This window comes from Streptomyces sp. NPDC031426, from assembly GCF_055581585.1.
Genome location: NZ_JBVIJE010000030.1, coordinates 56,390 through 100,043 on the forward strand (window position 1 = coordinate 56,390; position 43,654 = coordinate 100,043).

Below are 43,654 nucleotides of genomic sequence, written 5' to 3' on the forward strand. Positions count from 1 at the left end.
CTTGGATGTGATCCAGCCGAACCAGCCCGAGGACTCGTGCTTCTTCTTCTCCTTCTCGTCCTGGGCCTTCTTCTGCGCCTGCTCGCGGTTGTCCTGGATCTTCTTGTTGTCGCTGGTCTGCCGGTCCTTGACCTGCTTGTTGCTGTCGTCGCGCTTGGAGAGGATCTTCTGGTTGTTCTCCGTGTGCGACTGATCCGCCTGCTTGTCGGAGTCGGCGACCTTCTGGTCCTGCTCTGACCGCCACTGGTCGCGCGCCTGCTTGGCCTGGACTCCTACCTCACCGCGCTTGTCCGTCTGCTTCCTGGCGTTGTCTGCCGTCTCCTTGTCGATGTCCGACTGGTTCTTCGTACGTGCGTCGGCCTGCTGCTGCTTGTTCTTGGCCTGGGCGCTGCCCACCTGCCCCTGACCCTGGCCGATCGCCTGCTTGATCTGCGGGCCGCGCTGCTGCTGGACGACGGTGGCCTCACCGGGCTTCAGCTGCGTGCCGGCCTTGCCCCCGCCGCCCTGGCCGCCGGCGCCCCCGGGGACGTTGCCCTTCAGGGTCTCCTTCGGCACGTCCGGGTAGATCTGGTCCTCGCCCAGCGGCTTGGCCGCGTCCTGGCGGCCGGTGTTCTGGATCTCGGAGGTCTTGTCGTTGTACTTGCCGGCCTGCTGGTCCGTGAGCTTCGGGTCGGCGTCACCGGTCAGCTGCACCTGGGGGGCCGGGCCGACGGTGACGTTCAGACCGGGGTCGGTGGAGGGAACGTCGTTGACCGCGTCCTGCATGTTCTGGACGTCGTGGGCGTCCGCCTTGCCGGCGTCGGTGGCCGGGACGTTGGGGGTCTGGACCTGCTCCGCCGGGTTCTGGCCCTGGACCTGATTGCCGTCGGCCTTCTGCTGCTGGCCCTGCCCCGGCGGGGCGACCCGCTCCAGCTGGCCCGACACCTGCGGGGCGGGGGCCTCCTCCGTCGGCTTGCCCTGCAGGGTCTGCGGCGCGCCGGAGGGGCGCTGCGTGGTCGGCGGGGCCGCCTGGAGCTGGGCCTGCTGCTGCCCGATGGAGTGGTCGACGGCGCCGTCGGCACCGTTGAGGACGGTGACCGTCTGGTCCGCCGGCACAGCGGCGGCCGTGCCCAGGGCGGCCTGTGGGTCCTGATCGGAGACGTTGGGCGGAGCCGGGCTCTTCTGCTCCTGGGCGCCGCCACCTCCGCCTCCGCAACCGCCGCCGCTGCCCTCGGGCTTGTCGGCCTCGGTGCTGGGCTCCGGGGACCCCGCGCAGGCACCGCCGCCCGGTTCGAGCGAGGCGCCGGGGGCGGGCTGGGCGCCGAGGGCGCCCGGGGCGTCCGACTGCTGGTCGGCGGGACCGAGGGCCGGGGACTGCGCGGCGGCGCGGGCGGGAACGACACCGCCCGGCGCGGCGCCCGGCCTCACGATCGCCCCCGTCGGCTCGGGCGCGCCGACCGGGCCGGCAGCAGCGGCGGGGGCAGGTGCGCGGCCCGGGGTCGACCCCGCGGCGCTGCCTGATCCAGGGGAGACGCCCGCCGGTTGCTGCGCGTGCTGCGCGGCGGCCGGCCGCGCGGCGACACGGGCAGAGGTCGGCGCTGCGGGAGCCGGGGCGTGCTCGGCCTCCTGGCGCTCGTTGTGCTCGGCGGCACTCTCCTGCTGGGCCGGGCTGGGGGCGGTCCCCCCCTCGGTCTGCGGACGTTCGGCCGACGCCACGTCAGTCTGCCCGCCGGCCTGCGGATGCGCCTCGGCCTCCGGCTCAGCGGCCGCGGAACCGTCGTCGGCCGGTTGCGCCTGCTCGGGGTCCGGGCCGACCTCCTGCTCGACCGGCTTCTCGGTCTGGAGGTCGTGCTCGGTGCGGTCCCCGGCCGCGTTCTCGGCGACGGGGCCCGGCTGCGGGACCGACTGGGGAGTACGGCGGCCCGGAGCGGGCGGGGCGGTCGCGATGGGGGGCTCGGCGGGCTCATCGTCCTCGCGCTCACTTTCGCGCGCCGCCTGGACCTTCTCCGCCTTGGTCGGGGGCGGGGCCGGGAAACTGGGGACCTCGGCTGAGGCCGGGGCAGATCCGCCTGCGGACAGGTGTATCTGATCGGCCGTCGACACAGCGGAGACGTCGAGGTCGGTGGAGGGCAGGAAGTCCTCCGGTTTGAGCGTGGCCTCCGCCCCGCCGGTGGCGCCGGGCTTCTCGGCACCTTGGGGACCGCCGATCTCGTTGTCGGCGCCCGGCTCCAGGCCCTCGGGCTGCTCCTGCTCGGGAGGTTCGCCGCTTTCCTCGTCGCCCTCCAGGACGCCGTGGCGGACGAGCGAGCCGTCGCGCTGCTCCGCGGTCTTGTCGACCTCCTCCGGGCGGACGGGGCCGGGCTGCGGGTTGGGCAGGTGGTCCGGGTTGTGCGGCTTGCCGCCGGCGACGGGCTGCTTGGTCGCGGACTTCCGCTCGTGCTCCGGCGAGCCCTCGGCCTTCGCGGCAGCGGGCTTGTCCTTGGTGTCCTTGCTCTGCTCGGACTTCTGCTGCTGGTCCTGTTGGGCCTGCTGGTCCTTGCGGTTCTTGTCCTGGGCGTCCTGGCCGTCGGCCTGCTGCTGGCCGGCGGTTGCGCCCTGGGCCTGGTCCTGACCCGGCTGGTCCGCCTGCGCCTGGTCGCCGATGGCCGCATCAGACCGGGCGGAAGCGGACTGGCCGTTGGTGGCGCCGTCGGACGCCGAGGATGCGGACGATACGGATGCGTCGCCCCCGGCTCCGGACGAGGAGGAAGTCCCCTCGGGTCCCTGTGCGTTCCGCTCTCCGCGCCTGCGCTGCTTGGAGGGCCTTCGCTTCTTCAGCTCCTCCTGGTGGACGCGCTGCTGCGGGTACCTCTCCTCGTGCTCCTGCTGTCGACGCCCCCCGGCCGAGTCGTCGCGGTGCTCCTGCTCGGCCTCACGGTGGTCGCGTTCCCGTACGTTGTCCTGGTCGTGCTCGGCCTCGATCCGGTCGACCGTGTCCGTGACCGGCACCGGAGTGAGCGGGGTGTCCATGCCTTCGGGCAGGTGCGCGGCCTGCTCGGCGAGGTCGAGGACGCGCTGGTAGTCGGAGGATGGCAGGCGGAGTTCGAGCTTGGCGAGCACCGCCTGTTCCAACTCCGGGGCGAAACGGGTCAGTTGTTTGCGGACCCGGCCCGATGAGTCCGAGGGGTCGCCGCGCAGGGAACGGAGGATACCCGCGGTCAGCCGGTCCACCAGGGTCGCCGGGTCGAGGCGTTCGCTGCGGAGCCGGTCGGCATCGACGCGAGCGTAGCGCAGCCAGCCGGGGGTGGCGGAGCTGTCCCGCGTGACCTCGGTCCGCCCCGCGTCCGCGCTGCGCGCGCCCTTCTCGGCCTGCTGCTCGACGGCGTCGGTGGACAGGCTGACGCCGCCGAAGTCGCGGCCCGCACGCAGCCGACCCGGCTGGTCAGGAGCCTGGACGGTGTGCAGCAGCTCGTGCGCGAGCAGCCGGCGGCCGTCCTCGGTGCCGGGGCGGAAGGTACCCGCGCGGAAGAAGATCTCCTGGCCGACGGTGACCGCGTCGGCGCCGACCAGGTCGGCCAGCGCGGCCGAGTCCTCGTCCGTGTGCACACGTACGCGGCTGAAGTCGTGACCGAGCCGCGCCTCCAACTCCCTGCGGATGCCGGGGTCGAGAGGGTGGCCGGCCCCGCTGATGATCTCCTTGGGCTCGGGCGTACGGGCGGAGCGCTGCGGCTTGCGCGCCTTCTGCTTGGAGCTGCCGCTGCTCTGCCGACCCTGCGCGGGCGCGTGGGTGCCGCTCATCCGCGCCCCCTGCGGCCATTCGCGGCACCGGCACCGGCACCGGCACCGGCACCCGACAGGCCGGCGTAGACCGCGCGGGCGACGGCCTCGCCCAGGCGGCGCGGGTTGCCGGTGGCGGGCAGCTCGGGCAGCCCGGAGAGGAGATCGAGTGCCCGGTCGCCGTCGGCGAGCAGGGCGGCCGGGACGCCGCGCTCGCGGACCAGCCGGTCCAGCTCGCCATGGAACGCCTCACGGACCCGGTCGGCGTCGCGAGGGGCCAAGTCGAAGCCGTCGAGGGCGAGTTCGCCTATGTCGATGCGAATCGCGGTCGGTGCGGCGGGCGCCCGCCGCCTGTCCTCGGTCGCGTCGTGCACGTCGTTCAGACCCACCCGTCCACCTCCGAAGGCGTCAGGGAGCGTTCGAGCTTGAGGTACTCGGTCCGGGCCGCGGCGAGCATGTGCTCCATGCGCACCGGACTGCCCTCCTCGGCGGCGAGGAAGGCGCCGGCCAGCGCGATGTTGCGGATCGAACCGCCCGCGACGGTGAGTTGGGCGAGCCGATCGGGGTCCAGTCCCGCCGTCGGCGTCCGGTCTGGGATGACACGGCGCCAGATCTCGGCGCGCTCCGGCACTGACGGGAAGGGGAAGTCGACGACGAAGCGGATCCGTCGCATGAAGGCGTTGTCCAGGGCCTTCTTCATGTTGGTGGTGAGGACGGCCAGCCCGCGGTAGGCCTCCATGCGCATCAGGAGGTAGCTGACCTCCAGATTGGCGTACCGGTCGTGGCTGTCCTTGACCTCGCTGCGCTTGCCGAAGAGCGAGTCCGCCTCGTCGAAGAGCAGCAGGGCGCCGCCGCGCTCGGCCGCGTCGAAGACCCGGCGGAGGTTCTTCTCCGTCTCGCCGATGTACTTGCTGACCACCTGCGAGAGGTCGATGACGAAGAGGTCGACGCCCAGCTCTCCCGCCATGACCTCGGCGGCCAGCGTCTTCCCGGTACCGGAGCCGCCCGCGAAGAGCGCGGTGACGCCCAGTCCGCGACGTAGAACGCTCTCGAAGCCCCACTCATGGTGGACGGTGGCCCGGCGCCGCACGTGCGCGACGATCTCGCGGAGAATCGCACGCTGGCGTTCGGCGACGACCAGATCGCCCCAGCCGGCGCGCGGTTCGACCCGGCGGCCGAGCTCGTCGAGGGCCATGCGGGCCTCCAACAGACCGGCCCGCCAGGCGAGTTGGGTCGGATCGCTGCCGCCGTCGCGGGAGCCCGACGAACGCCGGACCGAGGTTGCCGCCGCGCGGATGACGTGCGCGGGCAGCGAGAACTGGGCGACCAGCCCCCGCAGGCCGTCCTCGGTGACGTCGGGAAGGTCGCCCAACGCGCCAGACCAGACGTCGAGTTGCTCCTCGGAGCTGAGTGCCGGAACGGTCACACGCTCGGCGCGGCCGCGAGCGGTCGCCGGACGCGGCTCGTCGGCGGAGAGCACCAGCGGTACGGCGAGCCCGCCGGTCAGGGCGTCGACGGCGGCCGAGGTGTCCCGGGCGGCAAGCCCGGCCGGCGCCTCGCCCAGCGAAACCCCCGACGCGCCGTCGTACCGCTCCACCAGCAATGCCGCGGGCAACAGCACCGCCTCACGCTGCCACAGCCTGGCGAGTTGATCGCGCTCGCCGGGATCGGTCGGCAGGTCCTCGGCAGAGACCGCGTACAGGGTCAGCCCGGACTCGCGGGCGGCAGCGGCGGCGATCTCCCAGCGGGTTTGCCGGTCGGCCCCGACCAGCTCGACATGCGGCAGCGCCTCCAGCTCGGCTGCGGCCCAGCCCACGGACACCTCGCCCGCGGTGCGCTCATACGCAGCCGGCAGCGCCTCCCCCGGCAGGGCGACACGGTGCAGCAGCCCGTGCAGGCGCACGTCCAGATAGTCGACGCCGACCAGGAAGTGCAGGATCCGCTCGTCGATCCGGATGCGTGCGGCGGTGAGGGCCACCGTCCCGTCCCTGTCGTCGAGTTCGACCAGCCGCCAGCGGCGCAGCGGTCCGACGGGGGCGAGCGCGCTCCAGTGCGCGTCGGACAGGGCGGCCAGGGCGAGCGAGAGGGTGGGGTACGGCCGCGCCGGGTCACCGACGGCCGCGGCGCAGCGGCTCGCGGTGGTGGAGTCCAGTTCGGCGGCGGCGGCCAGGACCAGGATGTCGCGCTCGAAAGGGCTCAAGCCGAAGCAGGAGCAGAGCGTGTCCAGGGCGCTGCCGGGCTCCGGGTCCGGGCAGGCGGGCAGCTCGGACCGGGCGTCGGCGGCCGCGCCATCGCGGTCGCGCCCGGACGCATGGGCGTCCAGGCGGGACAGCACCGCTTCCACCGCCATCGACAGCGCCTTGTGGTGCAGGTCGTGGCCGCCCGGCACCTTGGCCTTCTCCCCTCCCATGGCTGTTGCTCCGCTCCCGTTCAGCCGGCTTCGGGCACCGCGTGCACGGTGCGCGTCTTGACGGGCTTGGCCTCGACCGGGGTCGGACGGCCGTCGATCAGCACGGCGATGCCCTGGTAGATGAGGGAGAGGGCGTAGGGGGTGTTGTTCTGGTAGAGCATCCCCCAGAGCTTGGACGTGTCGTCGATGTCCAGCGCGGTGGGGGTGAAGCGCACCCGCTGGGGGGAATCGGCCAGGTCGGAGCCCTGGAGGTAGGGCTGCTCGGCGGCGGCCTCGATCATGGCGCTGGACAGCACCGGGCTCTCGTGCAGGGTGCGCACCACACAGCCCAGCAGGCGCTGCGGAACCAGCTCGGCCTCGTCGCCGTAGAAGCTGATCAGATAGTGCAGGTCGAGGGCGGCTGCGGGCCGGGTGAGTACGGTGCCGTCGGCCGCGCGGGTGGGCGCGTCCACGTTGCGCAGGGACGCGTTGGGCGTCACCTGGTACAGGAAGATGGTGATGGTCGGCTCAGCCGGCGGGTCCGTGGGCGGCTTGCGCGCTGCGACGTCGACGGCGAACGGGATGTCGGGTGCCAGCGACTGCGCGATCTGCTGGCGCAGCGCCTCGGTGACCGTGGCCACGGCGAGCGTGTTGCTCATCGCTGGGCCTCCCCTCGGGACAGGTACTTCTCCAAGCTCAGGACGGGCGACTGCCGACCTGGCTGCTGTGCACGCTCGCGCGGGCGTGCGGCCGCGTCGTTGCGCCGACCCACGGCACGGACCTCCAGGCGGCCGATGCTGATGTGCACGGTGCGCTCCTGCGGGTGTTGCCGCGCGCTGTCACGGGCGGACCGACGCCCGGCGGCGGCCTCGGCGGGACGTGGCGCGGGACGCGCGGTCTGTGCGGGGACGGCGGTGGGACGTACGGCGGCATCCCGGCGCACGTCAGCGGCCTCATGACGTACGGTCGGTTCCGTCAACGGGCGCTGGTTATTCGGTCGTTGGGGCGTCGAATCGTCACGGGCGGCCTCCCCGGCGGCATGCCCTGCCGGCCGCGTGGCGGGTTCGGCGGCAGGCTGCGCGACGGCGGCGGTCAGCACCCCGTGCCGCGGAGCGGTCTGTTCACGCAGCACCAACGGCAGGTGCTGGAGGACAGGCTGAACGGGGCCTTTGCGCGGCATGTCCTCAACCGGCGTACGGCGCACAGCCGGTTCCTCCGTACGCCCCGCGGGCTCCGACCACTCCCGCTCACCGGCATCCGGTCCGAGTGGCTCCACACGTGCGCCGAAGGCGTCCATCCGCTCGAACGGACCCGGCAGGCGCGGGCGCACCCGCACCACACCGTCGTCCGCAGCGCCGTCCGCCCCGCCGGCCGGCGCGGCTGCGGGAGCAGCCCGCCCCACCAGGCGGTCGAAGTGGTCAGACATCCGCACACAGCTCCAGGTAGTAGCGGCGCCGCAGCGGGCTGAGCGCCAGGATCTCGGACTCGCTCCATCCGTAGTGGCCGGCGAGCAGATGGACGTCCTGCAGGGTGCCCCGCGCCCAGGCGTCCAGTTCGGCCCACAGGTACGAGGCGATGTCCAGTTCGGCGGAGGCCGCATGGCCGCAGGCCGGGCAGGCCAGGTTGAGCCGGATGTCGGCCGCCGGGTCGGCCGCGGCCGCGGCCTGGGCGACGCGCCGTCGCACATGCTCGGGCAGTGCCTCGGCCGCCACCTCGGTTCCGGAACGTTCGGCGTGCAGCACGCAGCGGGCGACCAGTTCGGCGCCGGCCTCCGCGGAGGGCGAGGCCTCGACCGCCGCCAGGTCCCCGGCCGTCGGCAGCCGGAACCGCACCGTCCAGCCGTCGGCTTCCACGGCCAGCGGTCCGTCCGCGACCTCGGCCGCCCCGGCGCCGATGACGTCCTGCACGCCGAGCGCGAACTCCATCTCCTCGGCACACTGACGACACGCGACACGCAACTCAAGCCGCTCTCCGAAGAGTTCACGCCGCAGCGCGAACAGATCGGCGTCGCGACGCCCGATCGGGACCGCCAGCAGCTCCTCGCTGCCCGCCGCCGGCCGGGCGGCGGAGTGCAGCAGCAGGGCGCGCTTGGCGTACCCTGCGGCCAACCCCGCCTCCCAGACGGCCAGTAAGCCGGCCGCGCCGACCGAGCGTTCCGAACTCACGGTGGGCTACGCGGGGTTGGTGTACGTAGGCTCCTGCGGCTCCGGGACCGACCAGTCCCGGTCCCAGCCCTCGCACTCCAGCTTGAGACTCTGGATGGCGACCGCGTTGGCGTTGGCGTCCATCTCGCCGAGCACCTGGTACTCGCTCGGCCAGGCCCGGAAGACCTTGTGCGCGACGGCCACCTGGCCGGCCTCGTTGAGCACCTGGATGACCAGGTCCTTGCGGAAGTCGGCGAGCGAGACCTCGGAGCCCGGACCGGCGCCGACCTGCCAGACCTTGTTGGCCCAGCGGTCGAACTCCGGGTCGTGGGTGACGCCGCGCTCCAGGGTGATCGCCTCGAACTCGGTGCGGCCCGGAGACTTCCGCGGCGAGCTGGGATCGCCGCCGTTGCGGTGCTTGACCACCTCGGTGGTCCGCTTCAACGGGCTGATCTTGCTGATGCCCGCGACCACCCGGCCGTCCCAGACCACCAGGAACTTGAAGTTCTTGTAGGGGTCGAATCGGTGCGGGTTGACAGTGAACTCGGCCATGAAAGCTGCTTCCTAACCCCTGAACCTATGCCTCGAACTGCCCGGCCATCTGCTCGATCTGGACGACGACGAACTCCGCGGGCTTCACCGGAGCGAAGCCGACCAGCACATTGACCACTCCGCGGTCGATGTCCGCCTGCGTGGTGGTCGTGCTGTCGCACTTGACGAAGTACGACGTGCGCGGAGTCGTCCCCTGGAACGCCCCCTGCTGGAAGAGCCGCTGCAGGTAGGCCTCGGCGTTGAGCCGGATCTGCGACCACAGCCGCTCGTCGTTCGGCTCGAAGACCACCCACCGCAGCCCGCGGTACAGGCTCTCCTCGATGAACAGGGCCAGCCGCCGCACCGGAATGTACTTCCACTCGGACTGCAGCGCGTCGGAACCCGCCAGGGTCCGCGCGCCCCACACCACCGGGCCGACGACCGGGAAGCTGCGCGCGCAGTTCAGGCCCAGCGGGTTGAGCAGCCCGTTCTCCTTGTCGGTGAGCTTGACGCCCAGTGCCCGTACCCCGGAGAGCGGGGTCTCCGTCCCGGCCGGCGCCTTCCACACCCCGCGGGCGGCGTCGGTCCGGGCGTAGACCCCGGCGACCGTGCCGGACGGCGGGAAGGACCGCAGTCGGCCGGTGAGCGGGTCGACCAGCTCCAGCTGCGGGAAGTAGAGCGCCGTATGGTCGCTGCGCACCGGGTCGAAGGCAGACAGGCCCGCCCGCGCCGCGTCCACACTCGACCAGGTCTGCGGGGCGTCGGCGATGACGAAGAGCCGTTTCTCCTCGGCCAGCGCCTGCGCCGCGGACAGTACGGTGAGCTGATCCTCGATGTCCGGGTAGGCCGCGATCTCGGGCAGCACCAGCAGATTGACGTCCTGGACGTCGCGCAGCGCCTGGATGCCGCTCTTCGCCTGCTCGCTGCCGATCAGGTCGGTCGGGCCGGGCGCACCCCCGTCCTCGCCGCCGGCCAGCGCGAAGACCGGCGGATTGACACCGGCCTCCAGGCCGAGGTTGTTCGCGGCCTCGCCGACGAAGCGCACGGTGTCGGCGGGGTCGGTGGAACCGGCCACGATCTGCAGGCGCTTGCCGAAGGCGGTGACGGTGGTCCCCGCGAAGACCCGCTTGCCCGGGGCGTCCGGCAGCGCACGCAGCTTGCGCTCCAGCAGCAGGGCGAGATCGGTGACGGTCTTGGGGGCGTCACCGTCCCGCTCGGCGTCGTAGATGCGGAAGGTGCGCGCCACCTCGCCGATCTTGACCTCGATCTGCTTGGTGAGGTCGGGCAGGGTGGCGGCGAAGGGCTTGGAAACGGTGCCCACCGGGTCCGGGCGCTGCTCGGCGAGCACCTTCACCCTGATGGCATCGGATCCGCTGTTGACCACTGTCTCGGCGAAGCTGGGGTCGCCTGCGGTGACCGACAGCCCGGTGAAGAACTCGCTGACGCCGCCGGTGACGTCGAAGACCCGGAGGTTGAAGGTGCTCTCCGGAGCGGTGGTGTCGTAGTCCACGAGAAGCCGCAGACCCGCACCCCAGGCGCCGGGCTGCTCGGCGGTGACCTCCAGGACCGGGGTCTCGGTGCTGCTCTCGGTCGAGTGCAGCGTCACCGTAGCCGACTTGCCGGTGCCGGCCGCCACTGCGCGGACGATGACGGCGACGGTGCCGCCGTTGACGAAGAACTGCTGCACGGCGTAGCTGACCGGACTCTGCGGGTCGAGGCCGCCGTACTGCCGCTCGAAGTCGGCGAAGCTGGTGATGGTCACAGGCCGGTCGACGGGTCCGCGCCGGGTGCGGCCGACGAAGGCGGTGACCGAGGTGGTCACGGTCCCGATCGTGCGGACGCTGCTGGGCAGTTCCTCGATGTAGACCCCGGGATAGGTCGGTGTCGTCGTCAATTCCCCCTCCATTCCCTTGTCGCACCTGGGGACAGGAAGAAGGAGGAAGGCGCGCGAACCGGCTGGCGGCGCCGAGTGCGCCGTCGCCGAACGTGCGTGGAGTCACGACACGCGAGCACCGGAAGAGGCTCGGTGAGGTCGGTACTGATTCCCCCGTCGCAGCCCCCGCGGCACCCGTACCGCGGGGGTGTTGCGCTCGTTGTGCAAGAAGTCCCTGGTGCCTGAATGCAGGATGAGTCTTCAGGTCCGATCGCGCGCCAGTCAAGGACCACAGTCGGTCACTTCTGGTCATTCCCGACTCAGAGACAGTGATCTGCACGCTTCGCACCAAGGACCTTCACAACTCGCCTGATACGCCAAGTCTCAGTAAATGACGCTGCCTTGACGTGTCGTCAGCCGCCTTCGGGGAGCCTTGTGTAGTCGATCGCGTGACTGCCGGCGGCGGAAGCAGCCGCGGGTGTGTAGGCGGGCGGCCGGGCCGCTCCCAGGAACCAGCCCCAGCGGGCGCCGTAGCGGTGCTCCAGCACGCGGAAGACCGCGTAGTAGACCGTGCCGAAGCCGGTGGTGAGGGCGGAGTTGACGGTGGCATTGTTCAGGTGGATGCCCAGCCGGGCCGCCTGCAGTACGACGAAGGCCACCAGGTAGGGCACGCAGGTACGCCAAAGGGACACGATGATCTGGTACATGACGACTCCTCAGTCTTCGGGACGGCAGCAGGTCACTCGACGACGAAGCCGTGCTCATGGCCGAGCCTGGTCAGCGAGTCCTTGCCGGGGATGCCGTCGGCCATCATCCCGGTGTAGCCGTAGCGCTTCTGGAGCTCCGAGTAGGCGGTGACGGTCTTGGTGCCGAAGGAGCCGTCGACCCACTTGCGGTCGAGCAGCCGCTCGTCCGCCAGGGCGAGTTCGACGGTGAAGACGTCGTCCGGGTTGCTGGTGGCACCCTGCGGGGCGCCCGGGTCGTGCCGCGCCGAGTCGACCACCTTGGCGTGCGCGACGGTGGCGAGCGGGATCGCCCCGTGCAGCAGGGAACGCAGCGAACGCTCACCGGGGACACCGTCGGCGTCGGCGCCGGAGAAGCCCAGACTGCGTTGATAGTCGGCGTAGTTGAGAGTGTCCGCGTCGGTCCACTCGGGGCCGGGACCGTCGTGGTAGTGCTTGCCGAACCCGGCGGCGACCAGCGCCCGGCCGACCGCGGTGACGTGCATGCCGTGGGCGCCGTATCCGTAGTGCAGTCCCCCGATGGTGACCTGACGGCGCGTCGGGTGCTCGGGACCCGGCTGGGGCTGGGGCTTGGGCTGGGGTTTCGGAGTGGGCTGCGGCTGGGGCTGGGGGCTTGTGCCCGAGCCCGACGGCCTCGGCGCCCCTTCGCGCACCCACGCGTAGAGCACCGGCCCGGGACAGTCGGTGGCATACCCATCCCGATGGCCCTTGATCTCCGGGCCGGCCGGGCCGTGCTTCTGGCAGTACTCGATCGCGTCCCGCAGGCCGTTGAGCTGGTCCCAGGTGGGCGAGGTGGATCCGGAGGAGCCGACCAGCGCGCAGACCGCGTAGTGCGCCTCGTTGAGCGGCACGTTTCCGTTGGCGCTGTTGCGTCGCTCCAGCCCGCGGCCTTCGAAGACCACGCCGTGCTCGCAGACCACGAAGCTGTAGCCGATGTCGGACCACTTGTCGAAGTCCATGTGCCCGGCCTGGATGCGGCGCACATAGGCCGCGCAGGTGGAGTGGGGGCCGAAGGTGTACGGCGTGCCCAGATAGTGGATCTTCACTCCCTTGCGCGGCTCGTGATACGGGATCGACCCGTTCGGCTCACGCCAGGGGCGGGCGCCCCATTCGGCGCGCGAGACCAACTGCAGGCCGTGCCACGGCTGGGGCCTCGGCTGCGGTTTCGGCTGGGGTTTGGGCTGCGGCTTGGGCTGCGGGGCAGGGCCCGGCTTCGCCGCCGCGGCGCCCGCCCACTCCCGCAACTGCTGCATCGTGCCGTGGTACACATCGGTGTCCATCGGCCGTTCGGTGTACTGGTGGAACTTCCACGGAGCCCGGATCCTGGGCGCGCCCGGTGTGCCGTAGTCCGCGATCCAGAGGAAGTCACCCGCGTTGTCGTCGGTCCGGAACCAGAAGTCGCGGTCGACGTAGAGGCCTACCCGGTTGTCCGGATAGTGTCGCTTCACCGCCGCCAGCCACTCGTTCTTCACCTGGGTCGCGTGCCCGTCGCTCACGTTCTGGCCGTACGGCTCGAAGTCCAGTGCCAGCAGCTCGCCCGGCGGCACATGCCCGACGACCCGGCAGAAGTGGTCCACCTCGTCCGCCACCGCGTTCTCCGCATGCAGGAAGTGGTAATGCCCGACCACCAGTTTGCGTCGTCGGGCCTCGCCCAACTTGGCCTTGTAGCCGCTCTGTTCGGTGTGCGCCCCCTCGGTCGCCTTGATGAAGACGAAGCCTGCGTCCCCCGGTATGCCCGACTGGAAGTCGGACACGTCGTATCCCTTGGCGTAAGCCATCGACAGTCCTCCCGTTACCCTGATCACCGCCACGCCTGATCCCGGCGACGGTCCATGGGTAACCCCCAGTAAAGCCGCACCCGGAGCCCAACGTCACGCGGCCCTCAGGACTTTCATCGGTTTTCATCGGCCGGCCGGGCCGGTCTCCACACCTCGTCCACAAGTGCAACTCCGTGGCCAAGGTGGCGAGTTCGGCATGCGGCGACATGGGCAAGATCCCACCATGCGCCTGTGCGCGGCGCACGGGGGCGCGGGCGCGCCGAGGATGCCGGAACCGGCTGAACCAGGGTTGCACCGTGTCGGCCGCTGGGATGTTCGGGGCGTCCGGGCAGGTTGGAACCCGGACGGTGTCGAGGGCGTAAGACCACCTGAGCCGCCGGCTCCGGTGGCGGCCTGAGCCGTAAATCCCCGGACAGCCCTGGAGGGTGACGAATCCCCCTCCCTTCAGGAAGGGGAGCCTTCAAGAGCCCAGCCATCCGTCCCGGCGAGCTTGCGTGATCGGGCCCAGTACTCACATGTCCTGGGTTCGCATACTCAATGCCCGCTCCTCGATGCCCGCCTCGACGCAGGCCCTGCCCCGTGCAAGGCCCCTGGTCGGGCGAGGCCGCCCGGGAAGTCCGCCCAACCTCTCGTGTCGACACCGACAGTGTCCCTCCGCAGGCCCGCGCACCAGGACCTCGCGCGGTGGCCCCAGAGGCGTTCAAGTAACTACCGAACGCGGAGGGACAGGACGCTGTTTCAGGAGCCCTCCCACCACGGCTTCATGCCCTCCTCGGCGACGAACTCGTAGAAGTCCATGTTGGCGATCTCCAGGTTGCACGCCATCGATCCGATCTCGCGGCACGGAAGGACTGCCTGCCGCCCAGGGCTGTCGTACAGGTCGACGACGGTCAGTGGTCGTTCGGGCTCGGCAAAGGTCCGGGCGTCGGCGAGCGCGACCAGCGTGGTGTGCTCCTCGGGCGGGACGAGCGCCGGTACCTGGCCCGGCTGGAGGCCTTCGAAGACAGAGCTGTCGACGACCAGCGCTGTCAACGGGTAGTGCTCCACGTCGATCTCGTCCGGGTCCAGGTCCGCGCCGACCCAACCATCTGCATCGGTCCCGCCCAGTTCGTCGAGCAGGGCGCGCCAACCGGCCTCGTCGTCGAAGCAGGTGCGGACCAGCAGGGCCGCGGCGGTGGAGGGCAGTGACGGGAAGGAACGGCGCGGCGGCGTCGGCGTGGGGAAGGCCTGCCGGCCGCCATCGCCCTGGTACATCCCGCACCGGTCCATGTCGCGCACCAGGTCGTCGAAGGCAAGTGCGCCGCCCAGCAGGGCGGCGAGGATCTCGCCGAGCCGGGCCGCCGGTACCCGGACGCCGCGCCCGGGTACCGCCGCTAGGTCCACCAGCAACGGCCCGTCCCCTCCGTACACCACCGGGATGTCCGCTAGGACGACGACCGGCGGCACGGGACTGCTGTCGGGAACAAGCGCCGGGATGTTTCCCCCATGCAGGTAGTCCCATCCGCCGTCCTCGACCATACGCAGCCGCACGCCACTGCCCCCGAGGGTGAGCCCGTGGTCTTCCCGGCGGGCCCCGATCTCGTCGAGGAGTCCACCCCACAGAGCCCTGCCGTCCTCGTAGCACGTGCAGACCAACAGCACCTCACCAGGGGCTGGCTGGGAAAGCTCGGGAAAGCACATGTCTCTCCTCCGGCGGCGTCAGTTGAGGTAGTCGGCGACGAGAGTGGCGAACTCGTCGGGTGTGGCGAGGCGGATGCCGAGGTCTTCGGCCTTGGTGCGCTTGGACCCGGCGTTGTCACCCGCGACCACCAGGCTGGTCTTCTTGGACACGCTGGAGGAGGAGCGGCCGCCGGCCCGTTCGATGAGTTCGTTCATCTGATTGCGGCTGAGATGCTCCAGCGGCCCGGTCATCGCGCCGGTGACCACGACGGTCATCCCGGCGAGCGGTCCGGCGGTCGGGGTGGAGGCTGCGCTCGAGCCCTCGGTGCCGGTCTCGGCGGCGGCCGGCGCGAACGTGACACCGGGCTCGGTCATGTTCACCCCGGCTGCGGCCAGTTTGTCGATCAGTGGGGCGAGTTCGGCGAGCTCAGCGACGATGGACGGCGCCTTCTCAGCGCCAATGCCTTCGACCTGCTGCAGTGCTTCGACATCCGCTGCGCGGATGGCGTCCATGGTGGCGAAGTGCCGGGCGATGCGCCGGGACATGGATCGGCCCGTCCCGCGGACGCCGAGCGCGCACAGCACCCGCGAGAGCGGCTGCGCCTTGGCCGCGGCCACGGCGGCGAGCAGGTTGTCGGTGCTGGTGTCGCCCATCCGCTCCAATGCAAGCAGCCGGTCGCGGGTGAGGGTGAACAGATCGGCGAGATCGGCGACCAGGCCCGCTTCGACGAGCTGCACGACGCGGGTGGCGCCCAGGCCTTCGATGTCGAGCTGGTCGCGGCCTGCCGCGTAAGAAAGGGAAGCCACCAGATGGCAGTTACGGCCCTGCTCGCAGCGCCAGCGTTCCTGACTGGTGTCGATGCCGGAGCCGCACCGTGGGCACACCTCTGGGAAGGCGATCGGCTGCTCGGCGCCGGTGCGCAGGTGGGCAACCGGGGCTTCGATGCGGGGGATGACGTCGCCGGCGCGGTGGACCATCACGTGGTCGCCCAGACGCAGATCGCGGCGGGTGATGTCGGCCGGGTTGTGCAGCGTGGCATAGGTGATGGTGGAACCGTCGATCTCGACCGGTTCCAGGACTCCGCGCGGGGCGATGATGCCCGTGCGGCCCACGTTCCACTCCACCTCGAGAAGCCGGGTGATCTTCTCGACGGCCGGCAGCTTGTAGGCGATCGCCCACCGCGGGGCCCGCGAACCGGATCCCGCGGCCTGCTGATCGGCGGCAAGATCGGCCTTGATGACGATGCCGTCGATCCCGAACGGCAGCTCGGCACGCAGCCCGGCTATCTCCGTGATACGGGTGAGCACCTCGTCGGTGGTGGCGGCGGTGATGCCCGGCACCAGGGTGGTGGCGGTCGTGTTCACACCCAGCTCAGCGGTCAGGGCCATCAGCCGACTGTGCGCGAGGGCCGTGAGCCGCTCCCCCAGAACGTCATCGGTGCCGGGCAGCGGCAGCAGGCCGTAGCCGAAGAACGTCATCGGCACCGTGTAGGCGCGGTCCTTGGCACGCAGCGTGCCTGCCGCGGCGTTGCGCGGGTTGGCGAACGGCTGCCCGCCGTGTGCGATGCGTGCCTCGTTGGCCTGCTCGAACTGGCCGGTGGTCATCAGCACTTCGCCGCGTACTTCCACCGTGACCGGCTCGGCCAGTTCAAGCGGGAGGCCCTCGATGGTGCCGATCGCGTGGGAGACGTCGTCGCCGGCGGTCCCGTCGCCCCGGGTGATCAGCCGGGTCAGCCGGCCCTGGGTGTAGCGGGCCGCGATGGCCAGTCCGTCGAGCTTCGGCTCGACGCTGAAGCGTTCCGCCTCATGGCCGATCCGCCGGGACAGCGAGGCCGTCCAGGCGGCGAACTGCTCCGGCGAGAACACGTTGTCCAGGCTCAGCATCTCCACCGTGTGCGGCACATCACCCTGGGCCGCTCCGCCGGCCACCTTCCCGGTCGGCGAGTCGGGCAGCGCCTGGTCAGGGTGATCGGCCTCCCACGCGGCGATACCTCGCACGAGCCGGTCGTAGGCGTCGTCATCCAGGGGCGAGGTGCCGCCCGCATAGTAGGCGGCCGCGGCCTTCACCGCGTCCTCGACCGCCTGCACGTAGGCGGCGGCATCCACAATCTGCACCACGGGTGTCGTCATGCCCGCCATCCTGCCTGCCACCACTGACAACGCGCCCGCGCCCGTGTTCGGAGCCTGTCCCAGGCGGCTCTACGGCTGCTCGGTCGATGCCGGGCAAGCGGCGCATCAGGTATCGACTTTCGAAGTTTTCGTTGATCGTTGCCTGGGCCGCTCGGGTGGGTGCTGTGGTGTCATCGGGCCGCGCGGGATGCGGGCAGCGCACTGCTGTGAGGAGCAGCCGGTCGGCAGGGTCACCGTCTGCGACAGGGTGTCGGTGTGGGTGGTGCCGTAGCCGTCCAGCCAGGCGTCCCAGCTGCCGGAGTGCGGTGGCTCGGTGGAGGAGTTGTTGACCACACCGGTGGTCGTGGACCAGGGCGAGGCGGTGCCGGTTTCGAAGCCCGGATTGCCCAGGACTTGCTGCTCGGTGCAGCCGCCGGGCGTGGCACTCGCCTCGTTGCTCTGGCTGCTCTCGCCGATCGAGTTCACGGCGGTGACCTTGTAATAGTAGGCCTGTCCGTTGGTGAGCCCGGTGTCCGTGCAGGAGAGCACAACGGCCAGGTTGCTGCAGCCGCCCGAGGTGAGCAGGGTCTCCGAGCCGCTGGAAGTGCCGCGGTAGACCTTGTAGGAGGTGATGTTGACGCCGCCGTTGCTGGAGGGAGCCTGCCAGTTCAGCGTGACCTGCCCGCTGGCGGGCGCGGCGGTGAGACCCGTCAGCGAGGCCACGGCGACTCCGACCGGGCGGCCGACTACAGCCGGGAGGGCTACCTCTCCGACCTGGAAGCCCTCATGGACCATCTGGGACTGGACCGCACGGCCCTTCTCGGCCACTCGCTCGGCGCGATCAACGCCTACCAGTTCGCCGTCCGCCACCCCGAGCGCGTGACCGCCCTCGTCAACGGCGAAGGCTGCGCCGAACTCGGCCTGGACGGCGGCAACCCGCTGGCGTTCGTGCTGAACCTTCCGGAGGGCACCTGCCCCAGCCGGGAGGAGTTCGTGGCGCAACTGGGCCCGTTCGCGCCCTTCCTCGAATCCGCCGTTCGCGAGCGGCCGGACGGAAACTGGGGCCTGCACTTCCACCCCAAGGACATCTACGAATCCGAGGACCAGGTCCACGGCGACCACTGGGGCGACTGGACCGGCTCCACCTGCCCAGCGTTGCTGATATGCGGCGCCGAAGGCGGTGTGCTGCCGGCGGAACAGGCAGCACAGATGGCCGCCCGGCGGCCCGGCACCCGTCTGGTCGAACTGGAGACGGACCATTTCCTGTACACCAACGACCCGGTCGGTTTCGCGGACGCCGTCCGGGACTTCCTTGCCTCGGCATAGCCATAGTCCCCAGCCTTTCCGGCACCCCACCGGTGGATCACGATGCGGCCGTCTTGAGACGCCTCCAGCAGATGAGACTGCAGGCCAATGAGAGGAAAGCGTCGTGGAGTTCCAAGCGCCTCTCCCAGCGCCGGCAAGGCGTTTGAACTGGTGGAGCGGGGCAAAGGTCTGCTCCACGACGTAGCGGAGCTTGCCCAGGCCTTTGATGTTCGGGGCACCCTTGCGGGAAATCGCCGGCATAATCCGGCGATGCCGTAGCGCATGTCGTACCGCCTTCGAGTCGTAGGCCTTATCGCCCAGCACGGCCTCAGGGCGCTTACGCGGATGGCCCGGGCGTCCGGCTACCGGCGGAACGCCGTCGACCAGGGCGAGGGTCTGGGTGACATCGTTGACGTTCGCGGCGGTCGTGATGACATGGAGCGGGGTCCCCTTGCCGTCACAGATTAGGTGGTGTTTGCTGCCCGTCTTCCGCCGGTCGACCGGCGAGGGGCCGGTGGAGGGAAGGTTGCTCGCGGGCGAGTTGGGGGAGTTCGACCTCACCATCAACGACGCGCGTGTCCACGCGTCCGCGTCACTGGGTGCCGCTTCGGGGGAACCCTCGCGGGGGCGAATGCATCTCCCTGGCCGGGAGGCAGGAGCGGTGGCACCCGGCCTCCGTAGGGTCGCCTCCCAGGGGGAGTTCTCGTGGCACGGCGGACAGCGGCAGTCTCCGCTATCAGCCTGACGGTGATGGCGGCTGCTGTGGCGTGCGGTCCAGCGCATCCGGACGCCAGGAAGCCGGGCGCCGAGCCGTCGTCCCGGGCGACGGCGGCGACCCCCGGCGGGGGACGGACGAGTGTGTCCCCCACGGCCTCGGCGGGAGCCGCATGCGGGACCGCGCAGCTGCGATGGAAGCTGACACTGCTCGCCGACAAGCCGAGCAAGGCGCCGACGGCTCTGCTGAGCGCGACCAACACCAGCGCCGCGCCCTGCGCCTTCGATGGCTATCCGAAGGTGCAGGCGTACGCCGGCAAAGGCCCTGCCGTCTGGTCGGAGCCGAAGGCCAAGGCGCCGGTCCGGCTGGTGCTGAACCATGCCAAAACGGTGGACTTCCCGCTTTTCTACCCGGCACACCCTTCCGCAGACGGTTCCTGCGCCATCCCGGTCGACGACGCCCCGCGCATCGAGGTGCTGCCACCGCACCCCGCGTCCACCGACTATGGCGCTTCGCTGCAGATCACCGACCCGCACGGCCGGCATGTGACCCCGGTGTTCTGCGACACCATTCGCGTGGGCGCACCCCGTCCGCGGTAGACGGCGACAAAAGCTGTACGTACGTTCGATTGTTGTGCGATCATGGCAACGGTGACCGCTGACCACGGTCTACCGCAATGCCGTCCCACGGGGCGGCAGGGGGAACGCATCAGGGGGTGCACTGTGCGCTGGACTGGATCATGGGGGCGTCCCTGCCTGTCCACACATGAGGGCCCGCGCGTCGAACGGCCCGAGTCGGGCCGTCTGTCGAGCATCTCATCTGTCATGACGCCCGGTGTGCCCGACCGGCGAGCACGATCAGCCGCCACGACTGAAACGCCGACACTCCGCTCCGTGGCGAGGAACTGAACTTCTCGCAGGCAAGACCGGCCGCGCACTCCGCGCCGGCCGTCCATTCTGTGCGTGGCCCGGACTCGTCGAGCTCTCCGGCCTGCCTTATCTGGAGCAAATTAAGTTGCATAATACACGAATAGTGGGGAGTGTGTTCGCGTTGTGCGCCGCACTTCTGCTGGGCAACGCCGCCGTGGCCCGAGCCGCCACACCTGCCCCGGCCCCCACCAGACAGGTGACGGCCAAGCCGAACCGCACCGACCACACGACGGCCGTCGCGAGCCCTTCGGCGTCCGTCACGCCTTCGTCGGCCAACAGCGGCAGTTGGACGGTTCAGGACGCCATCCGGTTCTGGACGCCCCAGCGCATGGCCTCGGCCACCGACCCCTCGGGTCGCATCGCTCAGCCGCAGGGCTGGACGGCGCCGCACCGGAAGCGATCCGTCGCCACCGGGATCAACGGCGAGCACTTCGACGGCATCAAATCCGTCGGCACGCTCTTCACCACCACGAGCGACATGAAAGCCCATCACTGCACGGCCAGTGTGGTACGCAGCCCCGGACGCAACCTCATCCTCACCGCCGGGCACTGCCTCGGCAGCAACGCGGCGTTCGTACCCAAGTACGACCACACCAAGTCGGCGGGCGACCAGCAGTACGGCATCTGGCCCATCAAGGAGTGGTTCCGCGACTCCCAGTACGCCTCGGACCGGAGCGCCAACTCCGATCTGGACTTCGCCTTCGCGAGCCTGAAGGAGAACGGCGGGCGCAACGTCCAGGACGTCGTCGGCGGCGCCAACACCCTCGCCCGAACGCCCGGGTTCGTCAATCAGGTGACCGTGATCGGCTATCCCATGGTCAAGTACGACGCGCAGGACCGCGCGTTCCACTGCCCGAATGTCTGGACGACGCCGCTGCCGGCCTACAACCAGATGCAGATCGACTGCGCCGGCATGTGGGGAGGGGTCTCCGGCGGACCGTGGTTCTCCAAGTTCGACGCCTCCGGCGACACCGGCGAGATCATCGGCAACGTGGGCGGCTTCCTGCAGGGTGGTCCCGATGTGAAGACCGACAATCCGCTGTACAACCGGATCACCTACAGCCCGCTGCACGGCGACCGGTTCTTCCAGCTTTACGACGACGCCCAGCAGGGCCTGCACACCGACCACGGCCCCTACCATCAGCCGCCCCTGCCCTACTCCATGGGCAGCGGGACGACGTGGGAGCATGCCAAGCTGATGGCCGCCGGCGACTTCAACGGCGCCGGACACAGCGACCTGATCGTGGTCTGGACCGACGGCGAGGCCACCCTCTACACCAACGACGGCCAAGGCCACTTCATCTCCGAACGGCAGTTGCTGGCCCCGAACTCGACCTGGACCCATGCGGAGACCATCACCGCGGGCGACTTCACCGGGTCGAACCAGTTCGACCTCATGGTCCGCTGGTCCGACGGCGAGGTCACCCTCTACGGCGACGTCGGCACCAACGGCCTCAACGTGCCCGGCACCCAGTTGGCCGCCCCCCACACCATCTGGGAGCACGCCACCCAGATCGCCGCAGGCCGCTTCGGCTCCTCGACCTACGTCACGGACCTGATGGTGCGCTGGTCCGACGGCGAACTCACCCTCTACACCAACGTGGGCGCCGGAGGCTTCGGACAGGAACACAAGCTCCAGGACCCCAACTCCACCTGGACCAACGCCACACTGCTGACCGCCGGCGAGTACTCCGGCAACCAGAAATGGGACCTGATGGTGCAGTGGTCGGACGGCGAGCTCGACAACTACGTCGGGACCACCACCTCCGCCCTCGGCACCGAGGCACGCATCCAGAACCCCAACGACCTGTGGACCCACAACACAGTCATGACGACCGGCGACTTCACCCCCAACCACCGCACTGACGACCTCATCGTCCGCTGGTCCGACGGCGAGACCACGCTGTACGCCGACACCGGCATGACCACCCTGGGCACCGAGCACAACCTGGTTCCCAAAGCCTGAGGAAGCGGTCCGAGCCCTACGAACCTGGTTGAGTGCGGTCGGCACCATCCGCCTCGCCGTGCTCAACCGGGACCTGTCCTCAGCCGGGGCCCCGCCACGCCGTTCCGGGCCGTACCTGTCCACGCCGTGGTGACGGAGCCGGGCGAAGCGCCCCTGATGAAAGACGGCGGTGGTCGGGGTGGTGGCCGACCTGGACAAAGGGGTCATGGTCGGGCTCGTGGTCGGGCCGACCATGGTGGATAAAGGAGCTAGTTTGACCCTTGCGGCCCAGCTTGCCCCCTGTCGGTGAGGTGGGTAGAAATCTGTGCCCCTCTGCCCACAGGGCGTTAGTTGGAGCCTGCTGGGACGACGCCGTGACCCGCAAGGCGGCCACCGTGGGGAGAGCTTGATGCCGTATCTGATCCCGTCCCGCACGCCGCTCACACCCGGGCAAGTGTGGAGCGGGCTTCGACTACCTGCTGGCGCTGCAGCAGGGCGGCGGCGACGCCGTCGCCGGGCGCGCGGATACGGAGCTGGTGTTCGTCCTGCTCCGGCTGGCCGAGGACATCATCTGGCCCGTCACCGCCGCGGACGGGACAGCGAGCCGTGCGCGGACTCCTTCGCGCTGGACGAGGTCGGGTGCGTGCTGCTGTCCGCACTGCGTGACTGGGCACGGGACTCCCCCACCACGGCGGCGCTGGGCATCGCGCGCAGCATCATCCGGTTCACGGTGAACGTCATCCCCGACGTCGACTCCGCGGACCCCGCCGACACCCTCGAAGTGATGCACAACGAGCACCTGGTGCTGGCCCACGCGATGCACTCCGCTCCCGGAACACATCGGTAACCACACCACCGTGCGGTCGGGGTGTGCACCTGGTGCGGTACTCGGTGGAGTGGATGCCGGGCACCGTCGGTGCGCACCACGGCATCAGGTGCGCGGCATCGGGTGCACTCAGTGGCCGGCCTCCCGGCCACGGTGCGGTCCGGGCTCCTGCGGGCGGTGCGCCTGCTGGTCGTCCTGGCGCACCGGGTGTCCTGCGTCGGCATCGTCCTGTTCGGCGTAGCAGTCCGCGCGGGCGCGGGAGGCGTCGGCCGCCTTGGGGAACGCGTCCTGGAGGTGGCGCAGCCGCTCGGCCGTGAGATCAAGGGCTTCCACGTCCGCGCGGGACGCCCGCAAGGCCCGCAGCGCCGACAGGTCGATCGCCTCCCGCGGTCCGGCCTCCGGCTCCTGGTCGCCGTGCTCGGGGTCGGCGGCCGGTGACGCGAGCAGCTGTTCGGGCATCGCCGCTCGCTGGTGCGCGACGACGTCGTACGCCCGTCCCCGAGCGGCGGTGACGGTGGTGCGCAGCTTCTCTCGGACCACCGCGTCGGCGAGGACGGCCCGCTCGTACTGCAGCGGGACGCGGGGGATCTCCCACTCCCCCGGCTCCAGGTCCGAAGGCCGGGGCGCGGCCGGTGTGCCCGACTCGGCCGGGGACTGCCGGTCCGGGGCGGTGGTCGGCGGGCGCCGGGCGGGTTCGAGGTCGGCCAGCAACCAGCGGGCGGTATAGAGGCGGTAGGCGGGCAGCAGACCGCGCAGCGTCTTCGGCTCGCTGATGTCCACGCAGTACGTGGCAAGCGCGGCGTCCACGATTTACTCGTCCAGGCCCGGCTCACGGCGGCGGCCGCGCAGGACGAGAGCGAGGTGACGGCGGGCTTCGGCAAGCAGGTGCCGGCGGTGGAACCGGCCGCCGCCGTTCATCACGAACACCGTCGCGGCGACGTCGACGGCCGCCAGCGCTATGTCGACCACAGCCGCGACCCGGGCTCGGCTCGCCGCCGCTGCGGCACGGGCGTACTCGAGGAGGAAGTTGATGACATCGGCAGCCACACCGGAGGTGCGGATCGCGCTCTCCTTCCACTCCTCACGCAGCTTGGCGAGGGGCCGGCCCTTCTGCTTCGGCGAGCGTCATCTTCGCGGCGATCCGGTTCAGCTTGGCGCGGGCCCGCTCGGAGACCACGGGCAGGAACCGCGGGGTGCCGTCGTCGTCGACGGCGGTGACGTACTCGTGCTCCAGCTCTGCCCGGCAGGCGGCGATGTGGTCGCGGCGCCGGGCAGTCCAGCGGATCAGCTCAACGAGGAAGCCACCGTCCGCTCCCAGCTCCGCACCGGCCTCGAACGCCTCGCCTGCCGCCTCAAACTCCGCTTCCCAGAGCACCCCGACGGGAAGAACCGCTCATGAACAACGCCGCGCCGAGCTTGAAGCCGCGTCCCGGCAGGTGCGAGAGATCAACCGGGCACGGTGGTTGGCTACGGCCAAATTTCTGCTGAGTGCGTTGACGGTCTCCATCCCCTCCGCAGCGGGCTCCGGCCTAGGGGGCCCGGTGGCATGGTGGCGCTGTCGGGGCTACGGTGACCGGTATCAACGTCGCAAAGGTTGTCCTCGATGCGGGCGGAAAGCCATGGAAGCCGCAGCCGACGGCATTCAGTTACCTGGTGAATATCCCGGGGCGGCCGCGTCAGCCCGCGTGAAGGAAGTTGGACCGGACACGGGCGGGGTCGTTCACCGGCAGGGTCCGCCTGTATGTCGGCTCTCCCTACGGACCCACGGTTCACTCGGATGACCACTACTCCAGCATCGAGCCTGGCGGCTCCACCTGGTGGGACGTCATCAGTCACTCGTCTGCGTCCCCGGACGCCTGGCGCGTGGGCGCCGAGGTCAACGACTCCGGATGTGTGCAGTGGACATCACTGCACTACTACGGCAACGGCTCCGAATGGAGCGGTCCCTACGGTGGTTGCGGCGACCAGACGGCTCCCGGAAGGTGACCGAAGCAGTCACCACAGAGGAGGCCTGGGGGCTGTCTCCGGTTGTGATCAGGGTGCTTTCAGGATGCTGCTGATCCAGATGGTCGCTTCGCGGAGATGGAGTCCGGCGAGGTAGCTCTCGGGCGTTTTGTCATAACGGGTCGCGATGCCCCGCCAGTCTTTCATCTTGTTGATGGCCCGCTCGACCGTGTTGCGATCGCGGTAGAGACCGGCGTCATGGGTGACGGGCCTGCCGCCCCGGCTGCCTCTCTTCCTGCGGTTGGCGGCCATCGCATGAAGCGGTTGTAGACGGTCTGTCAGGCGCCGAACTGCTCGGGCATCTCCCGCCACTGGCTCCCGGTGCGGAACCTCCAGATCACCCCCTCGAACTGCTCGCGCAGTCGCTCGGGGTACGAACCGAACTTGCCGACCGGCAGGAACGGCCCGTATGAACTCCCCTCGGCGATATCGAGCCGTTCGACCTCGCCGGGTGCTGGCGGGTCACCCGAGACTACGACGTGCGGTCATGTCCCGCAGGGTGCAACGTCAGTGAACGCCCCGGGGCATCTGGGCGAGTGGGCCGGGATCATCGACCCCGAGTTGATCGCCGCGGTCCTGGAGGACACCGGTGTCCGCACGCAGCGGCTGCGGCTGCTCCCGGCGCGTCGTGCTGTACTTCGCGCCGGCCCTCGCCTGCTTCGGCTGTACTTCGCGCTGGCCCTCGCCTGCTGCGAGGGATGCGCCAGGCGGTATGGGCCAAGCTGGTGGCCCGATGGAGAGCAACAGCATGAGCGGGAGCGGGCTCTTCAAAGCCCGGCGCACGGCCAAGCCGGACCCGGCGTTGGGCCGGCAGGTCCTGTTCAGCGCGGAGATCGACCAGCGGATCGCAGCGGAACTCCCGCCGGAGGTGCGGGGGATCCTGCACTTCACCGGCGAGACGATGCCGGCGCAGTGGCTGGCGGCCGTCCGGCAGAACGGCGAGAGCTACAGCAGTCGCGACCAGAGCGTCGCGGTGGAATTCCAGAGCCTCTCACCGGCCCTGGCCACCGAGTTTGCCTGGGGGATCGAGCGGCAGGTGCAACTGGGCATGAACATCGACGCCGAGGCCACGGCGAAACCGCGGCTGACTACGGCGTCCGGCCTGTCAGCCAGGTCAGGGTGCAGTGAACAGGGTCGGGAAGCGGGGGGCCAGCCAGGGCCGAGGGCCCCAGGCGAGGACCTGCCCCCGGGCGATGGCGCGCCAGGGATTTAGCCGGCCGAGCGCGATGAGCAGGAAGGCGACGGGGTCGAGCAGGATGGTGCAGTCCGCGCGGTGCCGCGTCGCGCCCGGGATAACCTGCACGGCCCCGTCGGCCAGGGCCACGCCGAATGTCTCGCCCCCACGCAGCCGGATCCGGTAACGGGCCGCGAGCCCGGCCGTGGCTGACGGGTCCGCGACACGCGGCATGACCGAGAGCATGAATGGCATGCACAACCCCACCCGTGCCCGGTCGACCATGTGCGGGCGATTCAGGGCGCGGGCCAGGTCGTATCCATGACCGAGCATATGCGTGAGCAGATACGACGCCAGAACGGACTGGTTCATCGTGCCCAGGGGTGTGGCTGGTGCGGGGCCGTGGGCCGCAGGGTGCGAGACAGCGTCCAGGAATGCCTCGGCCTGCTCCGCGATCATCGTCGCGAGTGGCTCCGCCCGACGTTCTGCGAAGTCGGCGAGGGACTGGGCGTTGGCCTCGGCCAGGCTTTGAGGCGTTCCGTCGCCGTAGGGGCGCTCCCGTCCGGCTGCCAGGTCGGCCATCAGTTCGTTGGCTATGGCCAGGTGGGCGGCGGCCTCGCCGACGGTCCATTTTGACCCCGGCACGGCAAGCGCCGTGTCGCTCGCGCTGCGCACCAGCGCGGCGATCTCCTCAGCAGTGCCACGAATCGCCTGCGCCAGCCCGTCGGGCAAGGGCCACGAGCCGTCCTGCCGTACCGTCGTGTGCACGTTGCTCGCTCCGCTCCCCACCCTGCCCGGCACGCGCCATATGCCGGGGCGGTGGTACCCAACCAGACTTGCACCGCGCCCGGCAAGCCCTGCGGCCGTGAGCCCCGTTGCCACTGCTTCCATTTCTACCGGACAAGGCCTGTAAGAGTGAAGCACTGCCGGTCGGGAGCGGAACAGAGGCGCTGATGCTCGCGGGCGGCGTGGTAGCTGCTAGAAGGCTCATGAAGATCTTGGTGAGGGGCTGTCCGGCCGGAGGCCGGGCAGCCCCTGTTCGCCGTGCGCAGTTCCTCGGCGAGGTAGGTGAAGACCATCGCCTCGAAGTGCTTGCGGACGAACTGCCCCGGCCGCGTCCTGTCGACCACGGCCTTCTGCCAGTTCTGCGTGGCGAAGGAGATGTCGACCCGCGTGCCGTCCTCGCCGATCGCGCTGATGTGCTCGCCGCGGGCGGCCTCATTGCGCTGCGCGTGCGCGAGCGCATCCAGCACTCGCCCGTCCTCCGAGGTGGCGGTGAACTGAAGCTTCTCGGCCAGGTCGAACATCAGCGTCCGGTCCCGGCCGATCTGCCCGTACAGCAGCACCTCCCAGAACTTGCCGTGGTGAGCGGAGACCTTCTCGATCTGCTCGTACTGCTTCGCGAACCCGCCGAAGCTCTCCACGGTCTTCGTGACTGTGCCGAGCCCGGCGGCCTGCACCACCAGGGCCTTCATCAGGGCGAGGACGGCCGGGGAGACCTCGCCGTCCAGGCGCCGGGCGACCTCCTCGACCGACGCCTGTTTGTCCAGCTCCTGGAGGGCGGCCACGGCCTCCGCGGTCATCTCGTCGGCCTTTGCCAGCGCGGCTCGGCCCCGGGGTCGGGGCGGCCCGGGCGGCCTCGACGAAGGCGTACGTCCTGCTGGACGGCACCCTTCTGCCGATCGACCGGATCGCCGCCGACCAGCCCTTCTATTCCGGCTAGCACAAGAAGCACGGGATGAACGTGCAGGTCATCGCCGACCCTTCGTGGGGTCGAGCGGCGCGGTTGCCGGGCCCTGGGTGCGGTGATCTACTCGAGTGAGTGGGTCCGGCCACAGGGAGCAACCCGCCCGGTATCCGACGAGGCACGGCGAACGATGCAGCCCGTCGGCCCCACGAGGAGGAGCCGGGATCGCTCGCCGACCGTGATCTGCCGTGCGGCCGAAGATGTGGGGCTCCGTGCTGGAAAGGAACGCCGCAATGGCCTCTACAGCGACGAACAACCGTCCCGGGCAGCGACTGCGCCTTCAAGTCACCGAAGTCGCGTCGACGATCGGCAAAGCCGCAGTGGCGACAGGCAAGGCCACGGCAGACGCCGTGCGCCACCCGGGCGCCACGGCCGGACGCGCCCGCAAGACATCGCAGGCGTTGCCCTTGATGTGGGAGTCAGTCAAGCCGGTGCTGACCGGCCACGTGACCGACTGGCGCCGGGAATACGCCTACACGCTCGGGGAGCAGGCCTTCGTCTACGGGTTCCCGTACATCTACAACGCCGGTCTCCGCCACCGGTGGGTGACCCGGGTGCCCGACACCGACGCGACGCCGTACGCGCCCGTCAACCACTTCTGGCACGCCCGGAAACTCTTCGACGCCTCCGACCGGCAGGGCCTGTGTCCCAACAACGACACGCTGTACTCGTTCGCCTGGGTGGACCTGAGCGAGGAACCCGTCATCCTCTCGCACCCGGACATGGGGAATCGGTACTTCACCTTCGAACTGGTCGGCATGACCTCCGACAACTACGACTACGTGGGCGGGCGCGCCACCGGCCCGAACGCCGGTGATTTCGCCCTCGTCGGTCCGGGCTGGAGCGGAGACCTCCCCGAAAGGGTGCGTCGCACGGCGACCGCACCCAGCCCCTGGATCCTCATCGTCGGCCGGACCCTCGTCGAAGGCGAGCAGGACCTCTCCAGCGTCCATGCTCTTCAGGATCAGTACCGATTGGTCCCGCTCCACCTGTTCGGCACAAAGGAAGCGCAGCTGCCGGCCCGGCACGACGTGCTGGTACCGATCGACGCGGCACAAGACCCTCTCGGGCCGTGGAAGACCCTGAACGCGATGCTGGCCGAGAATCCGCCGCCGCGGCACCACGATGTCCTGCTGAAGCAGTTCGCGGAGATCGGCATCGGGCCCGGCATCGACGTCGAAGCCCAGCCAGAACCCGTCCGGCAGAGCCTGATCCGGGCCGCGGCCACCGGTGGAGCCATGCTCGAACAGCAACTGCTCAGTGGTGAATGGGCCCACGTCGTCAACGGCTGGCGCTACCCGCCACCACAGATGGGACGGTTCGGGGACGATTTCCTGCGGCGAGCCGCGGAGCAGTCCCTCGTCGGTGTCGCCGCCAACGACCCCGAGGAAGCGGTCTACCTGGCCGCCTTCCACGACGCGGACGGCGCCAAGTTGTCCACGGGCCGCTACGAACTGCGCTTCGGGCCGGGAAGTCTGCCTCCGGTCGACGCGTTCTGGTCCCTCACCGTCTACGGCGAGGACAGGAATCTGGTCGTCAATCCGATCGACCGATACTCCATCGGTGACCGCACCCCCGGACTGCTCACCGACGCAGATGGAAGCCTGACCATCCGCCTGCAGCCCGATTCCCCGGGAGCTGCCGAGGAATCCAACTGGCTGCCCACACCGGCACAGGGCATCTGGTTCGCCGCACTGCGCATGTACCTGCCACGTCCCGAAGTCATCGACACACGATGGGAGTGCCCGCCGATCAGCCGCGTCACCTGACGACACTGCCGGACGACCGTGGCGCCGCCTTGAGTCTGCCCGGCGCCACGGTCGGTGTATTCGATGAGCGAGGCCGCTTTGGCTCCGTCCTTTCCACTCCGGCACTGTGCGGCCCTGCGCCGAGGCCGGCGTTCGCCGTGGTCCGAGCGCGCCCTACGCGCGGGGCTTTTTGTAGCGGGGCATCAGCCCAAAGGCCGCCGCCGCGACGACGAGCGGCAGGATGCTGACCGCGAGCATGGTGAGCCGCAGTCCCCCGGCGAAGTCCAGCGCGAGTTTGAGTCCTGAGGCCTGTCGAAGCAGATTGGGGTCGTATCCACTGCCACCCGGACTCTGCGCCATCCCGCTGCGTACGGCATCCACGGCCTGTTCGGCCTTCCTCACCGACAGATCGCGCGACTTCGCGTCCGCCTGCCACTGCCGCTGGAAGAAGATGTTGAAAAGCAGAAGGTAGACGGTGGGCCCGAACGCGGCGCCGGTCATCGCGAAGGCCATCTGAACGGAGGCGACCGTGCCGGAATGCCCGGGCGGTGCTTGGGAGAGGACCGTCTCGGACACCGAAGTGGAGGTGACCAGCGAGCCAAGGTTGCACAGCCATGTGGCCAGCACGAGCAGCCACACCGCCATCGTCGGGCCCGCGGTGCCCGCCAGCAGCAGCCCGCTCGCCGCCATCACCAGCAGACCGGTGACCATCACCGGCCGCGGGGTGTACTTCCCCACAAGGCGCCCGGCCAGGATGACGGCACCGGCGATCAGCAGGGTGCCGGGCAGGTACAGCAGGCCGATGGCCTCGGGGGACAGCGACAGGACGATACTCCCGAACTGTCCCAGGACAATGCCGAGTCCGGCGGCGAGAAAGTTCAGCGTGAGGGTCGCCGCCAGGGCCACGCTGAACGGTGTGCTACGGAACAGCGCCAGGTCCAGCGCAGGCTCACGAGTGCGACCTTCGTGGAGCACGAAAACCACTGCGACGACCGTGCTGATCGCCAGCGGCACCCAGGTCTCGGGCCGGGAGATGCCGTTCTGCGCCGCCGCGAGGCCAACGACGAGGGCCAGCAGGGCGGTCCCGATCATTGCCACACCGACCATGTCCAGGCGACGGCCCTGCTGGACGGGTGACTCCGGGACGCAGCGGGCCGCCAACCAGAGCGAGACCAGGCACAGCAGCGGGGCGATCAGGAACAGAGACCGCCAGCCGATGGCCGCCACCATCCAGCCCGTGAACGCGGGGACCGCCCCGCAAAGGATCATCGTGACGGCCATGAGGATGCCGATGCTCATCGGCCGCTTCTCCGGCGGCACCGCCACTTTCAGCAGGGCCAAGGGCACTCCCAGCAGCGCTGTCATCCCCAGCCCGTCCAGCAGGCGCATTACCAGCAGGAAGCCGTAGCCAGGGGAGAGCATGGAGAGCAGATCGACGACCGTGACGACGACAAGTCCTAGCATCAGCAGCCGCTTGAGGCCGAAGATGTCCCCGAGGCTGCCCGCGGTGAGGACGGCGGCGGCCATTACCAGGGTCGCCGCTCCGCTCAGCAATCCGAGGACCTGCGGCGGTGCATGCAGGGCCCGGCCCACCTGCGGCAGATTCAGGCTGAGCACCAGCGGGTCGACGACCGTGACTGCGAAAGCGAGGGCGAGACCGAGGATGATCGGCAGGGTCGTCGCGTTCGTGCGTGGCCCGACCGTCGGCACCGCAATACCTCCCGTACGCCCGCGTGCCATGCCCGTCGACGCTAACCCGGCCGCCGAGTACCGCCGAGCCACCCCGGACCAACACGCGCGGAAGTCCGGCGTTCGGGTGAGCTGAGGCCTGTCGCACACCGTCCAGGCCGTTACCAGTCTGGTCGCGAACGCAACGACTGTCCGTCTGCCGACGGACGGACTGTTCCCTCAGGTACGTCGCGGTTGATGTATCCCCTCGGCCCTAAAGGCCGCGGGTGTGCCGGCGGCGGCCGCGGCATGCGTCGGCGGCGCCATCGCCCGGTAAGGCCGCCGGCAACTGAGCAGGACCCCCGCACCGTCCCGCCAGAGCGGATGTCCGGCTGCTCACCGAAGCGGGTGCGGCTGACCGAGCAGGGGTGGGCAAGGACGCGGAGGCGGTGCGCCTTGGGCGAGAGAAGACGTGGTCGGCGATCCGTGCGAAGGTGAAGGCCGAGGGCGCGGCGTGCTCTTCGCCGACCCCGGTGGGCATCCGCACCGACCAGGTCACCGGCCGCACCTGGGGCGAGAAGGGACGTACCCCGATCGGGCGCCGCATCGACAACCGGTTCTCGGCGAACGCGACGTCCGCGATCAACACGAAGGGCCGGATACGCCCTTGGTGCAGTGGGCAGAGCCAGACGGAAGGTCGATGCGGCACAGCAGATCCAGACGCGGACCGGGTCGAGCTTGCCTCGGTCGAGTGATTGTCCCGGCCGACGACCGTACGCCGTGCCCCCCCCGGCCCGTCGTCGTCCTTCGGCGCCTGAAGCCCGCGACGCCGGTTGAGGGTGACGGCTGATGTCCGGGCGGCAGGGGCCCGAGGCGGTGCGCGGTGCCGGGCCGGCGGAGGAACGTCCCACGCGGCCAGGCCCGCTGTGGTGGCTGGTGGCCGTCCTCCTCGCGACGGCCGTGGTCCTGGTCGGCGTTCTGCGGCGGCGAGAACTGACCCAGGCCTACCGCCTCATCGCAGGAGTACGCCCGCTGCCGGTCGCGGTCGCCGTGGTGTGCGAGGCGCTGTCGATCGTCTGCTTCGCCGCGGTGTACCAATGGCTGCTGGCCGCAGGCGGGACCCGCTGGAGCCTGCGGCGCACGACGGCTCTCGTGATGGCCGCCAACGCCGTGTCGGGTGCGCTGCCCGGCGGAGCGGCGTTCTCCGCCGCCTGGGACTTCCGGCAGCTGCGCCGCCGGGGCGTCGAGCAGGTGCTCACGGCCGCCGTGCTGGTCGTGGCCGGTGGACTGTCGGTACTCGCTCTGGCTGTCCTGCTCGTGGCCGGCGTGGTCGCCGCGGGACCGGCGGGGCTGCGCACCGTTCTGCTCCCTGCGGCCGGGGTGCTAGTGGTCCTGGGGATCGCCCTGGCCGTCTTCGGAGCAACCCGTCTCCCCGGCCTCCGTAAAGCGGTGGGTCGAGCGTGGACAGACGCCGGGCTGCGCTCCCGCTGCATCCCTCAGGGCCAGGAGGCACTCGTCCACCTGGTCGAGCAGGCCCGCAGCCTGCAGCCCGGCCTGCGCCCCTGGCTGCCACCGTTCGCGTTCGCGCCGCTCAACTGGGTCTTCGGCGTCGCCTGCCTGGCCATCGGCCTGCGGGCGCTGGGCATCGGCGTGCCCTGGCACAGTCTGCTGCTCGCCTATGTGCTCACCCAAGCCCCCCAGCAGCCTTCGCCTGACCCAGGCAGCCTCGGCATCGTCGAGGCGAGCCTGTCCGCACTGCTCGTCCTGTCCCGTCTTCGGCCCGGACCGGCGATCGCCGCGACGCTCCTGTACCGGGCCGTCAGCTACTGGGCCCTGCAGCCCATCGGCTGGGCGAGCCGGCTCGCCCTCACGCTCCGGACCAGTCCGCCGCGCTCCCCGCCCCGCCGCTCGACACGACGCAGAAATCCCCGTCCGTAACAGTCGAAGAACGTCGCCTGCATTGCCTCCGGGGTAGGTCCGCGACCACCGCCAGCGTCCCCACCGCCACGGCTCCGACCACCACAACCAGCACCACGTCCCCCGGCGGACAGCGACACCGCACCTCCCCCGGCGACCAAGTCGAAGGCAGACACCGCCCTCCCACTTTGTCTATCGCTGGTGCGAGCCCCCTCAGCTTGATGCTCCACGCCCGGACCAGGATGGGGCCGACCAGGCCCCCCGCAGTACCGTTCGGGCAACGCCGAGCCGCCGGAGGTTCCGGGACCATGGGCTGGGTGGCTGCGGCGCCAGGTCGGCGAGGGCGGTCAGGGTTTCGCGGCTGGGGCGGCCGACGCGGATCGGCGGTGATGGACTGGAGGCCAGGACGGCGCCGTAGAGCACGGGCCCTCTGAGCTACTGGTGACACGGCAGGAACAGACGACACCCTGCTGGCCATCCTGGACGACGCCACGGCCGTCCAATCCGTCGCCGACCGTGCGGTGGCCGCGTGCGGCCGTCCGGGCCGCAGAATTGAGGCCGGGGCCTGGAAAAGCCGCCCCGCCCTGCCACGTCGACTGGGCGATCTGCTCACACATGGAAGAATTGACCTAAAAACTATTGACTCGGGGCATACCACGTGCATCGTTGTTAGTAGCCCATAACACCGAAAGAGTCACAAAATCGACGAGGACGTCTAGTCGGCGGAGTGAACTTGGACAGGATGTGGATCAGGCCCCCGGCAAGCCGGCGCGATACCGGAGCGACAGTGACGACTGAAGCCCCAGGACACGTGCAGCACTACCGGGGACTGTTTTTTTGCTCTTGGAGCCTTCACGCCGGATCCTGACCTTGGTGCGAAGGCTTTGCCACGGCTACGCTCTCCCCACGGAACCGAAGAGCAACAAGCGCGGCCTCCATCGCCCGCCGAGCGGCGCTGTAGAGGACCCCGGCCAGGTCCCGCGCGGTGCTCTTCGGCACGGCCAGCCAGCAGTGCGTACAGCACGCCACCTGCCCGGTCCTCGTCGTCCGCACCGCCAGCCGCTGAGCATGTGCGGCTCCGACTCCCCAGCCCCTGACGCATCGGCGGCAGGTCCTCAGCCGGGCCGGCTCCAGTCGGCGGCCTTGGGCAGGTCGGTGCCGTGCTCGCGGATCCACCCCTGGTGTCCGAAGCGGACATCGGCCATCTGCTGGCGTACCCCGGCGGCGCGCACGCCGAGGCCGGACACGCGGTCGATGACGTCCATGACCAGCCCGTAGCGGTCCAGATGCGGACCACCATGTCGACGGGGTCGTGGTGGTTCCCTCCTCCTTGTATCCGCGCACGTGCAGGTGCGGGTGGACGGCGCGGCGATAGGCGAGGCGGTGGATCAACCACGGGTAGTCGTGGTAGGCGGCGACCACCGGCTTGTCGCGGGTGAACAGCGTCGAATTCGGCGTCCGGCATGCCGTGCGGGTGTTCCTTGGCCGGCATCAGGCGGGCGATGTCGACCACGTTGCCAACCCGCACCGTGTGCTGCCGCAGGAGGCTTGCGGCGGCCAGCGCCCGATGGTGGGGACGTCCCCTGCGCAGGCGAGCACCACATCCGGCTCCCGGGCGCCGTCATCGGTACCGGCCAAGTCCCAGATGCCCGCGCCGCGGGCGCAATGGGCGCGCGCCTCGTCCAGCGACAGCCAGTCGTGGCAGGGCTGTTTGCCCCCGACGACGAGGTTGACGTAGTCCCGGCTGCGCAGCACGTGGCCAGCGACCGCCAGCAGGGTGTTGGCGTCCGGCGGCAGGTAGACCCACAGCACCTCGGGTGCCTTGTTGAGCACGTGGTCGATGAAACCGGGGTCCTGGTGGGAGAAGCCGTTGTGGTCCTGGCGCCACACGTGGGAGGTGAGCAAATAGTTCAGGGAGGGGACCGGGGCCCGCCAGGGCAGGCGGCGCGGTGTGCGAAGCCATTTGATGGGCTGGTTGGCCATGGAGCCGACGATGCAGCGGGCCATGGCCCGTCAGGCCGAGGCCGAGCGGGAGAAGCGTGCCAAGGTCATCGCTGCCGAGGGGGAGGCTCTGAGCGCCAACCGCCTCGCCGAGGCCGCCGACGTCATCAGCGACCACCCGATCGCCCTGCAACTGCGCAACCTGCAGATCCTCGCCGAAATCGCCGCGGAGAAGAACTCGACCATCGTCCTCCTGGCCCAGTTCCTCGAAGGCGTCAGCGCACTGACCCGGTTTGTCGAAGGCGAAGCCGGAAAGGGCGCGGCGTCTCCGCCGGAACTTCGGACACGCAGGGAACCGGTGGGAAGCGGCAGCTCCGTCCCCGTCTGAGCCGGGCGGCGGCGCTGGAGCACCCAGAAGCGGGAGCTGTCGGAAAAAGGGGTCCCTGCCCGTACCGACGAGGCCGGAATCGTCAGCAGGGAGCTGTGCGTGCATACCACCTGGGACGGCAGGCAGGCCGATGTGAAGGTCCGGTACACCGGCACCTCCGAGTGGTTCACCCTGGCTGGCAGCCCGGTGCCGTGCCCTTCTCAGCAGGACAGCCGGAACCTGCACCGGGCGGTGGTGGAAGCCGTGCGGGCCGGCGGCGGCACCACCGTCCCGCAACACGACCGGCTGAGGGCGCACCCTTGAGTACCGGTGAGAACCGGCGTTCTGCCGCTCCCAGAAGGCTGTTCAGTCACGGGACATGGGGTCGGCGTAGCGCAACAGCACGCCCACACCCTCGCTCAGCCACAGCTCCTGCTCGGGCACCACGACGAGTTCGGCCCTCGAGCCGACGAGGGCGCGGGCCAGGGCCGCGTCGGCCCGTTCTTCGCTGATCTCCCGTATTCCGTAGGAGCGCAGTTCTTGTTCGGTGAGGGCGAGTTGGCCGGGTTCCGGGCCGGCCCACAGGCGGAACGGCGACTCGGGGTGGTCGTTGAGGAGAAGGGCCTTGACCATGCCGCGTTGCAGCGCCGACACGGCGGGCGCAAGGCCTTCCGCGAATGCTCCGTCGCGGGCCCGCTCGGCGAGGAAAGCGTCCAGCAGTACCCGGTCGTGCGCGGCCATGCGCCCTGTGAAGAGGCTTTCGAGCCGCCGCTCCAGCAGTGCCCGCCCGGGCTCGGACTCGCCGGCTCCCTCCACGGTGGAGACCTGCCCGCGCAGGGAGGCCGGGAGCCGGTGGACAAGGATTCCGCGGGCCCAGACGTCTCCGGCGACGACCACCGTCTCGACGTCGATGCGCCGTGCGTGGCCTTCCAGCTCCCGGCCGACCTCTCCGACAGCGCGTGACCAGTCCGATACCGGGATCTCCTCGTCCAGACGGTGGCCCGGCGTGACCTTGGTCAGCGGCCAGGTACCCGCCTCGGCCTCGATCCGTACGGTGCCGGTGGCATCCGTCGAGTGACGGCCTCCGTAATGCACGTGCACCGCCAGGTACGGGATCGCGGGCGCATGCTGGACGATCAGCGGCATGGTGTCCGGCAGCGTCCCGAAGTGCGCGGTGTCCCGTGCAGGCGGTGCCGGCAACTCGTCCAGCAGGGCCAGATGTCCGTGAGCGGTGAACACGGCCTGACCATGCGTGCCGGGAACGTCCGTGTCGCTGCCCACGGTGCCCGCCACCGCGGTGATCGTGTCCCGGTCCGCTCCCTCGGACATCAGTGCGTCCCGAAGATGCCGCCAGCGGAGTTGTACGGCGGCATCGGGCTCCTCGATGGCGGCGTCACGTGATGTGTCCAGATAGACGGACGCGAAAGGACCGGGCTGCTTGTAGAGAGGTTCCAGGAAGGAAAGTCTCATGGTCACTCCCGAGTGGGCTGCCGGCGCCACGTGCCACCACGCCCGGGATGCCGCCGTACCAAGGCACGTTCCGGTTGGCGCGCCGCGGCTCTTCCAACTCCAGGATGCGCCCGCCCGACGAGCCGCGCTTGCCCACCGCACGAGCCGCGGGCGCCTGGCACCGACGGACCAGACAGCCCGCCGGAGGTACCCGAACGAAGTCAGGGAAAGACGGCAGGGTGCTCGGCCAGAACGGCGAACCGCCCTATCGGGTGCGCTACGAAGACGGTCACGAGACAGAGATCTTTCCCGGCCCAGGATGCGTGATCGAGACCCATCCGGCACACGAAGCCCCGTTCAGGCAGCCGCACCGGGAGAGGCAGTGACCGGGTACACCGCAGGCGGGAACAGCTCCGCGCCGCCTCGCGGCCGGCCTGAACCGCGCGGGACCTGCTCACCGACACAGAGGAGGCCGACCGGGCCCATGTCTTCGACACGGGTATCCTCGCCCGGCGGCTCACGCACGCCACCGGCTGGCTGCGCGGGCAGCCCGAGGCTCAGCGGCTGGCCATCGGCTAATTCGGCGCCAGCACCGGTGCTGCCCCCGCGCTCTGGGCAGCCGCCGAGCCTGACGTGCGGATCGCTGCGATCGTCTCCCGCGGCGGCAGGCCCGACCTCGCCGGACCACAGCTGCCGGCTGTGACCGCCCCCACCCTGCTCGTCGTCGGCGGCCACGACCGACTTGTACTCGACCTCAATCGTGAGGCGCAGGCCCTGCTGCGATGCGAGAACCAACTCGCGATCCTCCCCGGCGCGACCCACCTCTTCGAGAGGACCGCCACCTCGCCCACGTCCTGCGCACCTGGCTGCATACGTTCCGCGACAGGCTCACCGTCGATGTGACCGCCAACTTCTCCCCGATGTTCCCGGCGGCCGCACATTAGGGCGCGCTTCGTTGATGTGGCAGCTCGAGGACGTACACACCTGTCAGTCGGCTTTTTGGTCACTGGCTGACGGTGGCCTCGGTCCTGAGAGGGCCCTGACCGGACGGCCCCCATCAGGGCCGTTCGACCCCTGCCACCGAGGAACGACCGGGTTGAGGCTGGTAGACGGGGTTCATGCCGACCGAAGGGGGCGTGGGATTGGTGATCACACGAGTGCGGATGCCGCACCGGCACCTGACACCGCCCGCCAAGCCTGGGCCGCCGCGCGAATCGCCCACGCCTCCCTCCCGGCAACCACAGCCGCTCGGCGGACGCTGGCTGTTCTGGTGGATCCTGATGACGCTCGTCATGGTCCTGCTGCTCTCGCGCGCTCGGTCCGGGCCGCACACGAGTTCACTCTCCTACAGCGACTTCGTCGGCAAGGTCGGCGCCAGCCAGGTGCAGATGGTCGACATCAACGACAAGGGCGCGGTCAGCGGCACCCTGAAGGACGGCACGAAGTTCACCACCCAGATCCCCACCGCGCTGGGCACCGGGGCCCAGCTCCAGCAGCAGCTGACCTCGCACCACGTGCAGATCAAAGCCAGCCAGAGCAGCGGCGGCGGTTCGACGTGGTTGTCCGTGCTCTTCTCGTTCCTGCCGTTCCTGTTGCTGATCGGCATCTTCGTGTGGATGGGGCGCCGTGCCGCAGGGTCGGTGACCGGCGGGCTGAGTGCCATCGGACGCTCGCGGGCGAAGATCATCGAGGCGGAGCGGCCCACCACCGGGTTCGGCGACATCGCCGGCTATGGCGGGGTCAAGCAGGAGATCAGCGAGGTCGTCGACTTCCTGCGCAATCCCGCCCGGTACACCGCCGCAGGCGCCAAAGGCCCCCGTGGCGTGATCATGGTCGGGCCACCCGGTACCGGCAAGACGCTCTTCGCACGAGCGGTCGCCGGCGAGGCGGACGTGCCGTTCCTGTCCGTAACCGGCTCCGCGTTCGTGGAAATGTTCGTCGGGGTCGGCGCCTCCCGGGTGCGCGACCTGTTCGACGAGGCCCGCAAACGCGCCCCGTCGATCATCTTCATCGACGAGATCGACGCCCTCGGAGCACGACGCGCCGGTGGGGCCCAGCTGGGCGGCAACGACGAACGCGAGCAGACCCTCAACCAGCTGCTGTCCGAGATGGATGGCTTCGACCAGTCCAGCGGCATCGTCGTCCTCGCCGCCACCAACCGGCCCGACGCCCTCGACCCGGCCCTGCTACGCCCCGGACGCTTCGACCGGCAGGTCACCGTGCCGCTGCCCAACCAGGCCGAGCGAGCCGCGATCCTCGCGGTCCACGCCCGGGACAAGATCCTGGCTCCGGACGTCGACATGGATGCCGTGTCGCGCGCCACGCCCGGCTTTTCCGGCGCGGATCTCGCCAACCTGGTCAACGAGGGCGCCATCAACGCCGTACGGAATGACCGCACCCGGATCGAGCCGCACGACCTGGATGCCGCCCGCGATCGTGTGCTGCTGGGGCGCCGAGAGTCCTCCAACGCGCTGCTGCCCGAGGAACGCCGCTCGGTGGCTGTCCACGAATCGGGCCACGCCCTGGTCGCGGCGTTGTGCGAGCACGCCGACCCGGTGGCGAAGGTCACCATCCTGCCGGCCGGCGTCACCCTCGGCGTCACCGAGCAGCTCCCCGAAGCAGAACGCCACTTGTACAGCGAGAGTTACCTGACCGACCTTCTGGCGGTGCGCCTGGGCGGGCGCGCGGCCGAACTCATGGTCTTCGGCGAAGGATCGACAGGAGCCGCCAATGACCTGGCCGGAGCCACCCAGATCGCCACCCGCATGGTCCGCGAGTTCGGCCTCTCCCCCGAACTCGGCCCGATCGGCTACGCCTCCTCCCACCCACACTTCCTCGGTGAAACCACCGACGAGCCCGGTCGCCCGGCGTACTCGGAGCAGACCCAGCGCATCGTCGACGAGGAGGTCGCCCGCCTGCTGCGCCAGGCCGAACAGCACGCGATCACACTGCTGCGCGGCCACCGGGCCGCCCTGGAACACCTGGCCCAACAACTGGTCACCCACGAGACCGTCGACGGCTCCGTCGTCCTCGACGTCCTGCGCCAAGAACGCAGCCAGGCGGACGGAAGAGTCGATGACCACGCCCTCAACGCGTCGTCGCCTCCTGGACGAAGCGCACCCGGGTGAGCCGTCCAGCAGGACACGGTCGCCCCGGATGACGGCGATGGGGCAGTACGCGTGGTGCAGCAGGGCCATGGTGACCGAGCCGGGCAGCAGCCCCGAGAAGCCACCACGACCACGGGCACCGGCGACCATCAGCTGCGCGTCGCGGCCGGCCTCAAGCAGAGCCGAACGGACCCGGGAGCGCACCAGTCGCCGCTCCACGGCGACCCTGCCCGGTCGGCATCGTGGCCGCGTATGAGCTGATGAAGATGGGCGGCGTTCAAGTCCTTCCGACGCCGTGAGATCTTCGGCCAGGTCGGCTTCGGCACCGGCGGCTGGGACATCGACTTCCCGAACTCCGTCCTGGAGATCCTGCGCGTCGTCTACACCGAGGCCGACGACCACCACCGCGGCATCGTCGGCGGCAGCCAGCGGCTGCCGCTGCGCCTGTGGGAGCGCGAGCCGGAGAAGATCGTCCACTGGCCGTACGGCACCTCGCTGAAGTCCCTGCACGACGGTAAGCCGCGTCCTGCCGTCACCCGGCTGGACCGTCCGGAGGGAACCGCATCGCGGTCACCGATGCGACTGGGGGAACGCTCACCTACAAGGCGGCTTGCTTCACCGCTCAGAGCTGGGGATCGTCCAAGCTCTTCGTCCCCGTCGACCGGCCGTTCTGCCTGGACAAGGTGATGGAGTCGTCCCTGCCGCTGGCGCACGGGAGCGTGACCGTGTCCGCCCGATCCGAGGCCGCATGCCGGTCGACGGCCTCGTGGGCGATGTCGAGTCCGCCGCCGGCCAACCCAGCGAGTGCGTTGCGCTCCTGCGACCAGAGGAACGCGGAGCCGACCCGGTCGTAGTCGCTGAGCGGGGAGGGACGGCCGAAGCGGTGTCCTTGTGGATGGATTCCACGTCCCGTACACAGACCACTGCCGTAGCCGATGGTGCATCGGCGCCCACGATCGCGTTGGCCGCCTCCACAGGGATCGCGTTGGCCGCCTCCACAGGGTTCCGGACGGTGTCACACCAAGTCTGTGACAGGCCGTTGAAGACAAGCGCTCGCCCCGATACTCACTCAGCCGGACCGGCCCCTTGTACTGCTGTGGGCCGACCGGTACGGACAACGGGGTCGGAAGGCCCATGGTGAGACACCTCCGTGCGGTGTTGGATGACGGCGGAAGCAGGACGAGGGGCATGAGCTGCTGGTTCGGTCAGGCCGCGGCACCCCGCATGCGCCCTTGTCAGTACCGCCGGGTCACTTCCCGTCGCCGAAGTGGTAGGGCCGTCCAAGCAACTCCGCTCGACCATGAGACCGGCGAGGAGGGAACCGCGGACAAGGTGCGGTGTCCGGCGGAGACCATGATCCGTTGCGACATGGAGGAGTTCCGCGGTTCCAGCGGCGGCGAACACCGATGTCCCCGGGAGAAGCAATGACTGATCCGATCATGGTCGGAGTCGACGGCTCCGGCCGCAGTCTGCGAGCTCTGGTGTGGGCCGCCCACGAGGCGGCGCTGCGTCACTGTCCTTTGCGCATCATCCACGTCCTGCCCCTGTTCCACTCGTACGCGACCAACGAGGCGGAACGCATCGGGGAGAGGAACCACTGGGACCACGGAGTCGTGACCGAGGCGACCGCCATCGTGCGGGAAGCCCATCCAGACCTTGAGGTGACATCCGCCCTCCCCTCGGGGAACCCGGCGGCGGTGCTACTGGCCGAAGCGGAGCACGCCCACACGGTGGTGCTCGGTGCGAAGGGAATGGGCGGCTTCGGAAGCCTGCTGATCGGTTCGGTCGCCATGCAGGTCGTCGGTCACGCGTCCAGTCCAGTGGTGATCGTCAACCACGTCCCCACCGGGCACGGCCGCATCGTCGTCGGCGCCGACGGGTCGGCATACTCCCGGGCAGCCCTGGCCTACGCCTTCGGGCAGGCGTCGCTGCGCGGCGCCCCGTTGCACGCCGTGCACGCCTGGAGCCATCCAGGGCCCCACGCCTATGTCAGCGAGGCCCAGGATGCCGTGGCCAAGGAGCAACGGCAGGCGCTGGAGGAGTGGCTGGCTCCGCTGCGCCACGAGTATCCCGATGTCGAGGTGGTGGAACAACTACCCGACGAACCACCGGTCATCGCGCTGTCCCGGGCCTCGGACCGCGCCGACCTCTTGGTCGTCGGCTCGCGTGGACTCGGCGGCTTCCACGGACTGGCCCTCGGCTCCGTCAGCCACCACCTCCTGCAGTTCTCCCAGTGCCCGCTGGCAGTCATTCGCCCACGGACCTGAGATCCCCACCTGACCATCACATGCCGACTGGGCCGTCCCTCGACGCCGCCCCGGGGTATCCCGACAATGCGGTTCGTCGACGAGCGGGAACAGGTGGCCCACGCACTGGCTCCGCTCCACCATTGCTCCTCCGACGGGCCTGGCCGACCCCCGCTCGGGTGCCTGCCGAACGTCGTACTCGGCTCGGCCCGCGGTCACGCCGACCTGATCCGCCGCGGTGCCGCGCGGTACGGAACGCACTGATCCGCCGTGGCGGAGGGAGGAGACGGCATGGCTCCGGAGTCGCCGACCGTCTTCATGGAGGCACTGTCGGTGGCGCGCGCAGCCGGCCGCGCAGCGGTCCACACGCGTCACTCATCGGATGGAAGGCGACGCCGGCCCAGTGGCGGACAGGCCGATGCATTGCGCCCTGCGTGGTGGGCATGCCGCTGAATCGCTCCCGGAACCTCAGGGGCACTGAGGCGAGCAAAGGTTTCGTCCACACGGCGTCACGGTTGCTGGTGCGCGCAGGGGGCCGGGCGCCCGGAGAGCCGACCAGCTTGCCCCTTGCGTGGCTCCCGCCTGGGTGAGCCGTCTGGCCTGGCCGATGTCTGCGCCGATCCGGACTCCGGTTGGTCGGCGTGGTCTCAACGCGCACATCAGAACCCGGACGGCCGACCGAGCACATGCAAAGGATCAAGCAGAACTATGGCTTCCTCGCAGGCGAGTCCGCATCAGTCGGTATCTGCGCGAGCAATTGAGCAATGCTCATGACCTGTGGCGTCGCTCTCGTCCGCGCCGGAGCCCGCTTCGAACGCGGCCACCTCGTCGAACGCCCCGAAGCCCACGCAGCATGAACAACCTCAGCAGTTCCGTCGATCTTGGCAGTTACTCAGCCATCATCTGACGGGATGCGTGCGATGACGGGTGTGAGCGCTCGACCGCTTCCTCTGACGACGTGGCCGGGCCCGGGGCACAGCCGCCCCGAGTCAGTCCACCGCTTCGACGTACGACGCCAGGTTGTCCAGCGATGAGGAAATCCCGGCCTCGTGGACCGCTTGGTCGATGCCGGGCGGCACGTCCGTGGCGGTAACGGTCACCTCGGTCCCCTCACCGGTGGCAGCGAGGTGCCACGTCATCGTCATGGTGCCCGCGTACGACGGGTCGTCAGCCTGGAACACTGCCCGCTGCACCACGCGCTCCGGCGGCACCAGGGCGGCGAACCCGACGTCGACGACATCGGTCGCATCTGACGTCTTGCCGGGGCTGTCAGCGGGGTCGAGGTACGTGAGGACCATCCGGAACCCGCCACCAGGCCGGGGATCCCACCGCTCGACCCGCCCGCGCATGCCATCCGGCGGCAGCCAGACCTCGAGGGACTCCCGGTCGAGGAGGGCGCCGTAGACGGTCTCCGGTGGTGCCGCGATCACCCGGCTGGCGCGGTCTGTCCTACCCATGACCAGATTCTAGGACTGAGGTTCCGCCAGGCCCATCCTCATCAACCGACCCACTTAGACGCCGTCTCATTTGGAGTGTTGGGTAATCTGCACCGTGTGGTGATGGTCGAACGCATGGTGCCGGACGGGTTGTGGGAGCTGTTCCAGC

The 43,654-nt window shown here is 70.0% G+C and carries 37 protein-coding genes and 8 pseudogenes (1 of these 45 only partly in view); 19 read left to right on the top strand and 26 right to left on the bottom strand.

Translation table 11 applies throughout. The annotated features are described in order from the left end of the window. The 13 genes from ACZ5NH_RS37840 to ACZ5NH_RS37900 form a co-directional block, all read right to left on the bottom strand. A protein-coding gene (locus ACZ5NH_RS37840) for an eCIS core domain-containing protein (RefSeq protein ID WP_468781885.1) crosses the window boundary here: on the bottom strand, positions 1 to 3,756 show its 5' portion. The gene continues 2,841 nt to the left of window position 1, outside the view; 3,756 of the gene's 6,597 nt are visible here — the first part of the coding sequence; the start codon lies at positions 3,754 to 3,756; its stop codon lies beyond the left edge, outside the window. After that, positions 3,753 to 4,124, bottom strand: coding sequence for a hypothetical protein (locus tag ACZ5NH_RS37845; protein ID WP_468781887.1), 372 nt, complete (start codon positions 4,122 to 4,124; stop codon positions 3,753 to 3,755). The genes ACZ5NH_RS37840 and ACZ5NH_RS37845 overlap by 4 nt, the downstream gene beginning before the upstream one ends. Beyond that, positions 4,115 to 6,145, bottom strand: coding sequence for an AAA family ATPase (locus ACZ5NH_RS37850; RefSeq protein WP_468781889.1), 2,031 nt, complete (start codon positions 6,143 to 6,145; stop codon positions 4,115 to 4,117). The genes ACZ5NH_RS37845 and ACZ5NH_RS37850 overlap by 10 nt, the downstream gene beginning before the upstream one ends. Before the next feature lie 20 nt (positions 6,146 to 6,165). Then, a complete protein-coding gene (locus tag ACZ5NH_RS37855) occupies positions 6,166 to 6,783 on the bottom strand; it encodes a Pvc16 family protein (RefSeq protein ID WP_468781891.1) in 618 nt (205 codons plus the stop codon). Continuing rightward, positions 6,780 to 7,550 carry a hypothetical protein gene (locus ACZ5NH_RS37860; protein ID WP_468781893.1) on the bottom strand — a complete coding sequence of 257 codons (771 nt, stop codon included), beginning with the start codon at positions 7,548 to 7,550 and terminating at the stop codon, positions 6,780 to 6,782. The genes ACZ5NH_RS37855 and ACZ5NH_RS37860 overlap by 4 nt, the downstream gene beginning before the upstream one ends. Continuing rightward, positions 7,543 to 8,289 (bottom strand): T4 family baseplate hub assembly chaperone, encoded by a 747-nt coding sequence (locus tag ACZ5NH_RS37865; RefSeq protein ID WP_468781895.1) that lies wholly within the window; start codon positions 8,287 to 8,289, stop codon positions 7,543 to 7,545. The genes ACZ5NH_RS37860 and ACZ5NH_RS37865 overlap by 8 nt, the downstream gene beginning before the upstream one ends. 6 nt (positions 8,290 to 8,295) lie before the next feature. Further along, positions 8,296 to 8,820, bottom strand: coding sequence for a phage tail protein (locus ACZ5NH_RS37870; RefSeq protein ID WP_451552862.1), 525 nt, complete (start codon positions 8,818 to 8,820; stop codon positions 8,296 to 8,298). A gap of 25 nt (positions 8,821 to 8,845) precedes the next feature. Further along, on the bottom strand, positions 8,846 to 10,693 hold the full coding sequence (locus ACZ5NH_RS37875) for a phage tail sheath C-terminal domain-containing protein (RefSeq protein ID WP_468781898.1): 1,848 nt from the start codon (positions 10,691 to 10,693) through the stop codon (positions 8,846 to 8,848). A gap of 392 nt (positions 10,694 to 11,085) precedes the next feature. Continuing rightward, positions 11,086 to 11,379: a hypothetical protein gene (locus ACZ5NH_RS37880; protein ID WP_468781900.1), complete on the bottom strand. Its 294-nt coding sequence runs from the start codon at positions 11,377 to 11,379 to the stop codon at positions 11,086 to 11,088. Between the two features lie 32 nt (positions 11,380 to 11,411). Continuing rightward, the gene (locus tag ACZ5NH_RS37885) at positions 11,412 to 13,193 is read right to left on the bottom strand and encodes a peptidoglycan-binding protein (RefSeq protein ID WP_468781902.1); all 1,782 of its coding nucleotides are present in this window, start codon (positions 13,191 to 13,193) and stop codon (positions 11,412 to 11,414) included. Positions 13,194 to 13,931: 738 nt separating this feature from the next. Beyond that, positions 13,932 to 14,873, bottom strand: a complete 942-nt coding sequence (locus ACZ5NH_RS37890; RefSeq protein WP_468781904.1) for a DUF6924 domain-containing protein — start codon at positions 14,871 to 14,873, stop codon at positions 13,932 to 13,934. A gap of 18 nt (positions 14,874 to 14,891) precedes the next feature. Then, entirely contained in the window at positions 14,892 to 16,982 is a 2,091-nt protein-coding gene (gene ligA, locus ACZ5NH_RS37895; RefSeq protein ID WP_468781906.1) for an NAD-dependent DNA ligase LigA, read from the bottom strand. Positions 16,983 to 17,087: 105 nt separating this feature from the next. After that, positions 17,088 to 17,684 carry a fibronectin type III domain-containing protein gene (locus ACZ5NH_RS37900; protein WP_468781950.1) on the bottom strand — a complete coding sequence of 199 codons (597 nt, stop codon included), beginning with the start codon at positions 17,682 to 17,684 and terminating at the stop codon, positions 17,088 to 17,090. Between ACZ5NH_RS37900 and ACZ5NH_RS37905 the strand changes: the two genes are divergently transcribed. Continuing rightward, on the top strand, positions 17,640 to 18,287 hold the full coding sequence (locus tag ACZ5NH_RS37905) for an alpha/beta fold hydrolase (RefSeq protein WP_468781952.1): 648 nt from the start codon (positions 17,640 to 17,642) through the stop codon (positions 18,285 to 18,287). The two genes, ACZ5NH_RS37900 and ACZ5NH_RS37905, sit on opposite strands and share 45 nt — an antisense overlap. 147 nt (positions 18,288 to 18,434) lie before the next feature. Here the strand turns inward: ACZ5NH_RS37905 and ACZ5NH_RS37910 are convergent. Further along, positions 18,435 to 19,049: pseudogene (locus tag ACZ5NH_RS37910) on the bottom strand (transposase); the annotation flags it as partial. On the opposite strand from ACZ5NH_RS37910, the gene ACZ5NH_RS37915 reads away from it, so the two are divergent. The 3 genes from ACZ5NH_RS37915 to ACZ5NH_RS37925 all read left to right on the top strand — a co-directional run bounded on the left by ACZ5NH_RS37915 (position 19,017) and on the right by ACZ5NH_RS37925 (position 22,702). Next, entirely contained in the window at positions 19,017 to 19,580 is a 564-nt protein-coding gene (locus ACZ5NH_RS37915) for a DUF4232 domain-containing protein (RefSeq protein WP_468781908.1), read from the top strand. The pseudogene ACZ5NH_RS37910 and the gene ACZ5NH_RS37915 overlap by 33 nt on opposite strands. Before the next feature lie 451 nt (positions 19,581 to 20,031). Then, positions 20,032 to 21,876 (top strand): trypsin-like serine peptidase, encoded by a 1,845-nt coding sequence (locus ACZ5NH_RS37920; protein ID WP_468781910.1) that lies wholly within the window; start codon positions 20,032 to 20,034, stop codon positions 21,874 to 21,876. A 622-nt stretch (positions 21,877 to 22,498) separates the two neighbouring features. Continuing rightward, complete coding sequence (locus tag ACZ5NH_RS37925; protein ID WP_468781912.1) at positions 22,499 to 22,702, top strand: hypothetical protein; 204 nt, start codon at positions 22,499 to 22,501, stop codon at positions 22,700 to 22,702. Positions 22,703 to 22,810: 108 nt separating this feature from the next. On the opposite strand, the gene ACZ5NH_RS37930 is transcribed toward ACZ5NH_RS37925, so the two are convergent. Genes ACZ5NH_RS37930 through ACZ5NH_RS37940 form a run of 3 tightly spaced genes read right to left on the bottom strand, consistent with a single transcriptional unit; the run spans position 22,811 to position 24,056 of the window. Further along, entirely contained in the window at positions 22,811 to 23,488 is a 678-nt protein-coding gene (locus ACZ5NH_RS37930) for a hypothetical protein (RefSeq protein WP_468781914.1), read from the bottom strand. Between the two features lie 3 nt (positions 23,489 to 23,491). Next, positions 23,492 to 23,728 (bottom strand): hypothetical protein, encoded by a 237-nt coding sequence (locus tag ACZ5NH_RS37935; protein WP_468781916.1) that lies wholly within the window; start codon positions 23,726 to 23,728, stop codon positions 23,492 to 23,494. 34 nt (positions 23,729 to 23,762) lie between these two features. Then, positions 23,763 to 24,056, bottom strand: a complete 294-nt coding sequence (locus tag ACZ5NH_RS37940; protein ID WP_468781918.1) for a hypothetical protein — start codon at positions 24,054 to 24,056, stop codon at positions 23,763 to 23,765. 320 nt (positions 24,057 to 24,376) lie between these two features. On the opposite strand from ACZ5NH_RS37940, the gene ACZ5NH_RS37945 reads away from it, so the two are divergent. Continuing rightward, complete coding sequence (locus ACZ5NH_RS37945) at positions 24,377 to 24,667, top strand: hypothetical protein (RefSeq protein WP_468781920.1); 291 nt, start codon at positions 24,377 to 24,379, stop codon at positions 24,665 to 24,667. A 48-nt stretch (positions 24,668 to 24,715) separates the two neighbouring features. On the opposite strand, the pseudogene ACZ5NH_RS37950 reads toward ACZ5NH_RS37945, so the two are convergent. Then, positions 24,716 to 24,934: pseudogene (locus ACZ5NH_RS37950) on the bottom strand (IS5/IS1182 family transposase); the annotation flags it as partial. A gap of 29 nt (positions 24,935 to 24,963) precedes the next feature. Then, positions 24,964 to 25,113, bottom strand: a complete 150-nt coding sequence (locus ACZ5NH_RS37955) for a transposase (protein ID WP_468781954.1) — start codon at positions 25,111 to 25,113, stop codon at positions 24,964 to 24,966. An 82-nt stretch (positions 25,114 to 25,195) separates the two neighbouring features. On the opposite strand from ACZ5NH_RS37955, the pseudogene ACZ5NH_RS37960 reads away from it, so the two are divergent. Together ACZ5NH_RS37960 and ACZ5NH_RS37965 are read left to right on the top strand one after the other, a co-directional pair. After that, positions 25,196 to 25,309 (top strand): annotated as a pseudogene (locus tag ACZ5NH_RS37960) (transposase domain-containing protein); the annotation flags it as partial. 109 nt (positions 25,310 to 25,418) lie between these two features. Further along, complete coding sequence (locus ACZ5NH_RS37965; protein WP_468781960.1) at positions 25,419 to 25,898, top strand: hypothetical protein; 480 nt, start codon at positions 25,419 to 25,421, stop codon at positions 25,896 to 25,898. Here ACZ5NH_RS37965 and ACZ5NH_RS37970 read toward each other — a convergent pair. Beyond that, positions 25,800 to 26,627 carry a maleylpyruvate isomerase family mycothiol-dependent enzyme gene (locus tag ACZ5NH_RS37970; RefSeq protein WP_468781922.1) on the bottom strand — a complete coding sequence of 276 codons (828 nt, stop codon included), beginning with the start codon at positions 26,625 to 26,627 and terminating at the stop codon, positions 25,800 to 25,802. The two genes, ACZ5NH_RS37965 and ACZ5NH_RS37970, sit on opposite strands and share 99 nt — an antisense overlap. Positions 26,628 to 26,752: 125 nt before the next feature. Beyond that, on the bottom strand, positions 26,753 to 27,442 hold the full coding sequence (locus ACZ5NH_RS37975) for a hypothetical protein (RefSeq protein ID WP_468781924.1): 690 nt from the start codon (positions 27,440 to 27,442) through the stop codon (positions 26,753 to 26,755). A gap of 41 nt (positions 27,443 to 27,483) precedes the next feature. Here ACZ5NH_RS37975 and ACZ5NH_RS37980 point away from each other — a divergent pair. Then, positions 27,484 to 27,654: pseudogene (locus ACZ5NH_RS37980) on the top strand (IS5/IS1182 family transposase); the annotation flags it as partial. A gap of 185 nt (positions 27,655 to 27,839) precedes the next feature. Continuing rightward, the gene (locus tag ACZ5NH_RS37985) at positions 27,840 to 29,375 is read left to right on the top strand and encodes a DUF1254 domain-containing protein (protein WP_468781926.1); all 1,536 of its coding nucleotides are present in this window, start codon (positions 27,840 to 27,842) and stop codon (positions 29,373 to 29,375) included. 153 nt (positions 29,376 to 29,528) lie between these two features. On the opposite strand, the gene ACZ5NH_RS37990 is transcribed toward ACZ5NH_RS37985, so the two are convergent. After that, positions 29,529 to 31,094 (bottom strand): MFS transporter, encoded by a 1,566-nt coding sequence (locus ACZ5NH_RS37990; RefSeq protein WP_468781928.1) that lies wholly within the window; start codon positions 31,092 to 31,094, stop codon positions 29,529 to 29,531. 356 nt (positions 31,095 to 31,450) lie between these two features. Here ACZ5NH_RS37990 and ACZ5NH_RS37995 point away from each other — a divergent pair, with 356 nt between their 5' ends. The 3 genes from ACZ5NH_RS37995 to ACZ5NH_RS38005 all read left to right on the top strand — a co-directional run bounded on the left by ACZ5NH_RS37995 (position 31,451) and on the right by ACZ5NH_RS38005 (position 34,005). Then, entirely contained in the window at positions 31,451 to 31,777 is a 327-nt protein-coding gene (locus tag ACZ5NH_RS37995) for a hypothetical protein (RefSeq protein ID WP_468781930.1), read from the top strand. Positions 31,778 to 31,871: 94 nt separating this feature from the next. Beyond that, a complete protein-coding gene (locus ACZ5NH_RS38000) occupies positions 31,872 to 32,960 on the top strand; it encodes a lysylphosphatidylglycerol synthase transmembrane domain-containing protein (protein ID WP_468781932.1) in 1,089 nt (362 codons plus the stop codon). 964 nt (positions 32,961 to 33,924) lie between these two features. Next, complete coding sequence (locus ACZ5NH_RS38005; protein ID WP_468781956.1) at positions 33,925 to 34,005, top strand: universal stress protein; 81 nt, start codon at positions 33,925 to 33,927, stop codon at positions 34,003 to 34,005. Positions 34,006 to 34,054: 49 nt separating this feature from the next. On the opposite strand, the pseudogene ACZ5NH_RS38010 reads toward ACZ5NH_RS38005, so the two are convergent. After that, a pseudogene (locus ACZ5NH_RS38010) lies at positions 34,055 to 34,934 on the bottom strand (phosphoketolase family protein); the annotation flags it as partial. Between ACZ5NH_RS38010 and ACZ5NH_RS38015 the strand changes: the two are divergent. Next, entirely contained in the window at positions 34,933 to 35,268 is a 336-nt protein-coding gene (locus tag ACZ5NH_RS38015) for a hypothetical protein (protein ID WP_468781934.1), read from the top strand. The pseudogene ACZ5NH_RS38010 and the gene ACZ5NH_RS38015 sit on opposite strands and share 2 nt — an antisense overlap. A 99-nt stretch (positions 35,269 to 35,367) precedes the next feature. Continuing rightward, complete coding sequence (locus tag ACZ5NH_RS38020; RefSeq protein WP_468781936.1) at positions 35,368 to 35,571, top strand: hypothetical protein; 204 nt, start codon at positions 35,368 to 35,370, stop codon at positions 35,569 to 35,571. Positions 35,572 to 35,613: 42 nt separating this feature from the next. Here the strand turns inward: ACZ5NH_RS38020 and ACZ5NH_RS38025 are convergent, their stop codons facing one another. Then, complete coding sequence (locus ACZ5NH_RS38025; RefSeq protein ID WP_468781938.1) at positions 35,614 to 36,717, bottom strand: baeRF2 domain-containing protein; 1,104 nt, start codon at positions 36,715 to 36,717, stop codon at positions 35,614 to 35,616. A 104-nt stretch (positions 36,718 to 36,821) separates the two neighbouring features. Here ACZ5NH_RS38025 and ACZ5NH_RS38030 point away from each other — a divergent pair, with 104 nt between their 5' ends. The 3 genes and pseudogenes from ACZ5NH_RS38030 (at position 36,822) to ftsH (ending at position 39,824) form a co-directional block, all read left to right on the top strand. Continuing rightward, the gene (locus ACZ5NH_RS38030; protein ID WP_468781940.1) at positions 36,822 to 37,082 is read left to right on the top strand and encodes a DUF1918 domain-containing protein; all 261 of its coding nucleotides are present in this window, start codon (positions 36,822 to 36,824) and stop codon (positions 37,080 to 37,082) included. Positions 37,083 to 37,143: 61 nt separating this feature from the next. Then, positions 37,144 to 37,599, top strand: a pseudogene (locus ACZ5NH_RS38035) (dienelactone hydrolase family protein); the annotation flags it as partial. A 242-nt stretch (positions 37,600 to 37,841) separates the two neighbouring features. After that, complete coding sequence (gene ftsH, locus ACZ5NH_RS38040; RefSeq protein WP_468781942.1) at positions 37,842 to 39,824, top strand: ATP-dependent zinc metalloprotease FtsH; 1,983 nt, start codon at positions 37,842 to 37,844, stop codon at positions 39,822 to 39,824. Between the two features lie 84 nt (positions 39,825 to 39,908). Here ftsH and ACZ5NH_RS38045 read toward each other — a convergent pair. Further along, positions 39,909 to 40,190: pseudogene (locus ACZ5NH_RS38045) on the bottom strand (hypothetical protein); the annotation flags it as partial. Here ACZ5NH_RS38045 and ACZ5NH_RS38050 point away from each other — a divergent pair. Together ACZ5NH_RS38050 and ACZ5NH_RS38055 are read left to right on the top strand one after the other, a co-directional pair. Continuing rightward, positions 40,077 to 40,498, top strand: a pseudogene (locus tag ACZ5NH_RS38050) (amine oxidase); the annotation flags it as partial. The pseudogenes ACZ5NH_RS38045 and ACZ5NH_RS38050 overlap by 114 nt on opposite strands. A gap of 729 nt (positions 40,499 to 41,227) precedes the next feature. Continuing rightward, entirely contained in the window at positions 41,228 to 42,070 is an 843-nt protein-coding gene (locus ACZ5NH_RS38055) for a universal stress protein (RefSeq protein WP_468781944.1), read from the top strand. A 968-nt stretch (positions 42,071 to 43,038) separates the two neighbouring features. Here ACZ5NH_RS38055 and ACZ5NH_RS38060 read toward each other — a convergent pair. Next, positions 43,039 to 43,506: an SRPBCC family protein gene (locus ACZ5NH_RS38060; RefSeq protein WP_388637015.1), complete on the bottom strand. Its 468-nt coding sequence runs from the start codon at positions 43,504 to 43,506 to the stop codon at positions 43,039 to 43,041. Positions 43,507 to 43,654: the final 148 nt, after the last annotated feature.

Bases quoted from the DNA above. Each gene is read 5' to 3' on its own strand.
- ACZ5NH_RS37985 (WP_468781926.1), top strand. From the start codon at position 27,840: ATGGCCTCTACAGCGACGAACAACCGTCCCGGGCAGCGACTGCGCCTT.
- ACZ5NH_RS37975 (WP_468781924.1), bottom strand. From the start codon at position 27,442: ATGACCGCGGAGGCCGTGGCCGCCCTCCAGGAGCTGGACAAACAGGCG.
- ACZ5NH_RS37870 (WP_451552862.1), bottom strand. From the start codon at position 8,820: ATGGCCGAGTTCACTGTCAACCCGCACCGATTCGACCCCTACAAGAAC.
- ACZ5NH_RS38060 (WP_388637015.1), bottom strand. From the start codon at position 43,506: ATGGGTAGGACAGACCGCGCCAGCCGGGTGATCGCGGCACCACCGGAG.
- ACZ5NH_RS38000 (WP_468781932.1), top strand. From the start codon at position 31,872: ATGTCCGGGCGGCAGGGGCCCGAGGCGGTGCGCGGTGCCGGGCCGGCG.
- ACZ5NH_RS37990 (WP_468781928.1), bottom strand. From the start codon at position 31,094: ATGGCACGCGGGCGTACGGGAGGTATTGCGGTGCCGACGGTCGGGCCA.
- ACZ5NH_RS38025 (WP_468781938.1), bottom strand. From the start codon at position 36,717: ATGAGACTTTCCTTCCTGGAACCTCTCTACAAGCAGCCCGGTCCTTTC.
- ACZ5NH_RS37965 (WP_468781960.1), top strand. From the start codon at position 25,419: ATGGAGAGCAACAGCATGAGCGGGAGCGGGCTCTTCAAAGCCCGGCGC.
- ACZ5NH_RS37850 (WP_468781889.1), bottom strand. From the start codon at position 6,145: ATGGGAGGGGAGAAGGCCAAGGTGCCGGGCGGCCACGACCTGCACCAC.
- ACZ5NH_RS38015 (WP_468781934.1), top strand. From the start codon at position 34,933: ATGCAGCGGGCCATGGCCCGTCAGGCCGAGGCCGAGCGGGAGAAGCGT.
- ACZ5NH_RS37880 (WP_468781900.1), bottom strand. From the start codon at position 11,379: ATGTACCAGATCATCGTGTCCCTTTGGCGTACCTGCGTGCCCTACCTG.
- ACZ5NH_RS37860 (WP_468781893.1), bottom strand. From the start codon at position 7,550: ATGTCTGACCACTTCGACCGCCTGGTGGGGCGGGCTGCTCCCGCAGCC.
- ACZ5NH_RS38055 (WP_468781944.1), top strand. From the start codon at position 41,228: ATGACTGATCCGATCATGGTCGGAGTCGACGGCTCCGGCCGCAGTCTG.
- ACZ5NH_RS38030 (WP_468781940.1), top strand. From the start codon at position 36,822: ATGCGCCCGCCCGACGAGCCGCGCTTGCCCACCGCACGAGCCGCGGGC.
- ACZ5NH_RS37855 (WP_468781891.1), bottom strand. From the start codon at position 6,783: ATGAGCAACACGCTCGCCGTGGCCACGGTCACCGAGGCGCTGCGCCAG.
- ligA (WP_468781906.1), bottom strand. From the start codon at position 16,982: ATGACGACACCCGTGGTGCAGATTGTGGATGCCGCCGCCTACGTGCAG.
- ACZ5NH_RS37915 (WP_468781908.1), top strand. From the start codon at position 19,017: ATGGCGGCTGCTGTGGCGTGCGGTCCAGCGCATCCGGACGCCAGGAAG.
- ACZ5NH_RS37885 (WP_468781902.1), bottom strand. From the start codon at position 13,193: ATGGCTTACGCCAAGGGATACGACGTGTCCGACTTCCAGTCGGGCATA.
- ACZ5NH_RS37890 (WP_468781904.1), bottom strand. From the start codon at position 14,873: ATGTGCTTTCCCGAGCTTTCCCAGCCAGCCCCTGGTGAGGTGCTGTTG.